Source organism: Geodermatophilus sp. SYSU D00742, from assembly GCF_054049935.1.
In genome coordinates, this window is sequence record NZ_JBJGYJ010000007.1 from 112,638 (window position 1) to 170,308 (window position 57,671).

The 57,671-nt window shown below is 74.5% G+C and carries 44 protein-coding genes (2 of these 44 cut by a window edge); 11 read left to right on the forward strand and 33 right to left on the reverse strand.

The genetic code is table 11. From position 1 onward, the window contains the following. Positions 1-269: the 3' portion of a putative quinol monooxygenase gene (locus tag ACI78V_RS07290; protein ID WP_456850161.1), read on the forward strand. Its footprint begins 61 nt before the window's first position; 269 of the gene's 330 nt are visible here — the last part of the coding sequence; its start codon lies off the left edge, out of view; it ends in the stop codon at positions 267-269. Positions 270-312: 43 nt separating this feature from the next. Here the strand turns inward: ACI78V_RS07290 and cimA are convergent, their stop codons facing one another. From cimA to serA, 3 genes are all read right to left on the reverse strand, one after another. Then, positions 313-1,932 (reverse strand): citramalate synthase, encoded by a 1,620-nt coding sequence (gene cimA, locus ACI78V_RS07295; RefSeq protein WP_456850162.1) that lies wholly within the window; start codon positions 1,930-1,932, stop codon positions 313-315. Between the two features lie 299 nt (positions 1,933-2,231). Then, positions 2,232-3,254: a 3-isopropylmalate dehydrogenase gene (locus ACI78V_RS07300; RefSeq protein ID WP_456850163.1), complete on the reverse strand. Its 1,023-nt coding sequence runs from the start codon at positions 3,252-3,254 to the stop codon at positions 2,232-2,234. A 16-nt stretch (positions 3,255-3,270) separates the two neighbouring features. Then, the gene (serA, locus tag ACI78V_RS07305; protein ID WP_456850164.1) at positions 3,271-4,872 is read right to left on the reverse strand and encodes a phosphoglycerate dehydrogenase; all 1,602 of its coding nucleotides are present in this window, start codon (positions 4,870-4,872) and stop codon (positions 3,271-3,273) included. Between the two features lie 159 nt (positions 4,873-5,031). On the opposite strand from serA, the gene ACI78V_RS07310 reads away from it, so the two are divergent. Both ACI78V_RS07310 and ACI78V_RS07315 read left to right on the forward strand, forming a co-directional pair. Then, entirely contained in the window at positions 5,032-5,835 is an 804-nt protein-coding gene (locus ACI78V_RS07310) for a hypothetical protein (protein WP_456850165.1), read from the forward strand. 103 nt (positions 5,836-5,938) lie between these two features. Next, a complete protein-coding gene (locus ACI78V_RS07315) occupies positions 5,939-6,382 on the forward strand; it encodes a hypothetical protein (RefSeq protein ID WP_456850166.1) in 444 nt (147 codons plus the stop codon). A 168-nt stretch (positions 6,383-6,550) separates the two neighbouring features. Here ACI78V_RS07315 and ilvC read toward each other — a convergent pair whose 3' ends face one another. The 6 genes from ilvC to ilvD all read right to left on the reverse strand — a co-directional run bounded on the left by ilvC (position 6,551) and on the right by ilvD (position 17,616). Then, positions 6,551-7,579 (reverse strand): ketol-acid reductoisomerase, encoded by a 1,029-nt coding sequence (gene ilvC / locus ACI78V_RS07320; protein ID WP_456850167.1) that lies wholly within the window; start codon positions 7,577-7,579, stop codon positions 6,551-6,553. Positions 7,580-7,654: 75 nt separating this feature from the next. Next, complete coding sequence (ilvN, locus tag ACI78V_RS07325; protein WP_456850168.1) at positions 7,655-8,182, reverse strand: acetolactate synthase small subunit; 528 nt, start codon at positions 8,180-8,182, stop codon at positions 7,655-7,657. Positions 8,183-8,290: 108 nt separating this feature from the next. After that, entirely contained in the window at positions 8,291-10,162 is a 1,872-nt protein-coding gene (locus ACI78V_RS07330) for an acetolactate synthase large subunit (protein WP_456850169.1), read from the reverse strand. Between the two features lie 283 nt (positions 10,163-10,445). Next, positions 10,446-13,136 carry a putative bifunctional diguanylate cyclase/phosphodiesterase gene (locus ACI78V_RS07335; RefSeq protein WP_456850170.1) on the reverse strand — a complete coding sequence of 897 codons (2,691 nt, stop codon included), beginning with the start codon at positions 13,134-13,136 and terminating at the stop codon, positions 10,446-10,448. After that, positions 13,136-15,769: a putative bifunctional diguanylate cyclase/phosphodiesterase gene (locus tag ACI78V_RS07340; RefSeq protein ID WP_456850171.1), complete on the reverse strand. Its 2,634-nt coding sequence runs from the start codon at positions 15,767-15,769 to the stop codon at positions 13,136-13,138. The genes ACI78V_RS07335 and ACI78V_RS07340 overlap by 1 nt, the downstream gene beginning before the upstream one ends. A gap of 140 nt (positions 15,770-15,909) precedes the next feature. Continuing rightward, on the reverse strand, positions 15,910-17,616 hold the full coding sequence (ilvD, locus tag ACI78V_RS07345; RefSeq protein WP_456850172.1) for a dihydroxy-acid dehydratase: 1,707 nt from the start codon (positions 17,614-17,616) through the stop codon (positions 15,910-15,912). Positions 17,617-17,712: 96 nt separating this feature from the next. Between ilvD and ACI78V_RS07350 the strand changes: the two genes are divergently transcribed. After that, complete coding sequence (locus ACI78V_RS07350; RefSeq protein WP_456850173.1) at positions 17,713-18,534, forward strand: helix-turn-helix transcriptional regulator; 822 nt, start codon at positions 17,713-17,715, stop codon at positions 18,532-18,534. A gap of 24 nt (positions 18,535-18,558) precedes the next feature. Beyond that, the gene (locus tag ACI78V_RS07355; protein WP_456850174.1) at positions 18,559-18,924 is read left to right on the forward strand and encodes a PH domain-containing protein; all 366 of its coding nucleotides are present in this window, start codon (positions 18,559-18,561) and stop codon (positions 18,922-18,924) included. Between the two features lie 46 nt (positions 18,925-18,970). Here ACI78V_RS07355 and ACI78V_RS07360 read toward each other — a convergent pair whose 3' ends face one another. After that, the gene (locus tag ACI78V_RS07360; RefSeq protein ID WP_456850175.1) at positions 18,971-19,924 is read right to left on the reverse strand and encodes a 2-hydroxyacid dehydrogenase; all 954 of its coding nucleotides are present in this window, start codon (positions 19,922-19,924) and stop codon (positions 18,971-18,973) included. A 319-nt stretch (positions 19,925-20,243) separates the two neighbouring features. On the opposite strand from ACI78V_RS07360, the gene ACI78V_RS07365 reads away from it, so the two are divergent. Continuing rightward, positions 20,244-21,407, forward strand: a complete 1,164-nt coding sequence (locus ACI78V_RS07365) for a PQQ-dependent sugar dehydrogenase (RefSeq protein WP_456850176.1) — start codon at positions 20,244-20,246, stop codon at positions 21,405-21,407. Between the two features lie 54 nt (positions 21,408-21,461). Here ACI78V_RS07365 and gatB read toward each other — a convergent pair whose 3' ends face one another. The 4 genes from gatB to gatC are packed head-to-tail and all read right to left on the reverse strand — an operon-like array spanning position 21,462 to position 24,998. After that, entirely contained in the window at positions 21,462-22,961 is a 1,500-nt protein-coding gene (gene gatB / locus ACI78V_RS07370) for an Asp-tRNA(Asn)/Glu-tRNA(Gln) amidotransferase subunit GatB (RefSeq protein WP_456850177.1), read from the reverse strand. Then, complete coding sequence (locus ACI78V_RS07375; protein WP_456850178.1) at positions 22,958-23,137, reverse strand: hypothetical protein; 180 nt, start codon at positions 23,135-23,137, stop codon at positions 22,958-22,960. Before ACI78V_RS07375 ends, gatB begins: the two co-directional genes overlap by 4 nt. Further along, positions 23,134-24,675 (reverse strand): Asp-tRNA(Asn)/Glu-tRNA(Gln) amidotransferase subunit GatA, encoded by a 1,542-nt coding sequence (gene gatA / locus ACI78V_RS07380; protein ID WP_456850179.1) that lies wholly within the window; start codon positions 24,673-24,675, stop codon positions 23,134-23,136. Before gatA ends, ACI78V_RS07375 begins: the two co-directional genes overlap by 4 nt. A gap of 5 nt (positions 24,676-24,680) precedes the next feature. Further along, a complete protein-coding gene (gene gatC, locus ACI78V_RS07385; RefSeq protein WP_456850180.1) occupies positions 24,681-24,998 on the reverse strand; it encodes an Asp-tRNA(Asn)/Glu-tRNA(Gln) amidotransferase subunit GatC in 318 nt (105 codons plus the stop codon). 215 nt (positions 24,999-25,213) lie between these two features. Here gatC and ACI78V_RS07390 point away from each other — a divergent pair, with 215 nt between their 5' ends. Next, positions 25,214-25,885 carry an ACT domain-containing protein gene (locus tag ACI78V_RS07390; RefSeq protein WP_456850181.1) on the forward strand — a complete coding sequence of 224 codons (672 nt, stop codon included), beginning with the start codon at positions 25,214-25,216 and terminating at the stop codon, positions 25,883-25,885. A 10-nt stretch (positions 25,886-25,895) separates the two neighbouring features. Here ACI78V_RS07390 and ACI78V_RS07395 read toward each other — a convergent pair whose 3' ends face one another. The 17 genes from ACI78V_RS07395 to ACI78V_RS07475 form a co-directional block, all read right to left on the reverse strand. Next, the gene (locus ACI78V_RS07395) at positions 25,896-26,267 is read right to left on the reverse strand and encodes a nuclear transport factor 2 family protein (protein ID WP_456850182.1); all 372 of its coding nucleotides are present in this window, start codon (positions 26,265-26,267) and stop codon (positions 25,896-25,898) included. Further along, positions 26,260-28,446 carry an NAD-dependent DNA ligase LigA gene (gene ligA, locus ACI78V_RS07400; protein WP_456850183.1) on the reverse strand — a complete coding sequence of 729 codons (2,187 nt, stop codon included), beginning with the start codon at positions 28,444-28,446 and terminating at the stop codon, positions 26,260-26,262. Before ligA ends, ACI78V_RS07395 begins: the two co-directional genes overlap by 8 nt. Positions 28,447-28,503: 57 nt before the next feature. Then, positions 28,504-29,541, reverse strand: coding sequence for a methionine synthase (locus ACI78V_RS07405; RefSeq protein ID WP_456850184.1), 1,038 nt, complete (start codon positions 29,539-29,541; stop codon positions 28,504-28,506). A 116-nt stretch (positions 29,542-29,657) separates the two neighbouring features. After that, on the reverse strand, positions 29,658-30,746 hold the full coding sequence (gene mnmA, locus ACI78V_RS07410; RefSeq protein ID WP_456850185.1) for a tRNA 2-thiouridine(34) synthase MnmA: 1,089 nt from the start codon (positions 30,744-30,746) through the stop codon (positions 29,658-29,660). Further along, complete coding sequence (locus tag ACI78V_RS07415; protein ID WP_456850186.1) at positions 30,746-31,936, reverse strand: cysteine desulfurase family protein; 1,191 nt, start codon at positions 31,934-31,936, stop codon at positions 30,746-30,748. The genes mnmA and ACI78V_RS07415 overlap by 1 nt, the downstream gene beginning before the upstream one ends. Continuing rightward, on the reverse strand, positions 31,933-33,330 hold the full coding sequence (locus ACI78V_RS07420; RefSeq protein ID WP_456850187.1) for an MFS transporter: 1,398 nt from the start codon (positions 33,328-33,330) through the stop codon (positions 31,933-31,935). Before ACI78V_RS07420 ends, ACI78V_RS07415 begins: the two co-directional genes overlap by 4 nt. A gap of 147 nt (positions 33,331-33,477) precedes the next feature. Then, positions 33,478-34,440, reverse strand: coding sequence for an electron transfer flavoprotein subunit alpha/FixB family protein (locus ACI78V_RS07425; protein ID WP_456850188.1), 963 nt, complete (start codon positions 34,438-34,440; stop codon positions 33,478-33,480). Positions 34,441-34,482: 42 nt separating this feature from the next. Continuing rightward, entirely contained in the window at positions 34,483-35,262 is a 780-nt protein-coding gene (locus ACI78V_RS07430; RefSeq protein ID WP_456850189.1) for an electron transfer flavoprotein subunit beta/FixA family protein, read from the reverse strand. Positions 35,263-35,378: 116 nt separating this feature from the next. Further along, a complete protein-coding gene (locus tag ACI78V_RS07435) occupies positions 35,379-36,509 on the reverse strand; it encodes an ABC transporter ATP-binding protein (RefSeq protein ID WP_456850190.1) in 1,131 nt (376 codons plus the stop codon). After that, positions 36,506-37,390 (reverse strand): ABC transporter permease subunit, encoded by an 885-nt coding sequence (locus ACI78V_RS07440; RefSeq protein ID WP_456850191.1) that lies wholly within the window; start codon positions 37,388-37,390, stop codon positions 36,506-36,508. The genes ACI78V_RS07435 and ACI78V_RS07440 overlap by 4 nt, the downstream gene beginning before the upstream one ends. Then, the gene (locus tag ACI78V_RS07445) at positions 37,387-38,349 is read right to left on the reverse strand and encodes an ABC transporter permease (protein ID WP_456850192.1); all 963 of its coding nucleotides are present in this window, start codon (positions 38,347-38,349) and stop codon (positions 37,387-37,389) included. The genes ACI78V_RS07440 and ACI78V_RS07445 overlap by 4 nt, the downstream gene beginning before the upstream one ends. Then, complete coding sequence (locus tag ACI78V_RS07450) at positions 38,325-39,485, reverse strand: extracellular solute-binding protein (protein ID WP_456850193.1); 1,161 nt, start codon at positions 39,483-39,485, stop codon at positions 38,325-38,327. The genes ACI78V_RS07445 and ACI78V_RS07450 overlap by 25 nt, the downstream gene beginning before the upstream one ends. A gap of 122 nt (positions 39,486-39,607) precedes the next feature. Further along, a complete protein-coding gene (locus ACI78V_RS07455) occupies positions 39,608-40,393 on the reverse strand; it encodes an enoyl-CoA hydratase/isomerase family protein (RefSeq protein WP_456850194.1) in 786 nt (261 codons plus the stop codon). 40 nt (positions 40,394-40,433) lie between these two features. After that, positions 40,434-42,035 (reverse strand): glycosyltransferase family 39 protein, encoded by a 1,602-nt coding sequence (locus ACI78V_RS07460; protein ID WP_456850195.1) that lies wholly within the window; start codon positions 42,033-42,035, stop codon positions 40,434-40,436. 13 nt (positions 42,036-42,048) lie between these two features. Next, positions 42,049-43,578, reverse strand: a complete 1,530-nt coding sequence (locus ACI78V_RS07465; RefSeq protein WP_456850196.1) for an NAD(P)/FAD-dependent oxidoreductase — start codon at positions 43,576-43,578, stop codon at positions 42,049-42,051. Between the two features lie 76 nt (positions 43,579-43,654). Beyond that, positions 43,655-45,259: a hypothetical protein gene (locus ACI78V_RS07470; protein WP_456850197.1), complete on the reverse strand. Its 1,605-nt coding sequence runs from the start codon at positions 45,257-45,259 to the stop codon at positions 43,655-43,657. A gap of 101 nt (positions 45,260-45,360) precedes the next feature. Beyond that, positions 45,361-46,152 (reverse strand): ABC transporter ATP-binding protein, encoded by a 792-nt coding sequence (locus ACI78V_RS07475; protein ID WP_456850198.1) that lies wholly within the window; start codon positions 46,150-46,152, stop codon positions 45,361-45,363. A 74-nt stretch (positions 46,153-46,226) separates the two neighbouring features. On the opposite strand from ACI78V_RS07475, the gene glgX reads away from it, so the two are divergent. After that, positions 46,227-48,365 (forward strand): glycogen debranching protein GlgX, encoded by a 2,139-nt coding sequence (gene glgX, locus ACI78V_RS07480; RefSeq protein WP_456850199.1) that lies wholly within the window; start codon positions 46,227-46,229, stop codon positions 48,363-48,365. Positions 48,366-48,606: 241 nt separating this feature from the next. Here the strand turns inward: glgX and ACI78V_RS07485 are convergent, their stop codons facing one another. Together ACI78V_RS07485 and glgP are read right to left on the reverse strand one after the other, a co-directional pair. Next, positions 48,607-49,578 (reverse strand): FHA domain-containing protein, encoded by a 972-nt coding sequence (locus ACI78V_RS07485; RefSeq protein ID WP_456850200.1) that lies wholly within the window; start codon positions 49,576-49,578, stop codon positions 48,607-48,609. A 166-nt stretch (positions 49,579-49,744) separates the two neighbouring features. Then, positions 49,745-52,294 (reverse strand): alpha-glucan family phosphorylase, encoded by a 2,550-nt coding sequence (glgP, locus tag ACI78V_RS07490; RefSeq protein WP_456850201.1) that lies wholly within the window; start codon positions 52,292-52,294, stop codon positions 49,745-49,747. Positions 52,295-52,438: 144 nt separating this feature from the next. Between glgP and ACI78V_RS07495 the strand changes: the two genes are divergently transcribed. The 3 genes from ACI78V_RS07495 to ACI78V_RS07505 all read left to right on the forward strand — a co-directional run. Further along, entirely contained in the window at positions 52,439-54,451 is a 2,013-nt protein-coding gene (locus ACI78V_RS07495; protein WP_456850202.1) for an alpha-1,4-glucan--maltose-1-phosphate maltosyltransferase, read from the forward strand. A gap of 78 nt (positions 54,452-54,529) precedes the next feature. Continuing rightward, a complete protein-coding gene (treS, locus tag ACI78V_RS07500) occupies positions 54,530-56,398 on the forward strand; it encodes a maltose alpha-D-glucosyltransferase (protein ID WP_456850203.1) in 1,869 nt (622 codons plus the stop codon). After that, positions 56,395-57,671: the 5' portion of a maltokinase N-terminal cap-like domain-containing protein gene (locus tag ACI78V_RS07505; RefSeq protein WP_456850204.1), read on the forward strand. It continues 94 nt past the right edge of the window; 1,277 of the gene's 1,371 nt are visible here — the first part of the coding sequence; the start codon lies at positions 56,395-56,397; its stop codon lies off the right edge, out of view. The genes treS and ACI78V_RS07505 overlap by 4 nt, the downstream gene beginning before the upstream one ends.

Genomic DNA, 57,671 nt, shown 5'->3' on the forward strand with positions numbered 1-57,671 from the left:
AGGCCGACGAGTACGCGGCGGCGGTGAACGCCGAGGAGGGCAGCCTGTTCTTCGAGTGGTCCCGCAGCGTCCTGGACCCGAACACCTTCGTCTGCATCGAGGGCTTCCGGGACTCCGAGGCCGGCGCCTCCCACGTGGCCACCCCGCACGCCAAGGCCGCCTTCGACTGGATGTCGGACCTGGTCGCGGAGCAGCCGCAGATCATCTACATCGACGCCCCGGAGGTCAGCGGCTTCGGGGCGATGGGCGAGGTCAGGCCGCGGGGCTGACCGGGCTCGGGCGGGCACCGGTCACCGGCGCCCGCCCCGGCGGTCAGGCCTGGACGGGGCGCGCCGGTGACCGGTGGCGGACGGCGTAGGTGAGGGCGTCGACCAGCGCGTGCCAGGAGGCCTCGACGATGTTGGCGTGGACGCCGACGGTGGTCCACTCCCCCACGCCGTCGGTGGTGTCGACCAGGACCCGCGTGGTGGCGCCGGTGCCGCCCTTCCAGCCGAGGATGCGCACCTTGTAGTCGGCCAGCGAGACCCCGGCCAGGTGCGGGTGGCGGCCGACCAGCGCCTGCCGCAGCGCGTTGTCCAGTGCGTTGACCGGCCCGTTGCCCTCGGCCGTGCTGATGACCCGCTCCGCCGTCCCGTCACCGTTGGGGAGGTGGACCTTGACGGTGGCCTCGCTGACGACGACGCCGTTGCCCCAGTGCTCGACGGAGGTCTTGTAGCTCTCCAGCTCGAACAGCGCCGGCGGGGCGTCGGGCAGCTGGGCGCGCAGCAGCAGCTCGAAGGACGCGTCGGCCGCCTCGAAGGACCAGCCGTCGGCCTCGAGCACCTTGACCTGGTCGACGACCCGGCCGATGACGTCGGCGTGCCCGTCGAGGTCGACGCCGAGCTCGCGGCCCTTGAGCTCGACCGAGGCGCGGCCGGCCATCTCGGTGACCAGGATGCGCATGTCGTTGCCGACGACGGCCGGGTCGAGGTGGTTGTACAGCTCGGGGCTGACCTTGATGGCGCTGGCGTGCAGCCCGGCCTTGTGCGCGAAGGCCGAGGCGCCGACGAAGGGCTGGTGGTCGTCCGGGGCGATGTTGGCCAGCTCGGCGATGGCGTGGCTGACCCGCTGCAGCTCGGCCAGGCACTCCCGCGGCACGACCGGCAGGCCCATCTTGGTGACCAGGTTGGCGATGAGGGCGAAGGTGTCGGCGTTGCCGGCGCGCTCGCCGTAGCCGTTCGCCGTCCCCTGGACGTGGGTGACGCCGGCCTCGACCGCGGCGAGGGTGTTGGCGACCGCGCAGCCGGTGTCGTCCTGGCAGTGGATGCCCAGCTTGCCGCTCACCCGCGAGCGGACGTCGGCGACGACCCGGCCCACCCCCATCGGGAGCATGCCGCCGTTGGTGTCGCACATGACACCGACCTCGGCACCGGCGGCGAAGGCGGTCTCCAGCACCCGCACGCCGTAGTCGGGGTCGGCCGCGTGGCCGTCGAAGAAGTGCTCGCAGTCGACGAACACCCGGCGGCCGTGGCGGACGAGGAAGGCGACGGTGTCGGCCACCATCGCCAGGTTCTCCTCCAGCGTGGTCCGCAGCGCCTGGTGCACGTGGCGGACGTCGGACTTGGCGACCAGGCACACGACCGGCGTCTCGGCGTCGAGCAGGGCGCGCACCTGGGGGTCGTCCTCGACACGCACGCCGGCCTTGCGGGTGGAGCCGAACGCCACCAGCTGGGCGTTGCGCAGCTTGAGCTCGGTGCGGGCCCGCGCGAAGAACTCGGTGTCCTTGGGGAGCGCCCCCGGCCACCCGCCCTCGATGAACCCCACCCCGACCTCGTCGAGCAGCCGGGCCACGGCCAGCTTGTCGGCGACGGAGTAGCTGACGCCCTCGCGCTGTGCGCCGTCGCGCAGGGTGGTGTCGAAGACGTGGAAGTCGGTGGCGGTCTCGAGGGACATCGGGTTCTCCCGGGTGCTGGTGGCCTGACGAACGACCCCGAACACGAAGAAGACCCCCCGGGTACGGGAGGTCTGCGCGCAGTCGGGGAGGGAACTGCGCGCTAGGCGATGACGATCAGGCCGGTGGGGTGCATCGGCTCCAGTAGACCATGCGCCCCGCCGTCCCCGGCAGGCGTGGCGCCGGGGACGGCGCTGCGGCCGGCCGGAGGCCCGCGGCGGCCCCGTCCCGGGGCCCGCCCCGCGCGGGCGGGCAGCGGGCCCCGGGACGCGGTCCTCCCACGGTGGGGACGACGGCCGGCTCAGCCGCTGGCGAGCGCGGCGAGGCGGTCGCCGACCTCGGCGGTGCGGACCTGCGCCTGCGGGTCGCGGGTGGACAGGTCGAAGGCGACGGCGGCGTTCACCTTCTTGGCCTGGTCGGTGCGCCCCAGGTGCTCCAGGAGCAGCCCCACCGACAGCACGGTGGCGGTCGGATCGGCCTTGCCCTGCCCGGCGATGTCCGGCGCCGAGCCGTGCACCGGCTCGAACATGCTGGGGTTGGTGCCCGAGGCGTCGAGGTTGCCGCTGGCGGCCAGCCCGATGCCGCCGGTCACCGCGGCGGCGATGTCGGTGACGATGTCGCCGAAGAGGTTGTCGGTGACGATGACGTCGTAGCGGCCCGGGTCGGTGATGAAGAACATCGAGGCGGCGTCGACGTGCTGGTAGGCGACGGCGACCTCGGGGAACTCCGCGGCGACCTCCTCCACCGTGCGCGACCACAGCGACCCGGCGTGGGTGAGCACGTTGGTCTTGTGGATCAGCGTGAGGTGCTTGCGCGGCCGGGCGACGGCACGCTCGAAGGCGTAGCGGACCACCCGCTCGACGCCGAACGCGGTGTTGAGGCTGACCTCGGTGGCCACCTCCTGCGGGGTGTCCTTGCGCAGCACGCCGCCGTTGCCGACGTACGGGCCCTCGGTGCCCTCGCGGATGCACAGCATGTCGATCGGGCCGGGCGCGGCCAGGGGGCCGGCCACCCCGTCGAAGAGCCGGGCCGGGCGCAGGTTCACGTGGTGGTCGAGCTCGAAGCGCAGCCGCAGCAGCAGCCCGCGCTCGAGGATGCCCGGCGGCACACCCGGGTCGCCGACGGCCCCGAGCAGGATGGCGTCGTGCTGGCGCAGCTCGTCGAGCACCGTGTCGGGGAGCAGCTCCCCGGTCCGCTGCCACCGGGAGGCGCCCAGGTCGTAGGGCGTGCTCTCCATGTCGGGAGCCACCTCGCGGAGGACCTTGAGGCCCTCGGCCACCACCTCCGGACCGATGCCGTCTCCAGGGATCACTGCCAGGCGCATGGCCACAGACCCTAGGTCAGCGCGGGGTGAGGTCCGCGGAGCGGGCCTCACGCGCGCCGATCCGGCCGGCGATGTCGCCCAGCAGCTCCGCCGGCACCGGGCTGTCGACGGTCACCGCCATGAGCGCCTCGCCGCCGCGGGTGGTGCGGCTGACCTGGGCGCCGGCGATGTTGATGCCCGCCTCACCCAGGGCCGCGCCGACGGTGCCGACCACGCCGGGACGGTCGGTGTAGACGAAGAACAGCAGGTAGCCGGACATGTCGAGGTCCATGTCGAAGCCGCCCACCTCGACCAGCTTGGGCACCTGGTTCTTGCCGAACAGCGTGCCGGAGACGGCGATCTCGGTGCCGTCGGCCATCGCGCCGCGCACGCTGATGAGGTTGCGGTAGTCGGGGCTGTCCACGTCGCTGGTCATGGCCACGTCCAGGCCGCGCTGCTGGGCGAACAGCGGGGCGTTGACGTAGGTGACCTGCTCCTCGACCACGTCGGAGAAGACGCCCTTGAGCACGGCCAGCTGGACGACGGAGACGTCGAACTCGGCGATCTTGCCCCGCACCTCGACGTTGACCGACTGGGCCAGCCCGCCGGCGACGGCGGTGAAGACCCGGCCCAGCTTCTCCGCCAGCGGCAGCCCGGGGCGGACGTCCTCGGCCACCACGCCGCCGGCCTGCACGTTGACCGCGTCGGGCACGAACTCGCCCTGCAGCGCCAGGCGTACGGAGTGCGCGACCGCGGTCCCGGCCTTGTCCTGGGCCTCGGTGGTCGAGGCGCCCAGGTGCGGCGTCACCACCGTGTTGGGCAGCTCGAACAGCGGGCTGTCGGTGCAGGGCTCCTTCGCGTACACGTCGAGGCCGGCGGCGCCCACCTGACCGGACTTGAGGGCGTCGGCCAGGGCCTCCTCGTCGACCAGCCCGCCGCGGGCCGCGTTGACGATGATCACGCCGCGCTTGGTGGTGGCCAGCTCCGTGGCGCCGATGAGCCCGAGGGTCTCCGGCGTCTTCGGCAGGTGGACGGTGATGAAGTCGGCCTCGCGCAGCAGCTCCTCCAGCGACACCATCCGCACGCCGAGCTGCGCGGCGCGGCCCGGCTGGATGTAGGGGTCGTAGGCGATGAGCGTGACGCCGAAGGCGGCCAGCCGCTGGGCGACCAGCTGGCCGATGCGGCCCAGGCCGACGACGCCGACGACCTTGTCGGTGACCTCGACGCCGGTGAACTTCGACCGCTTCCAGGTGCCCTCGCGCAGCGACGCGTCGGCAGCCGGGATGTGCCGCGCGGCGGCCAGCAACAGCGCCACGGCGTGCTCGGCGGCGCTGACGATGTTCGACGTGGGGGCGTTGACGACCATCACACCGCGCTCGGTGGCCGCGCCCACGTCGACGTTGTCCAGACCGATGCCGGCCCGGGCCACGACCTTGAGGTTGGGGGCGGCCGACAGCGCCTCCGCGTCGATCTGCGTCGCGCTGCGGATCATCACCGCCGACGCGTCGGCCAGCGCGGGCAGCAGGGCGGTGCGGTCGGCCCCGTCGACGTGACGGATCTCGACGTCACTGCCGAGCACCTCCAGCACGCTGGGCGCGAGTTCTTCGGCGATCAGGACGACGGGCGCGTGCGTGGTCACGGGACCACAGCCTAGGGACGGCCGCTCCCGAGCCCCCGGCCAGCCCTCCCAGGACGGGCGACACCTCCCGCGAGCGGGGTGGGTGTGCTTGCCCGCGGTGTGGCGCGCCGACATCCTGACCGCGCAGAGTCGGCACAGCCGGCGCCGACGGAGGAGACCATGAGCACCGACGACAACGAGCCCGGCAGCAGTGGCGGCTCGCCCCAGTACGGCCAGGCCCCCCAGTACGGCCAGGCCCCCCAGTACGGGCAGACCCCTCAGTACGGGCAGGGCCAGCAGTACGGGCAGGCCCCCCAGTACGGGCAGGGCCAGCAGAGCGGGCACGAGTCCCCGCAGTACGGGCAGCCCTACGGGCAGCAGTACGGGCAGGACCCGGGCCAGCAGTACCAGCCCTCGCCGTACGGCCAGGGTCCGGGCTACCCGCAGCAGTACGGCCAGGGGGGCTACCCGCAGCAGTACGGCCAGTACGGGCAGTACGGCCAGTCGGCGGTGCCCGCCAAGCCCGGCGGCGTCGTGACCGCCGCGGTGCTCGGCTTCGTCTTCAGCGCGCTCGGCGCCCTCGCGACCCTCGGCTTCCTCGCCGGCGGCGCGGTGTTCGGCTCCCTCATCGACGACCTCGCCGCGGCCGACCCCACGGTCGGGGAGGTCGACTCCGGCGCCGTCACCGGCGTCCTGGTCTTCGTCGGGGTGCTGGCGCTGGTCTGGACCGTGGTGATGATCTGGGGTTCGGTGTGGGCTCTCACCGGCCGCAGCCGCGTGCTGCTGCTCGTGGGCGGCTCCATCGCCCTGGCCTTCACCGCGCTGGTGTTCATCAGCAGCCTGGCCGATGCCGGGAACAGCGGCGCCGGCGGAATCATCACCAGCCTGCTGTTCTTCCTCGCGGCGCTGGCGATCGTCGTCCTGCTGGCCATGAAGCCGGCCGCCCAGTTCTTCGCCGCCCACCGCGCCCGCCGGGGACGCTGATCCGCGGCTCCGGGGGCCGGCAGGCCCCCGGAGCCGACGCGGCGGACCACACCCCGCCGCCGACCATCACCCGGGCGGGACCCAGTCCAGGAGGATGCGCCCGATGTCCAGCCCCAGCGGATCCGAGCCCGACCACGTCGCCGGGGGTGGTCCGCAGCCCCCGGGCGGCGGGCGGCCGTTCCAGGTGCTCGCCGCCGCCGCCCTCGGCTTCGTCGTCGCGTTCTTCCTGCTCGTCGGGGCGCTGGTCCTGTTCGCGGCGTCCACCGTGTTCGGCGCCCTGAGCGCGGTCTTCGGCGCCCTCTACCTCGCGCTGACCGCACTGAACGTGGTGGGCGGCGTCCAGGCGATCCAGGGCCGGGGCAGCACGCTGCTGAAGATCGCCGGTGGGATCACCGCCGGTCTCGGCGTCATCTCCCTGGCGACCTACCTCGTCCAGGGCAGCTTCGACCTCTCGACGCTGGTGTCGATCCTCATCGGCGCGGCCATCGTCTTCCTGCTGCAGCAGCCGGCGTCCAAGGCGTACTTCGCCGCCCGCGGCACCAGGTAGGGCCCCCACCGCGGGGAGGACCCCGTCCTCGCCACCCCCCGCGAGCTCAGGTCGGGCCCGGAACGAGGCCGTGGCGCCCTGCAGGGCCGACGACGGAGGCCCCCGCCACCGGCCGGCAGCGGGGGCCTCCGTGGCGTGGCCCCGTCCGGGGAGGACGGGGCCCCCGCCTCAGTTGCGGGCGGCGGTCCCGGTGTAGTCGTCGGACGCCGACACCCAGCTCATGAGGCCGCGCAGCTTGCGCCCGGTCTCCTCGATGGGGTGCGCCTCGGCCTCGGCGCGGCGGCGCTTGAAGTCCGGCGCCCCGGCGTCCTGGTCGGCGATGAAGGCCGCGGCCCAGGAGCCGTCCTTGATCGCGGCGAGGACCTCCCGCATCGTCGCCTTGACGTGCTCGTCGACGATCTTCGGGCCGGTGGTGTAGTCGCCGTACTCCGCGGTGTCCGACACCGACCAGCGCTGCTTGGCGATGCCGCCCTCGTACATGAGGTCGACGATCAGCTTCAGCTCGTGCAGGCACTCGAAGTAGGCGATCTCGGGCTGGTAGCCGGCTTCGATGAGGGTCTCGAACCCGGCGGCCACCAGCGCCGACATGCCACCGCAGAGCACCGCCTGCTCGCCGAACAGGTCGGTCTCGGTCTCCTCGGCGAAGGTCGTCTTGATGACGCCGGCCCGGGCGCCGCCGATGGCCTTCGCGTAGGACAGCGCCAGCTGCAGCGCCTGCCCGCTGGCGTCCTGCTCGACGGCGACCAGGCAGGGCACGCCCTTGCCGTTCTCGAACTCTCGGCGGACCAGGTGGCCGGGGCCCTTCGGGGCGACCATGGCGACGTCGACACCCGCCGGGGGCTTGATGTAGCCGAACCGGATGTTGAAGCCGTGGCCGAAGAACAGCGCGTCGCCGTCCTGCAGGTTCGGCTCGACCGACTCCTTGTACAGGTTCCGCTGCACGTGGTCGGGCGCGAGGATCATGATCAGGTCCGCCTCGGCGGCGGCCTCGGCCGGCGTCACGACCCGCAGGCCCTCGGCCTCGGCCTTGGGGCGGCTCTTGCTGCCCTCGGGCAGCCCGACGCGGACGTCGACGCCCGAGTCACGCAGCGACAGGGCGTGCGCGTGCCCCTGGCTGCCGTAGCCCAGGACGGCGACGGTGCGCCCCTGGATGATCGACAGGTCGGCGTCGTCGTCGTAGAAGATCTCGGCGGCCATGTGCGGTGCGGTTCCCTTCGTCGTGCTCTTCGCGGAATGAAGTGCAGTGGGTGGTACGGCTCTGGAGGGTGCTGTTCAGGCGGTGCGCTCGACCGGGCGCAACGTACCGGCGCCCGACATCGACCGCGGCCCCCGCCCCAGCGCGACGGTGCCGGACTGCGCCATCTCCTTGATCCCCAGCGGAGCGAGGACGGCGAGCAGGGCCTGGAGCTTGTCCGGCGTGCCGGTGGCCTCCAGCGTCACGGTGTCGGTGTTGACGTCGATGACGTGGGCGCGGAACAGCTCGGCGGTCTGCAGCACCTGGGTGCGGTCGGCCATGGGGGCGCGGACCTTGACCAGCAGCAGCTCCCGCTGGACGGCACCGGCCGCCTCCAGCTCGACGATCTTGATGACCTCGATGAGCTTGTTCAGCTGCTTGGTGATCTGCTCCAGCGGCTGCGTCTCGGCGTCGACCACGATCGTCATCCGGGACAGGTCGGGGTTCTCGGTCGGCCCGACGGCCAGCGACTCGATGTTGAACGCGCGCCGGCTGAACAGCGCCGAGACCCGGGCGAGGACGCCGGACTTGTTCTCGACCAGGACCGACAGGGTGTGGCGGGTCATGTGGGTGGTGCCTCTCCGTGTGGGCTTGCTGGGCGCGGCCCCGTCCTCCTCGCCCCGGGCCTGCGGGGGGCGAGGAGGACCGAGGGCGAGGAGGACGGGGTCCCTCCGCTAGACCTGGCCGTCGCCGAAGACCGGGCGGATCCCGCGCGCGGCCATGATGTCGTCGTTGCTGGCGCCGGCGGCGACCATCGGCCACACCTGGGCGTCGGAGCCCACGACGAAGTCGATGACGACCGGGGCGTCGTCGATCGCCATGGCCTTCTCGATCACCGCGTCGACGTCGTCCTTGCTCTCGCAGCGCAACCCCACGCACCCGAGCGCCTCGGCCAGGGCGACGAAGTCGGGGATGCGCACCGGCTTGGGCGTGCCGTTCTCGTCGACCGGGTGGAGCTTGGTGTTGGAGTAGCGGCCCTCGTAGAACAGGGTCTGCCACTGCCGCACCATGCCGAGGTTGCCGTTGTTGATGATGGCGACCTTGACCGGGATGCCCTCGATGGCGCAGGTGGCCAGCTCCTGGTTGGTCATCTGGAAGCAGCCGTCGCCGTCGATGGCCCAGACGGTGGTGTCGGGGCGGCCGTACTTGGCGCCCATCGCGGCGGGGACGGCGTAGCCCATCGTCCCGAGGCCGCCGCTGTTGAGCCACGTGCCGGGCTTCTCGTACTTGATGAACTGGGCGGCCCACATCTGGTGCTGGCCCACGCCCGCGGCGTAGATCGCGTCGGGGCCGGCGATGGCGCCCAGCCGCTCGATGACGTACTGCGGGGACAGCGCGCCGTCCTCGGGCCAGTCGTAGCCCAGCGGGTAGGTCTGCCGCCACGAGTCCAGCTGGGCCCACCAGGCGGCGAGGTCCGGGGTGCGCCCGGCCTCGTGCTCGGCGCGCAACGCGGTCACCAGCTCGGCGATCGTCTCCCGCGCGTCGCCGACGATCGGGACGTCGGCCTTGCGGTTCTTGCCGATCTCGGCCGGGTCGATGTCGGCGTGGACGACCAGCGCGTCGGGCGCGAACGTCGACAGCTGGCCGGTCACCCGGTCGTCGAAGCGGGCGCCGAGGGCGACCAGGACGTCGGACTTCTGCAGGGCGGTGACCGCCGCGACGGTGCCGTGCATGCCGGGCATGCCCAGGTGCTGCGGGTTGCTGTCGGGGAAGGCACCGCGGGCCATCAGCGTGGTCACGACAGGGGCACCGGTGAGCTCGGCCAGCTCGGCGAGCTCCGCCGTCGCCTGCGCCTTGAGCACGCCGCCGCCGACGTAGAGCACCGGGCGGCGGGCGCGGGCGATGAGCGCGGCGGCCTCGCGGACCTGCTTGCCGTGCGGGCGGGTCGTCGGCTTGTAGCCGGGCAGGTCCAGCCGCGGCGGCCAGGAGAAGTCCGTCGTGGCCTGCAGGACGTCCTTGGGGATGTCGACCAGGACCGGGCCCGGACGTCCGGTGGCGGCCAGGTGGAACGCCTCGGCGATCCGCTGCGGGATCTCCCGGGCGTCGGTGACCAGGAAGTTGTGCTTGGTGACCGGCATCGTGATGCCGCGGATGTCGGCCTCCTGGAAGGCGTCGGTGCCGATCGCGCCGCTGGGCACCTGGCCGGTGATCGCGACGATCGGGACCGAGTCCATGTAGGCGTCGGCCAGCGGCGTCACCAGGTTGGTCGCGCCGGGGCCGGAGGTGGCCATGCAGACCCCGACCCGCCCGGTGGCCTGCGCGTACCCGGTGGCGGCGTGGCCGGCGCCCTGTTCGTGCCGGACCAGCACGTGCCGGACCTGGGAGTCGAACAGCGGGTCGTAGGCCGGCAGGATCGCCCCGCCCGGGATCCCGAAGACCACCTCGACGCCGACCGCCTCGAGCGAACGGACGAGGCTCTGCGCCCCGGTACAGCCGATGAGCGGCTCGGCGGCGGCCTCGGCCACCGAGCGCGCGGTGGTCTCGACGCCGGCGAGCGCTGCGGCGGCCTCGCGCGTCGCGGACTCGCCGGGGGTGGTGCTGTTCATGGCGTCTCCTGGCAGTGCCCCGGTCAGGGGCGTCGGTTCGGGGGCCGTGCGGTGTGCACCGCGGGTGCCTGCGAGCGCGGGCCGGCCACCGTCCGGGAGTCCAGGGGGCCCGCAAACGAAAGACCCCTCGTGCCTGCGGGCACAGAGGGGTCAGCGCGTCGGTCGGGCGACCGACGCGCTAGGCGACTACGAGCAGCAGGCAGGCCGGGCGCACCCGCACACTGTGCGCCTCGACGCGCCCGCGCGTCAACCACCCCGTCCCACACAGTGGACCGCGAGAGGCTCAGACGTGGGACGGGACCCCGGCGTCGTCGAGCACCGCGGGGTCGAAGCGGTCCAGCAGCGCGGGCAGGTCCGCGGCGGCCACGGGGCGGCCCAGCAGGTACCCCTGCAGGTACCGGCAGCCCAGGGCGCGCAGCGTGGTGAGCTGGCCGGTCGTCTCGACGCCCTCGGCGACGACGTCCATGCCGAGCGTGCGCCCGAGCTCCACGACACTGCTCACGAGCGCGGCGGTGCGCGGGTCGTCCTCGATGTGGGCGACGAACGCCCGGTCCATCTTGAGCACCTGCACCGGCAGCCGGGCCAGCCGCGACAGGCTGGAGTTGCCCTTGCCGAAGTCGTCCAGGGACAGCACGCAACCCATGTCGCGGAGGGTGGCGAGATCGCCGTCCATCCGCTCCCCGGCGCCCATGAGCACCGACTCGGTCAGCTCCAGCATCAGCCGGTGCGCCGGCACCCCGGAGTCGCTCAGCACCGTCGCGACGTCGGCCGCCAGGCACCCGGCCTGCAGGTGCCGGATCGACACGTTGACCCCCAGCTGCAGGTCGTGGCCCGCGGCGAGCAGGGGCGCCAGCGCGGCCGTCGCCTCGGCGAGCACCCACCGCTGCAGCGGCACGATCAGGCCGTCGTCCTCGGCCAGGCCGACGAACTCGTCGGGCGGCACGGTCCCGAGCTCGGGGTGGTCCCAGCGGACGAGGGCCTCGAGCCCGAGCACGCGGCGGTCCGGGACGCCGACCACCGGCTGGTAGACCACCGAGAGCCGGCCGCCGGCGATCGCCGTCGGCAGGTCGCGGGCCAGCCGCGCCCGGCGGTCCACGACCCGGTCCAGCGCCGCACCCGAGGAGCGGACGCGGTTCTTGCCCGCGGCCTTGGCCGCGCGCAGTGCCAGGTCGGCGCGGCGCACCCCCTCGGTGGGCTCCTCGCCCGGGCGCAGGGCGGCGACGCCCACGCTGCCGGACACCCGGAAGACCAGGCCGCCGTCGGTGCCCCCCGCGGGGGACACCGGGCGGTGGTCCCGGTCCAGCAGCACCACCAGCCGCTCGGCCAGCGCCGTGGCCTCCTCGCGCCCGGCGCGCACGAGGACGGCGAACTCGTCGCCGCCCAGCCGCGCCACCACGTCCCCGTCCCGGGCGGCCGCGCGCAGCCGGTCGGCGACCTCGCACAGCAACCGGTCACCGGCGTCGTGCCCCGCGACGTCGTTGACCGCCTTGAAGCCGTCGAGGTCGACCAGCAGCAGGCAGCCGGGGTCGGGCGCGGCGAGCGCCGTGCGCAGCGCGGTCATGAACCGCGCCCGGTTGGGCAGGCCGGTCAGGAAGTCGGTGTAGGCCAGCCGTTCCAGCTCCCGCTGGGTGCCGGTGCGCTCGGTGACGTCGCGCAGGTGCAGCACCAGCCCGTCGTCGTCCCCGGCGCGCGCGGCGCCGCAGACCTCGACGTCCCGCCACTCGCCGTGGCGCGGCCGGAGGCGCACCGTCTCCGGCAGGCCCGGACACGTGCCGGTCCGCACCGCGGCGGCGACGCGGGCGACGACGTCCCGGTCGTCGGGGTGCAGCAGACCGGTCAGCGGCCGGCCGGTGAGGTCCGGCTCGGCCCAGCCCAGCCGCGCCGACACCGGCCCGGAGGCCCAGACGACCCGGTCGGCGCCGTCGAGGACGACGGTGGCGGCGTCCCCGCTGGCGGCCAGCGCGCGGAAGTACCGCTCGGTGCGCCGCAGGCGCCGGGTGACGCGGGCGCCGTCGACCGCCCACAGCCAGGAGCGGACCGCGGTGAGCACGACCAGCACCGCTCCCCCCGCGGCCTCCACACCGGCCAGCGGGCGCCCCGCGAGCACCGTGGCGCACAGGAGGAGCAGGACCCCCGAGGCGGCCACGTGGGCCAGGACGATGCCGCGCAGGGGCAGGGTGGCCGGGTCGTGCTCCGGCGCCTCCGGCTCCCCCGGGTCGGCCGTCACGCCGAGCACCGCGGCGGCGGGCACGGTGAGCCAGGCGACATCGGTGAGCACGGCGGTGGCCGTGCCGCCGAGCGTGCGGGCCAGGGCGCCGCTCACGGCGACCACCGCTGTCGCGGCGAGGGCGACGAGGAACCAGGTGGCGGCCCGCCGCCGCACGCCGGTGGCAGCGGCCAGCGTGACCAGCCCGATGCCGCACAACAGGGCCCCGACCGCGGGGCGACCCACCGGGAGGAGACCGTCGGCCGGCCCGGGCACCGCCGCCGGCAGGTCACCGAGCAGCACCGACCCCAGCACGCCGACGGCGACGACGACGGTGACCCCGTCGACCAGCAGGCGGGAGCCGGGCCGGAGGCCGGCGCGGAGCGGCAGGAACGCCGCGGCGGCGGAGAGCGCGACGGGGACCGCCAGGAGCACCGGCACGTCCTCGACCCCACCGGAGGAGAGGTCCCCGCCGACGGCGCGCAGGGTGGCCAGCACCTGGCCCAGGGCCAGCAGTGCCGTGGCCAGCGCGAGGGCACGCCAGGGCCGACCGGGTCGTCCGGGCAGCCGCGCGGCGCACCGGTCGACGACGACGGCCGCCACGCCGGAGCCCAGCGCCAGGCAGGCCGGGACGAGCCCGGGGGCCGCCGGGGGGCCGGTCAGCTCGAGCAGGGTGGTCGCGCCCGCCAGCCCGCCGAGGAGGACCAGCACCGCCACGACGAGGCCCGGACGGCCGTCCTCGCGGGGGTCGGTGCGCCGGCCGGCCATCAGCGCGAGCCGACGAGGCCGGGCCACAGCTCACCGGCGCCGTCGCACAGCAGTCCGGTGAGCTCCCCCAGCCGCATCGGCCGCGCCAGCAGGAAGCCCTGGGCGAAACCGCAGCCCAGGCCACGCAGGGCACCGAGCTGGGCGGGCGTCTCCACGCCCTCCGCGACCACGTCCAGGCCCAGCGCGCGGCCGATGGTCAGGACCGACTCGCACAGCGCGCGGCTCTTCGGGTCGCGGTCCACCCGTGCGACGAAGGACCGGTCCAGCTTGAGCACGTCGATGGGCAGCCGGGTCAGGTCGGCCAGGGAGAACCGGCCGGCACCGAAGTCGTCGAGCGCCACGTGCACGCCCATGAGCCGCAGCGCCTCGATGTCCACGCCCACGTGGTCGCCGTCGGCGAGCACGGTGGCCTCGGTGATCTCCAGGACCAGCCGCTCGGGCGGCAGCCCGGTGGCGTGCAGCACGGCCGCGACGTCCCCGACGAGGGTCCGCGCGGCGACGTGCGAGGAGGAGATGTTGACGCCGAGCTGCAGGGGCGCGCCCGTGCTCGGCAAGGACACCGCCGCGGTCGCCGCCTGCTCCAGGGCCCAGCGCTGCAGCTCGTCCATGACGCCGGCACGCTCGGCGACGGGCACGAACTCCGCCGGCGGCACGTCACCGAGCTCCGGGTGGCGCCAGCGCAGCAGCGCCTCGACGCCGCTGATCCGCTGCTCCTCCAGCGAGACCACGGGCTGGAACAGGACCGTGAACTCGCCACGTGTCCAGGCACCGGGCAGGTCGTCGCGCAGCCGGTCGCGGCGAGCGGCGGCGCTGCCGAGCGCCGGCCGGTAGCGCAGTGCGGTCCCCGGTCCGGAGACCGCCGCGGCGCGCACGGCCAGCTCGGCGCGGCCGGTCAGCTCCGCGACCGTCGTGCCGGCGGTCAGCTCGACGATGCCGATGCTGGCGGCGAGGTCGAAGATCCCCGCCGGGGTGTCCACCGGCTGCTCGATGACCGACAGGCAGCGGTCCGCGAGCAGGTCGACGGCGTGCGCCGGCCCCTCCACGAGGACGACGAAGGTCGCACCGTCGAGGCGGGCCACCACCTCGGGGCTGCGGACGGTGGCGCGCAGCCGGCGGCCGACCTCGACCAGCACGGTGCTGGCGACGTCGGTGCCGGCGTGCTCGCGCACCCCCTCGAGGCCCTGCAGCTCGACCAGCAGCAGGGTCGTGCAGGGCTCTCCCGGGTCGCCCGCCCGGGCCAGCAGTTGCTCGACGGTCCGCTGCCAGCCGGCCCGGTTGGGCAGGCCGGTGAGCGGGTCGGTGAACGCGACCTGCTCGAGGACGCGTTCCCGCTCCACCCGCTCGGTGGTGTCCCGGCAGTGCAGCACGACGGCACCGACGGAGGCGTCGGTGCGCAGGTCGGAGACGCTGGCCTCCAGGTGCCGCCAGGTGCCGTCGGCGTGCTGCATCCGCAGCGTGGTGGAGCAGGCCGACCGCACCCCGTCGGCGTCCCGGTGCAGCGCCCGGGCCACCGGGAGGACGTCCTCCGGGTGGACGAGCTCGAGCAGGTCCCGGCCGACGACGTCCCGTCCGGCGTCGCCGAGCGTGGTACCGAGCACCGGCGAGGCCCAGGTGACGCGCAGGCCGTCGTCGAGGATGAGCACGGCGTCGCCACTGGACGCCACCAGGGAGCGGAAGTAGGACTCGCTGCGCCGCAGCCGAGCGCCCATGCGCTGCTCGTCCCCCGCGGTCACCCACCGGTGGACGGCGGCCAGGACCGCGCAGAGCAGGACGCCGAGGATCGTCACGGGAGTGGTGCGGCCGCTGGCCAGGGCCGCGACGGTGGTGGCCATCAGCGCGCCGACCATGGCCAGGTGCGGCAGCACCTGACCGAGCTGGGTGGACCGGCCGCCGCCCGGACGGCGGCGGTCGCCGGCCTCGGGACGGGCCTCGCGGTCGGCGAGGGCCGCGGTCGCCAGCAGCGTCAGGCCGACGACGACGAGGAAGCGGGTGAGGTCGGTGAGCCCGGTGGACCCCGAGAGCACCGCCGAGGTGCCCAGCGCGCGGCCGGTGGTCGTCAGTGAGATCCCGGCGAGCAGCGCCAGGGCCATCCGCTGCCGGGAGCTCGGGATGACGCCCACGACCACCAGCGCGGCGGTCACCGTCGAGGTGGTGACCAGGACGGCGGCGGTGAGGACCGCCCCCTCGACCGGCGTCAGGTCGAACCAGCTGTGGTCGGTGCCCAGCACGAGCAGTTGGACGACGAGCGCGCAGGCGGTCCCGAAGAGGGCCACCTCGACAGTCGATCTCGGCCCGCGGCGCAGGCGCTCCCGGTCGACCAGGGTGAGCACGCCGACGGCGACCAGCAGGTAGCCGGGCACGGTGGGGAGCCAGCGCACGAGCGCCTGCTGCATCGGGTCCGCGGGGGCGACCACGGTGACCGCGAGGAAGCCGGCGACCGGCAGGAGCGGTGCGACGGCGATCAGCCGCCACCCGCGCAGGCCGCGCTGCCCCCCGTGGCCGGCACACCCGATGACGGCGGCCACGACGACGCCCATCACGGCGACCGCGACGTCGGCGGCGAACCCCCGGCCGGGCGTGCCGGCGGCCACCGCGCAGGTGCCCGCCGCGAGCACGACACTCGCCAGGAGCACCCACCTCAGCCTGTCCACACCGTGCATGTCGGCACGGGGTGCCGTGCTCCACAGCGGACCGGGGACGGGCTCACCCCTCGGGGTGAGCGACGCTCCCCGGCCCCGACCGGCAGGTCAGGACCGGGGAGTCGGCGTGCGGCTCAGCCGCAGATGGCGCCCTGCGCGGCCGAGCCGACGAGCTTGGCGTACTTGCCGAGGACGCCGGTGGTGTAACGCGGGGCCAGCGGCTGCCAGGTCCGGCGCCGCCGGTCGAGCTCCTCGGCGTCGACCAGGAGGTCGAGGGTGCGGGCGGCGAGGTCCAGCCGGATCGGGTCGCCGTCCTGCACGAGGGCGATCGGCCCGCCGTCGGCGGCCTCGGGCGCGACGTGCCCGACGCACAGCCCCGTCGTCCCACCGGAGAACCGGCCGTCGGTGAGCAGCAGGACGTCCTTGCCCAGGCCCGCGCCCTTGATCGCGCCGGTGACGGCGAGCATCTCGCGCATGCCGGGGCCGCCCTTGGGGCCCTCGTAGCGGATCACCACGACGTCGCCGGCCTTGAGGGTGCCCTCGGTGACCGCGTCCATGGCGCCCTGCTCGCCGTCGAAGACGCGGGCGGTGCCCTCGAAGACGTCGGCGTCGAAGCCGGCGGACTTCACCACGGCGCCGTCCGGGGACAGCGAGCCGCGCAGGATGGTCAGCCCACCCGTCTTGTGGATCGGGTCGTCCATGGCGTGGACGATCGTGCCGTCCAGGTCCGGCGGGGCGATCTCCGCGAGGTTCTCGGCCATCGTCTTGCCGGTCACGGTGAGGACGTCGCCGTGCAGCAGCCCGGCGTCGAGCAGCGCGCGGAGCACGACCGGGACGCCGCCCACGCGGTCGACGTCGGTCATGACGAAGCGGCCGAAGGGCTTGACGTCGGCCAGGTGGGGGGTGCGGTCGCCGATCCGGTTGAAGTCCTCGAGGGTGAGGTCGACCCCGGCCTCGTGCGCGATCGCCAGCAGGTGCAGGACGGCGTTGGTGGAGCCGCCCAGCGCCATGACCACGGTGATCGCGTTCTCGAACGCCTCCCTGGTCATGATCTGACGGGCCGTGATGCCCTTCCGCAGCAGGTTGACCACGGCCTCGCCCGAGGCGATGGCGATGGCGTCGCGGCGGCTGTCGGGAGCCGGCGGGGCGGCGCTGCCGGGCAGGGCCATCCCGAGGGCCTCGGCGACGCTGGCCATGGTGTTGGCGGTGTACATGCCGCCGCAGGAACCCTCGCCCGGGCAGGCCGCCTTCTCGATGGCGTCCAGCTCCTCGCGGCTGATGAGCCCGCGGGCGCAGGCGCCGACGCCCTCGAAGACGTCGATGATCGTCAGGTTGTCCCGGTCCCCGAGCCGTCCGGGCAGGATCGAGCCGGAGTAGACGAAGACGCTGGCGAGGTCCAGCCGGGCGGCGGCCATGAGCATGCCGGGCAGCGACTTGTCGCACCCGGCCAGCAGCACCGAGCCGTCGAGCCGCTCGGCGAACATGACGGTCTCCACCGAGTCGGCGATGACCTCGCGGGACACCAGCGACGCCCGCATGCCCTCGTGGCCCATGGAGATGCCGTCGGAGACCGAGATGGTGCCGAACTCCAGCGGATAGCCGCCGGCGGCGTGCACGCCCTCCTTGGCCCGCTTGGCCAGCCGGTCCAGGGAGAGGTTGCAGGGGGTGATCTCGTTCCAGGACGACGCGACGCCGATCTGCGGCTTCTCCCAGTCCTCGTCGCCCATGCCGACCGCGCGCAGCATGGCGCGGGCGGGGGCCTTGGTGATCCCGTCGGTCACCTCACGGCTGCGGGGCTTGACGTCTGCGGTGGTGGTGGGTCGGTCCTCGACGCTCGTCACGTCCGCCGAGGGTAGGCCGCTCGGGCGCGCTGACAAGGACAGCATCGATACTGGTACCGGCACCACCACCGACCGTCGACCGTCCCGGAGCCGCCCGTGTCGCCGTCCGCCCGCCGTGAGCTGGCCGAGTTCCTACGCTCGCGCCGCCGTCAGGTGGACCCCGGCCAGGCCGGTCTGCCGGCCGGTGGCGCCCGCCGCACGCCGGGGCTGCGCAGGGAGGAGGTCGCGCTGCTGTCCGGGGTGAGCCACACCTGGTACACGTGGCTGGAGCAGGGCCGCGACATCCGCCCGTCCCGTCAGGTGGTCGAGGCGCTGGCCCGCACACTGCGCATGTCCCCGGCCGAACGCGAGTACGTGCTCCGGCTGGCCGGGCACGGCGGGACGGCGCAGCAGGACGCGGCACAGGGCATGCCGGCCCACGTGCAGCGGCTGGTGGACGCGCTCGGCTCCTCCCCGGCGTACGTCATCACCGCCAGCTGGTCGATCGTCGGCTGGAACCGGGCCTACCAGCGGCTCTACCCGGGCGTCGCCGCCGTGCCGGCCGCCGAGCGCAACCTGCTGTGGCTGGTGTTCACCGACCCCGCCGTCCGCGCGCTGCTCGGCGACTGGACCACCGACAGCCGGCGCTTCCTCACCCAGTTCCGCGCCGAGGTGGGTCCCCGCCTCGCCGACCGGGACGTGGTCGACCTGGTCGCACGGCTGGAGGCGGCCAGCCCGCACTTCCGCGCCGGGTGGGCCAGCCACGACGTCGACCGGTTCAGCTCCGGCGAGCGGCGGTTCGAGCACCCCGAGGTCGGCACCCTGGTGCTGGAGCACCACCAGCTCACCCCGGCCGACGCCCCCGGACTGCAACTGGTCGTGTACACCGCGGCCGAGGGCAGTGACGCGGCCGACAAGCTGGCGCGGCTGACCGGCTGACCAGGTCTGGGACACTCGGCAGACGTGGCTGCTCCCGTCCGCATGCGGATGAGCCGGACGGCGTTGCTCCCGGTCGTCCTGCTGTTCCTCTGCGCCGTCCCACTGGCCTCGGCCGCGTCCTGGACTCCGGTCGTCCTTCTCGTGCCCGTCCTCGTCGCCGCCTGGGTGCTGCGGGTCGGCGTGGACGTCGACGACGACGCCATCACGGTGCGCTCCCTCGTCGGGCGGCGCCGGGTGCCGTGGTCGGACCTGTCCGGCATCCGGGTGGGGCGCCGCAACGACCTCTGGCTGGTCACCACCGGCGCCACGGAGGTGCGCCTGCCCGTGCTGCGCGCCCGCGACCTGCCCCGGCTGGCATCCGCCTCCGGCGGTCGCATCCCGGCCCCCTGACGGCCGACGTCGCCGTCGGCCCCGCAGAACCCGTGTGGCCAGGCCCTCAGTAGGCGTCGACGACGTTGACCAGCGGCTCGCCCGCCAGCACGCGGGTCACCTGGTCGACGACGGCGGCCGCCGCCCGCTCGTTGGTCTCCGGCACGTTGCCCGCGACGTGCGGGGTCAGCAGCAGCCCGGGGGCCGACCACAGCGGGTGACCCTCGGGCAGCGGCTCGGGCTCGGTGACGTCGAGCGCCGCCCGCAACCGGCCGGACCGCAGCTCGGCCAGCAGCGCGTCGGTGTCGACGACCACCCCGCGGGCGGCGTTGACCAGCAGCGCGCCGTCGGCCATCGCCGCGAGGAACCCGGCGTCGACCAGGCCGGTCGTGTCGGCCGTGACCGGCACGACGACGACCACGACGTCGGCCTGCGGGAGCAGCCGGGGCAGCTCCGCGGTGCCGTGGACGCCCTCGCGCGCGGTCCGGGCCACGTAGGTCAGCTCGACGTCGAACCCGGCGAGCATCCGCCCGACGGCCCGCCCGATGTCACCCGCGCCGACGACGAGCACCCGCGAACCGGCGAGGGTCGCGAACGCCACCGGGGACCAGCGGCCGGCGTCCTGCTCGCGGACGAAGTGGGGGATCCCCCGCTGGACGGCGAGCACCGCGGCCGCCACCCACTCCGCCGTCGACGGTGTGTGCGCGCCCCGGGCGTTGCACAGCGCGACGCCCTCGGGCAGCCGGCCGACGAACTTCTCCGCGCCGGCGCTGAGCAGCTGCACCAGCCGCAGCCGGGGCAACGCCGCCGCCACCTCCAGGTCGGCTCCCCCACCGCCGCGCGGCACCCACACCTGGGCCCGGGCGGCCTCGCCGCTGGGCACGTCCCCCGGCTCCACCCGGTGCGCGCGCACCCGGGGTGACACCGCCTCCACGGCGGCTGCCAGCGCCCGGGACGGGACGAGCACGTGCAGGGTCTCGTCCGGGCCGACGACGTGCGATCCGGTGATCGGGGTGGTCACGCCCGCCGACCCTAGAAGGACCCCGTCCTCCCCACCCCTCGCAGGCTCGGGCCGGGACCCGGGACGGGGCCAGGAACCCCAGGCGGGACCCCGTCCTCCCCACCCCTCGCAGGCTCGGGCCGGGACCCGGGACGGGGCCAGGAACCCCAGGCGGGACCCCGTCCTCCCCACCCCTCGCAGGCCCGGGCCGGGACCCGGGACGGGGCCAGGAACCCCAGGCGGGACCCCGTCCTCCCCACCCCTCGCAGGCCCGGGCCGGGGCCAGGAGCCCCAGGCGGGACCCGGCACGGGGCTGCCCGGCGCACGTACTGTGCTGGGGGTGAGCCGGTGGCGCGGGAGACGGGGGCCGGGGGCGGCCTGGGCCCTGCTGCTGACCGTCGTCCTGGCCGGGTGCGGCAGCGACGGCTACGAGCCGGCGGGTCCCTTCCGGCCGCTGCCCGAGGACCCTCCGCCGCAGGTGGGCCCGCCCACGGACACCACCCCGCCGCCCGCTCCGGGCGACCCGGCCGACCCGGGCTCCGGCGAGGAGGGCGGCGATCCCAACGTCGTCGCGTCGAACCTCACCGTGCCGACCGGCCTGGTCGTGCTGCCCGACGGCTCGGCGGTCGTCGGCGAGCAGGACAGCGGCCGCCTGCTGCAGGTCTTCCCGGACCGCTCCCCTGCCCGTGAGCTCATGACCGTCGCCGGGATCGACACGGCGGGCGACGGCGGCCTGCTCGGGCTCGCCCTGTCACCGACCTTCGCCGAGGACGGTCTGCTCTACGCCTACGTCTCCACCGCCACCGACAACCGGGTGGTCCGCTTCCCGATCGGGGGGACGCCGAACCCGGTCCTCACGGGTCTGCCCCGCGGTGAGACGCGCAACGGCGGCGGGTTGCTGTTCGGTGCCGACGGGACCCTCTACGTGGGCACCGGCGACACGGGCAACGCGGCCCTCGCCCAGGACCCGGCCTCACCTGGCGGCAAGGTGCTGCACGTCGACGTCTTCGGCCAGCCGGTCGGCGACGGGCTGGTGTACAGCAGTGGGCACGGCAACGTCACGGCCCTCTGCACCGACGGTGCCGAGACCGTGTTCGCGACCGACGAGGCGGTCGACGGCCCGGACGCTCTCGACCGGGTCACCCAGGGCGGGGACGCCGGCTGGCCGCAGCCCGGGCCGGGCAGCCAGCGGCCGGTGGTGGAGGTCCCCGCGCCCGAGGGCGGGCTGGGCGGCTGCGCGGTGTCCGGCCGGACCGTCTTCCTCGGCGCCCTCGACGGCCAGCGGGTCCACGCGGTCCAGCTGGACGCCGGTGGCGCCCCCGTCGAGGAGCCCACCGACTTCCTCGCCGAGCGCTACGGCCGGCTGCGGACCGTCGTCCTCGACGCCGACGGCGCGCTCTGGATCACCACGTCCAACCGCGACGGCATCGGCACCCCCGTGGAGGAGGACGACCGGGTGCTGCGGGTGCTCCCGCCCGGTGGATCGGCCGACTCCCCGCTCTGACGGCGGGCACACCCGCGGATCCGTCCGGTACGGAGCCGCGGATGTGCGCACGACTCAGCCGGCGAGGACGCGCTCCTCGAGCATGCGCCTGACGGTGGCGGCGTCGGCCTTGCCGCGGGTGGCCTTCATGACCGCGCCGACGAGCGCACCGAGGGCCGCCACCTTGCCGCCCTGCACCTTGGCGACGACGTCCGGTGCGCCGGCGATCGCGGCCTCGACCGCGGCGACCAGCTCGTCGGACTCCCCCATGACCGCCAGGCCGCGGGCCTCGACCACCTGCGCGGGGTCGCCCTCACCGGCGAGCACCCCGTCGAGCGCCTGCCGGGCCAGCTGGTCGTTGATCGTCCCGGCGGAGACCAGGCCGGTCAGCTCCGCGACCTGCCGCGGCGTGATGGCCAGCTCCGCCAGCTCGACACCGGCGTCGTTGGCCCGGCGGGCCAGCTCACCGAGCCACCACTTGCGGGCGTCGGCCGGGGTGGCGCCGGCGGCGACGGTGGCGTCGACCAGGCCGAGGGCACCGGCGCCGGTCAGCCAGCCCATCTCGGTGGCCGACAGCCCCCACTCCTCCTGCAGCCGCGCGCGGCGGGCGGCCGGGAGCTCGGGCAGCTCGGCGGCGAGCTTCTCCACCCACTCGGCGTCCGGGGCGACGGGGACGAGGTCGGGCTCGGGGAAGTACCGGTAGTCGGTCGCCTCCTCCTTGCTGCGCCCCGGCGAGGTGGTGCCGGTGTCCTCGTGGAAGTGCCGGGTCTCCTGGAGCACCCGGCCACCGGCGTCGAGGACGGCGGCCTGCCGGCGCATCTCGAAGCGCACCGAGCGCTCCACCGAGCGCAGCGAGTTCACGTTCTTGGTCTCGGTGCGGGTGCCCCACTCGAGGCTGCCGATCGGCGCCAGCGAGGTGTTCACGTCGCAGCGCAGGCTCCCCTGCTCCATCCGGACGTCGGAGGCGCCGAGGGTCTGGATGATGTCGCGCAGCTCGGAGACGTAGGCGCGGGCGACCTCGGGGGCCTTGGCGCCGGCTCCGGGGATCGGCCGGGTGACGATCTCGACCAGCGGGATGCCGGCGCGGTTGAAGTCGACCAGCGAGTGGTCCGCGCCGTGGATCCGCCCGGTCGCGCCACCGACGTGCAGGTTCTTGCCGGTGTCCTCCTCCAGGTGCACCCGCTCGATCTCGACCCGGTACGTCTCGCCGTCGACCTCCACGTCGAGGTGGCCGGCCGTGCACAGCGGCTCGTCGTACTGGCTGGTCTGGAAGCCCTTGGGGATGTCCGGGTAGAAGTAGTTCTTCCGGGCGAAACGGGACCAGCCGGCGATCCGGCAGCCCAGCGCCAGCCCGATGCGGATGGTCGCCTCGATGGCGGCGGCGTTGGCCACCGGCAGGGAGCCGGGCAGGCCGAGGCACACCGGGCAGGTCTGGGTGTTGGGGTCGGCGCCGAAGGTGGTGGCACAGCCGCAGAACATCTTCGACGCGGTGCCGAGCTCGACGTGGGTCTCCAGGCCGATGACCGGCTCGTAGCGGGTGAGGACCTCGTCGTAGTCCACCAGGGTCTCGGTCATGAGGGGTTGTTCTCCTTCGGGCCGGTGCGACCGGTCATCCACGCACCGACCGCGGTCAGCAGGCCCAGGACGATGAAGACGGCGAAGAACGCCTCGCCGGTCGCGATCCAGCCCACCAGGCCCACGAGGACGACGAACGCGGTGAGGGCCCAGGCGGCCTTGAGCGGCCCGTTCACGCCCCGGCCCCCGCGGTCGCCGCCCGCCGCGCCAGCTCGTCGAGGAGCCGGTGCCCGCGGGCGGAGTCCAGGGCGGCCTCGACGGCGGCGGCGACCCGGTAGCAGCGGTCGTCGGCCAGCGCCGGCGCCATCACCTGGAAGCCGACCGGCAGCCCGTCGGAGAGCCCGCACGGCACCGAGATCGCCGGCAGCCCGGCGAGGCTGGCCGGCAGGGTGCACAGGTCGGCGGCGTACATGGCCAGCGGGTCGTCGACCCGGGCCCCGATCGGCCAGGCGACGGTCGGGCTGGTCGGGCTGACCAGGACGTCGACGTCGTCGAAGGCGGTGGTGAAGTCGCGGGTGATCAGCGTGCGGACCTTCTGCGCCTGCCCGTAGTAGGCGTCGTAGTAGCCCGCCGACAGCGCGTAGGTGCCCAGGATGATGCGGCGCTTGACCTCCGGCCCGAAGCCCTGCTCGCGGGTCAGGGACATCACCTCGTCGAGGTGGTGGGTCCCGTCGTCGCCGACCCGCAGGCCGAACCGCATGCCCTCGAAGCGGGCCAGGTTGGACGACGCCTCGCTGGGGGCGATGAGGTAGTAGGCCGCCAGCGCCAGGTCGAAGGACGGGCACGAGATCTCGCGGACCTCGGCGCCCATGCCCTCCAGCAGCGCCACGGTCTCCTGGACCCGGGCCAGCACGCCGGGCTCGTAACCGTCGGTGTGCCCGTCGCCGCCGAGCTCGCGGACGACGCCGACGCGCAGACCCGCCAGGTCACCACCGGCGCCCTCGGTGGCCGCCTTCGCCAGCAGCGGCACCGGCGCGTCGATGCTCGTGGAGTCCCGCGGGTCGTGCCCGCCGATCGCCTCGTGCAGGACGGCGGCGTCGAGGACGGTCCGCGCCATCGGGCCGGCCTGGTCGAGGCTGGACGAGAAGGCGATGAGGCCGTAGCGCGACACCGAGCCGTAGGTCGGCTTGTGCCCCACCAGCCCGGTCACGGCGGCCGGCTGGCGGATCGAGCCGCCGGTGTCGGTGCCCAGCGCCCACGGGGCGAGGCCACCGGCGACCGCCGCGGACGAGCCGCCCGAGGAACCGCCGGGGATGCGGTCGGCATCCCAGGGGTTGCGCGTGGGGCGGTACGCGGAGTTCTCGGTGGAGGAGCCCATCGCGAACTCGTCCATGTTGGTCTTGCCCAGCAGCACCGTGCCGGCGTCCTTGAGCCGCGCGGCGACGGTCGCGTCGTACGGCGGCCGCCAGCCCTCGAGGATCCTGGAGCCGCTGGTCGTGGGCACGCCCTCGGTGACGAAGACGTCCTTGAGCGCGACCGGCAGGCCGGCCAGCGGGCCCAGCTCCTCGCCGGCGGCGCGGGCGGCGTCGATCTCCCCGGCCCGGACCAGCGCGGCGTCGGGGTCGACGTGCAGGTAGGAACCCAGCACGCCGTCCTCGGCGGCGATCCGGTCGAGGTAGGCGCGGGTCAGCTCGACCGAGCTGAGCTCGCCGGCGGTCAGCCGGCGGCCGAGCTCCGCGGCGTCGAGGGCGGTCAGGTCCTGGGACCGTGCCACGCCGGTCACTCCTCGTCGCCCAGGATCTGCGGAACGCGGAAGCGGTCGTCCTCCGCGGCCGGCGCACCGGCCAGGACGACGTCCCGCGGGAGGCTCGGGGTGACCACGTCGGGGCGGGCGACGTTGGTCAGCGGCACGGCGTGCGTCATGGGCGGGACGTCCTCGGTGTCGGCCTTGCCGACCTGCGCCACGGCGTCGAGGACGTCGGACAGCTGGCCGGCGAAGTGGTCGAGCTCGTCGTCGCTCAGGGCCAGACGGGCCAGGCGCGCCAGGTGCGCGACGTCCTGCCGCCCGAGGGATTCCTTCGGGGAGGGGCTGCTCACTACGGTGCGGACTCCAACTCACACGACGCCTTCCCAGGCCGCTCGCAGCCGGGGAACCAACCCCGCCACTGTACGTGGGGGGCCTCCCCGGCCGTCCGGCGGCGACGTCGGCCCACGACACCCTCGGGGTGCCTCGACCGCCGGCCGGTCGATGGGGGAAGCTGGTCACACCGCGATCGACGGAGATCGGCCCCGTACCTCGACCCGGAGGACCTGTGTCCTATCTCCTGCGGCTGGTCGTCCCCGACCGCCCCGGCATCCTCGGCGCCGTCGCCACCGCACTGGGCACCGCCGGGATCGACATCGTCTCGGTCGACGTGCTGGAGCGCGGCGGCGGCGTCGCGGTCGACGACATCGTGGTGGACCTCCCCGCCGACCGGCTGCCCGACAGCCTCATCACCGCGGCCCAGGCGGTGGACGGCGTCCAGGTGGAGTCGCTGCGGCCGTTCGCCGGACCCCTGGACACCCACCGCGAGCTGGAGTTGCTGGAGTCGCTGGCCCGGGCCCCCGAGGGCACCGGGGTCAAGCTGCTCGCCGCCGAGCTGCCGCGGGTGTTCCACAGCGGCTGGGCGGCGGTGCTGCACGGCGACGCCGACGGGCGCCCGTGCGAGGTGCTGGCCGCCTCCGACGCGGCCCCGAGCTTCGACGGCATGGCGCTGCCGTGGCTGCCGCTGTCCACGCCGCGACTGCTGCCCAGCGAGGAGGACTGGCTGCCCGAGCGCTGGCGGGAGATGGCCATCGAGATGATGGCCAGCCCGTTCGGCGGCCCGCGTACGGCCGTGGTGCTGGGCCGCTCCGGCGGGCCGGCCTACCGCCGGTCGGAACTGCTGCGCCTGGTGCACCTCACCGGGATCGCCGCGAGCGTCGCCCACCTGCCGCCGCTGTGAGCCGAGGGGCTCAGCGCGGGGTCTGCTGGTGGAGGACCAGCTTCCAGCCGTCCTCCCGGCGCACGTAGACGCTGCTCATCAGCGCCGAGTACGGCGCGGAGCCCTCCCGCTGTGCCACCACGCCGTAGGTGACCACCGCCGAGTCGGCGGTCAGCTGCCGGGCCAGCGGGGCCTCGAGCGTGTAGGACGCCCAGGGCGGACCCCCCATGGCGGCCAGGATCCCGGCGCGGTCGTCCACCCGCATGCCACCGGGCAGCAGCATCTCCACCGCGGCGTCGAGCACCCTGCCGTAGAAGGCGAGCGCGGCGTCCGGGGACGTCGCCAGCGCCTGCCAGCCCTGCTCCTCCAACGCGACGAGGTCGTCTCCGGGGACCTCAGGCACGGGCATCCTCCTCCGTCGGGATCGCGGCCCCGGCGCCGTCGCCGATCGTGGCCACCGCGCGGGCCGCCTCGGTGCCCTCCTCCAGTAGCACGCGGAAGCCGTCGTCGTCCAGGATCGGCGCCTTCACCTGGACCGCCTTGTCGTACTTGCTGCCCGGGTCGGCGCCCACGACGACGAAGCCGGTCTTCTTGCTGACCGACCCGGTGACCTTGCCGCCGCGCTCCTGGATCGCCGCGATCGCCTGGTCGCGGCTGAAGTCGCGCAGCGAGCCGGTGACGACGACGGTGACGCCGGTCAGGGGGCCCGGGCCGGCCTCCTCCCCCTCGTCGGCCATCCGGACGCCGGCTGCACGCCACTTCTCGACCACCTCGCGGTGCCAGTCGACGGCGAACCAGTCGCGGACCGACGCGGCGATGGTCGGGCCCACCCCGTCGGCGGCGGCCAGCTCCTCCTCGGAGGCCTCGGCGATCCGGTCGAGGGAGCGGAAGTCGCGGGCCAGTGCCTGGGCCGCGGTCGGGCCGACGTGCCGGATCGACAGCGCCACCAGCACCCGCCACAGCGGGACGTCCTTGCGGGTCTGCAGGTTGGCCAGCAGCTTGCGACCGTTGGCCGAGAGGGTGCCGTCCTTCTTCGTGAAGAAGGCGGTGCGGCACAGCGCCTCCTCGTCGAGGGTGAACACGTCGCCCTCGTCCTGCAGGAGCCGGCTCTCCAGCAGCGCGATCGCCGCCTCGTAGCCGAGCACCTCGATGTCGAAGGCGCCCCGGCCGGCGACGTGGAACACCCGCTCCCGCAGCTGCGCCGGGCAGGACCGCGCGTTCGGGCAGCGGATGTCGGCGTCGCCCTCCTTCTCCGGGCGCAGCTCGGTGCCGCACTCGGGGCAGTGCGTCGGCATCACGAACTCGCGCTCCGCGCCGGTGCGCGCGGCGACCACCGGACCGAGGACCTCGGGGATCACGTCGCCGGCCTTGCGGATGACGACCGTGTCGCCGATCAGCACGCCCTTGCGCCTGACCTCGCTGGCGTTGTGCAGCGTGGCCAGCTGCACGGTGGACCCGGCGACCTTCACCGGCTCCATGTACGCGAACGGCGTCACGCGCCCGGTGCGTCCGACGTTGACCCGGATGTCGAGGAGCTTGGTGGTCGCCTCCTCCGGCGGGTACTTGAACGCGATCGCCCACCGCGGCGCGCGCGAGGTCGACCCGAGCCGCCGCTGCAGGGCGACCTGGTCGACCTTGACCACCACGCCGTCGATCTCGTGCTCCACCGAGTGCCGCTGCTCGCGGTAGCGCTCGATGTAGGCCCACACGCCCTCGAGGTCGTCGACCACCTCGAACCGGTCGCTCACCGGGAGACCGAGCGCCCGCAGCCGTGCGTAGGCGTCGGACTGCCGCTCGGGGGTGAAGCCCTCGCGCGCGCCGAGGCCGTGCACGACCAGGCGCAGCGGGCGGGAGGCGGTGACCCGGGGGTCCTTCTGCCGCAGCGAGCCCGCGGCGGCGTTGCGCGGGTTCGCGAACGGCGCCTTGCCGGACTCGACCATGCCGGCGTTGACGTCGGCGAACGCGGCGACCGGGAAGTAGATCTCGCCGCGCACCTCCAGCAACGGCGGGACGTCGTCACCGGTCAGCTGCTGCGGGACGTCGTCCATCGTGCGCACGTTGGCCGTGACGTCCTCGCCGGTGACGCCGTCCCCACGGGTGGCCGCGCGCACCAGCCGGCCGCGCTCGTACAGCAGCGCCACGGCCACGCCGTCGACCTTGAGCTCGCACAGGTAGGTCGCCGCCGCGCCCACCTCGCGCTCGACGCGGGCGGCCCAGGCGGAGAGCTCGTCGCTGCTGAACGCGTTGTCCAGGCTCTGCATCCGCTCCCGGTGCTGGACCGGGGCGAAGGTCGCGGCGAAGCCGCCGTTGACCTTCTGGCTGGGCGAGTCGGGGGTGACCAGCGCGGGGTGCTGCGCCTCGATCGCCAGCAGCTCGCCCATCAGCTCGTCGTACCGGGCGTCGCTGACCAGCGGCGCGTCCTGCACGTAGTACGCGAACGCGTACCGGTCGAGCTCCTCGGACAGGTCGCGGTGCCGGGTGCGCGCGTCGTCGGGGACCTCGGTGAGGTCCTCCCGCTCGGTCACGGCAGCGACCTGCGGGGCGTCGACCGACGACTCGTCCAGCGCGGCTTCGGTGGTCACGACGGAACGGTATCCGGCGGGTACGACGGCGAACCGGCGCTCACCCGGCCGTGTGCGTCACTCCGGGAGCAGGTACCGCGCCGCCTCGCGCACGTGGGTCATCGCCGACCGCGCGTAGCCCGGGGTGGCCCCGGCCAGCCCGCAGGCCGGCGTGAGGGTGACCGCGGTGTGCTGCTGCTCGGCCGGGAAACCCAGCTCCCGCCACCACGCCCGCAGGCGCGAGGCGGTCGCCCTCGGGGCGGGCAGCGTCGCGTCGGTGCCCGGGACGACGCCGGGGAGCAGGTGGGTGCCGGCCTCGACGGCGGTACCGATGGCGTCGAGGTCCTGGACCAGGCCGAGGTCGAAGGAGACCCCGGCGGCACCGGCGGCCCGGAACAGCTCCAGGGGCGCACGGTCGGCGCAGCAGTGCACCACCACGGGCACGTTGATGGCGTCGACGACCGCCGCCAGCTCCTGCTCCACGACCGACGCCGCGACGGCCGGCAGCTTGCCGAAGCCGCTGACGGTGGGCAGCGCGCCCTGCAGGACGGCGGGCACCGCGGGCTCGTCGAGCTGCACCACGACCCGCGCGCCCGGCACCCGGGCGGTGACGGCGGCGACGTGCTGGCCCACCCCCTCGGCGAGGGACTGCCCCAGGTCGCGGCGGGCTCCGGCGTCGACGACGGCGCGGTCGCCCCGGGTGCGTTCCAGCCCGGCGGCCAGCGTCCACGGCCCCGTCACCTGCACCTTGAACGGCCCCTCGTAGGCCTCGGCCACGTCGTACAACGCGTCGAGGTCGCGGGCCAGGAACTCCTGGGCCCGGCGCTGGTCGACACCGGGGCGCGGGACCAGCCGCCAGCCGGCCGGCGTCAGCTCCACGGCGATCTCCACCAGCAGCGCGGCGCCGCGGCCGACGAGGTCGGCGCCCGCGCCCCGGCCGGGCAGCTCGGGCAGGTGCGGGAAGTCGGGGAGCTCACCGGTCACGGTGCGCACCGCCTCGGCGGCGTCGGTGCCGGGCAGGGAGCCCACGCCGGTCGCGGGTCCCCAGGACAGCGGCGGGGGCCCGGCGTCGGGGGTCGGGTCGATCGGCGAGGCGGGGTCGATCGGCGAGGCCACGACCACGACGCTAGTCGGCGGCCACGCGGCACCGTCCCGCACCGGTGACGCCGTTCGCGCGGCGCCGGTCCGGCCACGGCACCCCGGCTCGCGGGGCGCCCGCGCGGGGTCCGCTGTCAGGCGGGGACGGCGCGCTGCGCCGAGACGACGGTCCCCTGGCCGAGGACGAGGTCGCCCCGCTCGGCGTCGGGGGCGTACAGCACCGCCGACTGCCCCGGTGCCACGCCGCGCTGCTCGGAGCCCAGCCGCAGCAGCAACCCGCCGTCCCCGGCCGCGGCGACCGCGCAGGGCACGGGGTCGCCGTGCGCCCGCAGCTGCACCTCGGCGTCGAACGGCAGCCGCGGTGCCGGGCCGGACCAGGTGGGTGGGGCGGTGCGGACCTCGGTGACGCCCGCCTGCTCGGCGGTGCCGATGGTCACCGTGCGCGACACCGGCTCGATGCCGAGCACGTACCGGGGCCGGGAGTCGCCGACGGCGACGCCGAGGCCGCGACGCTGTCCCACGGTGAAGCCGTAGGTACCGCCGTGCTCCCCCACCGTCGCACCCGTGGCAGCGTCGACGACCGGGCCGGGCTGCGCACCCAGCCGCCGGGCGAGGAAGCCGCGGGTGTCGCCGTCCGGGATGAAGCAGATGTCGTGCGAGTCGGCCTTCGTCGCCACCGCGAACCCCCGCTCGGCGGCGATCTCCCGGACCCGCTGCTTGGTCATCGACCCCAGTGGGAAGCGTGCACCGGCCAGCTGCTCGGCGGTGAGGACGGCGAGCACGTAGGACTGGTCCTTGGCCGCGTCGACCGAGCGCCGCAGCTGCCCGCCGGCCAGCCGCGCGTGGTGCCCGGTGACGACGGCGTCGAAGTCCAGTGCCCGCGCCCGGTCGAGCACCGCGGAGAACTTGATCTTCTCGTTGCAGCGCAGGCACGGGTTGGGCGTGCGGCCGGCCGCGTACTCGGCCACGAAGTCGTCGACGACGTCCTCGGTGAACCGCTCGGCGAGGTCCCAGACGTAGAAGGGGATGCCGAGCTCGTCGGCGACCCGGCGCGCGTCGTGGGCGTCCTCGACGCTGCAGCACCCGCGGGCGCCGCTGCGCAGCGTCCGCCGGTCCGGGGAGAGGGCCAGGTGCACGCCGGTGACGTCGTGGCCGGCGTCGACGGCGAGCGCGGCCGCCACGGCCGAGTCCACGCCGCCGCTCATGGCGGCGAGCAGGCGCACTACCGCCGTCCCATCCCAGCCCGCCGGGCCCGCTCCACCACCGGCCCGACGACGTCGAGCACCGCGTCGACGTCGGCGTCGACCGAGGTGTGGCCGAGGGAGAACCGCAGCGAGCTGCGCGCCCGGTCGGTGTCGGCACCGACCGCGAGCAGCACGTGGCTGGGCCGGGCCACCCCGGCGCTGCAGGCCGAGCCGGTGGAGCACTCCACCCCGCGCGCGTCGAGCAGCATGAGCAGCGCGTCACCCTCGGCGCCGGGGAAGGACAGGTGCGCGTTGCCGGGCAGCCGGCCCGGCCCGCCGGCGACGACGTCGTCGAGCGGGGCGCCGTTGAGCTGGACGTCGGGCACCTGGGCCATCACGCCCGCGACCAGGCGGTCGCGCAGGGTCGCCAGACGGGTGGCCCGCTCCTCGCGGTTCCCCACGGCCGTCGTCGTCGCCACCTGCAGGCCGACGATCGCGGCGACGTCGAGCGTGCCGGAGCGCACGTCGCGCTCCTGACCGCCACCGTGCAGCAGCGGCGTGCACTCCGCGTCCCGCCGCAGCAGCAGCACGCCGGCGCCCATGGGACCGCCCAGCTTGTGCCCGGTCATGGTGAGGGCGTCGACGCCGCTGGCGGTGAAGTCCACCGGCACCTGGCCGACCGCCTGCACCGCGTCGGTGTGCAGCGGCACCCCGACCGCGTGCGCGACCTCGGCGAGGGCGGCCAGGTCGCTGACCGTGCCGATCTCGTTGTTGGCCCACATGACGCTGGCCACCGCGACGTCCTCCCCGTCGCCGAGCGCCGCGGCCAGCGCGTCGGGGGTGACCCGGCCGGTCGGCTCCACCGGCAGCCACGTGATGTCGGCGCCGTCGTGCTTGGCCAGCCACTCGACGCTGTCGAGGACGGCGTGGTGCTCGGCCGGGCTGACCACGATGCGCCGGCGACGGGAGTCGGCGTCACGGCGGGCCCAGAACAGGCCCTTGACGGCGAGGTTGTCGCTCTCGGTGCCGCCGCCGGTGAACAGGACCTCCGAGGGGCGGGCGCCCAGCGCCTCGGCCAGTCGCTCGCGGGCCTGCTCGGCGGAGCGGCGCGCGGCGCGGCCGCTGGCGTGCAGCGAGGAGGCGTTGCCGACCCGGCCCAGCTGCTCGGTCATCGCAGCCAGGACCTCGGGCAGCATCGGCGTGGTCGCCGCGTGGTCCAGGTAGGTCATGACGCCGCCAATGTAGTCGCGGGTGCGGCGGCGCCCTCCTGGGCCGGGGCGGCCGCCCGGGGGGCGAGGACCGCGCCGACGAGGGCCAGGCCGGTGAGCACCGTCGCGGCGACGGCGACCGCGGCGGGCAGCGGCAGCAGCGCCGCGGTGGCCGCGGCGACGAGCACCCCGACCAGCCCGACGCAGAGGGCCGACCCGGTGACGTCCGCGATCTGGAACGCCGCGGAGTCCGCGCCCCGGCGGTGCTCCGGCGACTGCGCGAGCAGCAGCACGCCGACGCTGGGCATCCCCAGCCCCATGCCGAGCCCGGCCACCGCCCACGTCGCGTAGGCCGGCCACCCGCCCACCCCCGGGACGGCGACCAGCGCGCTGGCGCCCACCCCCACGGCCAGCAGCACGAAACCGGCCCGCAGCAGCCGGGCCCGGGACACCGCGGGGTGGCGCCCCTGCAACTGGGACGCGGTCGCCCAGCCGACGGCGCCGGCGGTCAGCGGGAGGCCGGCCGCGGTCGGGCTGAACCCGTGCAGCTGGGTCAGGGCCAGGGGCAGCAGCACGTCCATCCCGAAGAACGCCCCGGCCAGCAGCCCGCGGGCACCGACGACGGCCGGCAGCCCGGCCCGCGCGCGGACGACGCCGGCGGGCAGCAGCCGCCGCAACCCGAGGGCGAGCGCGACCAGACCCCCGCCGGCCAGTGCCACCGCGGCGAGGTCGAGCCGCTGGCCGGCGACCTGCAGCGCGCCGATCCCGATCCCGGCGAGCGCAGCCCAGGCCGTTCGGACACCCCCGCGGGGGGTCTTCCCGGACGACGTCGGCGCGGCGAGGTCGCGCAGCGCCGGGAGCACCAGCAGCACGCTGACCGTGACCAGGGGCAGCAGGCCGAGGAACACCCAGCGCCAGCCGGCGTGCGTGGTGACCAGCCCGGCGAGCACCGGTCCCACCAGCGCCGGGAGGACCCAGGCCGCGGAGATCGCACCGAACAGGCGGGGCCGCAGCGACGCCCCGTAGGCCTGCCCCGCGACGACGTAGAGCGAGACCGCGATCAGCCCGCCGCCGAGACCCTGCACGGCCCGGGCGGCCACCAGCAGGGCCATGGACCCGGCCAGACCCGCGGCCAGCAGCCCGGCGCCGAACACCGCGACCCCGGCGCCCAGCGCCGTCCGGGGGCCGCGCCGGTCGCCGACGTCACCGCCCACCACCATCCCGATGACCGAGGCCACCAGGTAGGCACTGAACGGCCAGCCGTACCAGGCCAGCCCGTCGAGCTCGTCGACCACCGTCGGCATCGCCGTCCCCACGGCCATCGCCTCGAACGCGACCAGGGTGACCAGCAGGAGCAGACCGGACGTCGGCAACCGGTGCCGACGGTCGAACAGCCCCGCCCCGGGTGCCTCCACGTCCACCTCCCCGCCAACCGTCGCCCGCGGCGACGGCTTCCCCGACACACCGAGCGCCGGCCCCGTCGGACGGGACCGGCGCTCGGTCGGCCCCGTCCGGAGGCCCGGGCCGAGCCTGCGAGGCGGAAGAGGGACGGGGTCCTCCTCCTACTTGCGGGCGGTGATCAGCTCGGTCGCGGCGGGGACGACGGTGTTGAGGTCGCCGACGACGCCGAAGTCGGCCAGCTCGAAGATCGGGGCCTCGGGGTCCTTGTTGACCGCCACGATCGTCTTGCTGGTCTGCATGCCGGCCCGGTGCTGGATGGCCCCGGAGATGCCCACGGCGATGTAGAGCTGCGGGGACACGGTCTTGCCGGTCTGCCCCACCTGGAAGCTGTGCGGGTAGAAGCCGGAGTCCACCGCCGCGCGGGAGGCGCCGACCGCGGCACCGAGGGAGTCGGCCAGCGCCTCGATGATGGAGAAGTTCTCCGCGCTGGCCACGCCGCGGCCGCCGGAGACCACGATCGCGGCCTCGGTGAGCTCCGGGCGGCTGCTCTTCTGCTCCACCACCCGGTCCACCACGCGGGTGGCCTTCGCGGCGTCGGACAGCTGCACCGTCACCTGCTCCTCCGCCGCGGCCGCCGGGGCCGGCTCGGGGGTGACCGAGTTGCCGCGCACCGTGTAGATCGGGGTGCCGGCGGTGACGCGCGAGTGCACGATCGTCGCCCCGGCGAACGCGGTCTGGGTCGCGGTGCCGTCAGCAGCGATCTCGGTGACGTCGGTGAGGAAGCCGCTGCCGGTCTTGACCGCCAGCCGCGCGGCGACCTCCTTGCCCTCCGGGGAGGAGGGGATCACGACGGCGGCGGGGGACTTGTCGGCCACCAGCTGGGCCAGGACCTCCGCCTTCGGCGCGACCAGGTACTGCTCGATCTCGTCGGACTCGGCGACGTAGACCTTCGCCGCGCCGTACTCGGCCAGCTGCCCGCGTGCCTCCGCCGCCGACCCCGGCGCGCCGGCGACGACCGCGGAGGGCTCGCCGAGCGCCCGGGCCGCGGTCAGCGCCTCCAGGGTGGTCTTGCGGACACCGCCGCCGGCCGGGTTCAGCTCGACCAGGACCAGGACCTCTGCCATGACTGCTCTCGTCTCCTCGTGCGGGTGTCGGTCTGGGCCGGGTCAGACGATCTTCTGGGCGGCCAGGAAGTCGACCAGCTTCTGGCCGCCGTCGCCCTCGTCGGGGACCTTCACGCCCTCGCCCTTGGGCGGGCGGCCGGCGAAGTCGAGCACCTGGCTGGTCGCCGAGCCCAGGCCCACCGTGCCCGGGTCGACGCCCAGGTCGGCCAGGGTGAGCTTCTGCACCGGCTTCTTCTTCGCCGCCATGATCCCCTTGAAGGAGGGGTAGCGCGGCTCGTTGATGGTGTCCCAGGTGGACACGATCGCCGGCAGCGGCGCCTCCAGCGCCCAGTAGCCGCCATCGGTCTGCCGCTCCACCTTGGCCACGCCGCCCTCGACGGTCAGCTTGCGGGCACCGGACAGCTGCGGCAGGCCCAGCCGCTCGGCCAGCAGCGCCGGCATCACCGACATCTGCGAGTCGGTGGCCTCCGCGCCGCACAGCACCAGGTCGTACTCCAGCTGCGACAGCGCCGCGGCCAGCACCGCGGAGGTCTGCACCGCGTCCGAGCCGTGGACGGCGTCGTCGGTGACGTGCACCGCGCGGTCGGCGCCCATCGACAGGCCCTTGCGGATGGCGTCGGCGGCCGAGTCCGGCCCCACGGTCAGGATGGTGACCTCGCCGCCCTGGGCCTCCTTGATCTGGAGGGCCTCCTCCAGGGCGTACTCGTCGATCTCGTTGAGCACGTTGTCCGCACTGGCCCGGGCCACGGTGTTGTCCGCCGGGTCCAGGGAACGCTCGCTCCCGGAGTCGGGGACCTGCTTGACCAGAACGACGATGTTCATCGTCAGACCTACCTCCGCGCTGGGGTCAGGGGCTCGCGGGCCCACGCCCGCCTGCTCCGATAGTGGAGGTTACCGCCGGGTAACGAGAACGCCCTCCCCGGCCCCGGTGACCCCCGTCACGCCGCGCCGTCGCGGTCGGGCGCGCCCCCCACCGGCTCGGCGGGGGCGACCAGCACGGGCCGCTCCGCGGGGACGACGGTCACCGCGGTGCCGGGGACCAGGTCGGCGCTCTCGGCGCTCGCGACATCCACCGCGACCTCGAGGTCTCCGGGCAGGGCGACCGCCAGGCGCGTGCTCGCGCCGGAGAAGGTGCGTGTCACCACCCGCCCGGCACCGGCCGGGTCGGCGGCGACGGTGAGCGACTCGGGGCGCACCAGCGCGACCACGTCCCCCGACGCCGGCAGCGCCCCGGTCACCGCCCGCCGGACGCCGAGCACGCGCACCCCCCCGTCGGTGGGCTCGGCGGGCAGCCGGTTCATCGTGCCGACGAACTCGGCGACGAACGCCGTCGCCGGCCGCTCGTACAGCTCGTCGGGCGAGGCCACCTGCTCCAGCCGCCCCTGCCGCAGCACGCCCACGCGGTCGGCCACCGACAGGGCCTCGGCCTGGTCGTGGGTCACGAAGACCGTGGTGATGCCGAGCTCGAGCTGGATGCGGCGGATCTCCTCCCGCAGCTGCACCCGGACCTGGGCGTCCAGGGCCGACAGCGGCTCGTCCAGCAGCAGCACCTGCGGCGCGACGGCGAGCGCCCGGGCCAGCGCCACCCGCTGCTGCTGACCCCCGGACAGCTGGTGGGGGTAGTGGCCGCCGCGGTCGGCCAGACCGACCAGCTCCAGGAGCTCGGCGGCCCGCCGCCGCTGCTCGCCCCGCCCGCGCCGGCGCACCCGCAGGCCGAAGGCGACGTTGCCGGCGACGGTGAGGTTCGGGAAGAGGCTGTAGGCCTGGAACACCATCCCCATGTCCCGCTTGCTGGCCGGGACGCCGGTGACGTCCCGGCCGTCCAGCAGCACCCGCCCGCTGTCGGGCCGCTCGAACCCGGCGATCGCCCGCAGCGCCGTCGTCTTCCCGCAGCCCGACGGGCCCAGCAGCGCGAGGAACTCGCCGCCGGTGACGTCGAGGTCCAGGCCGTCGAGGGCCAGCACCGAGCCGTAGCGGCGGGTGATGCCGTCGAGCCGGACGGCGACGCCGGGGCGCTCGCGCAGGTCGGGGGCCGCGGCGGCGCGCGCCGGGACCGGGGTGGTGGTCATGCGGACTCCTTCCCCGTCCGCCGGCGGTCCAGCGCGGAGATCAGCAGCAGCAGCAGCCAGGTCAGCAGCAGGGAGAGCACCGAGACCGCCACCGACAGCTGTGGCTGGGACCCGGAGATCTCCAGGATCCACGTCGGGAACGTCCGGAAGCCCAGGATCTGGGCGATGGTGAACTCCCCCAGCACCAGGGCGAGGGTGAGGAACGAGGCGTTGAGCACCGACGTGCGCAGCACCGGCAGCACGACCGAGACCAGCACCCGTGGCCAGGAGGCCCCCAGGTTGCGGGCGGCCTCGGTGAGGGTGCGCAGGTCGGTGCCGCGCAGCCCGGCGTCCAGGGCCCGGTAGACGAACGGCAGCGCGAGGACGACGTAGACGAAGACGAGGACCCACGGCAGCGACGGGCGCTGGAGGGCGAAGAAGACCTCGGCCAGCGGGGTGCCGAAGAAGTGGTCCGGGGCCCACGCCAGCACGCTGCGCACGCCGACGACCAGGGCGATCGGCGGGAGCACCAGTGGGAGCAGGGTGAGCAGCTCCACCGTCGTCCGCAGGCGGGGCAGGCGCAGCTCGACGAGGACGACGGTCGGCACCATGAGCAGCAGCGACAGCAGGACCGTCAGCACCGCGATGGTCAGCGAGCGGCCGAAGGTCTCGGCGAACCCCTCCGCGCCCGGGATCCGCGCGTAGTTCTCCGCCGTCAGCCCTCCCGTGCCGCGGTCGCGGACCGTGAACCACAGCGAGGCGGCGATCGGCACCAGGAAGTAGAGGCCGAACAGCGCGAGGACGGCCCAGCGCCAGGCGCCGGCCCCGCGCCGTCCCGGTCGGACCGGCGCCGCGGGCGCGACACCGCCGGCGCCGGCGATGCCGGAGGTGGCCATCGTCATGACAGCCACCGCTGGGTGCGGCGCTGCACCCAGGCGTAGAAGGCCATGACCAGGCCGATGAGCACGACCATCCCCAGCGCCAGGGCCTTGCCCAGGTTCTCCGAGCCGACGACGACGTTGCTGGAGAGGGCGTCGGCGATCTGCAGGGTGACCAGCGGGATGCTGCTGCCCACCAGCGCGCGGGCGGTGGCGTAGGCGGCGAACGCCGAGGCGAACAGCAGCATCGTGGCCCCGATGACCGGCGGCGCCAGGACCGGCCCACCGACGTGGCGCCAGTACTGCCAGCCGCTGGCCCCGAGGTTGTCCGCGGCCTCCCGCCACTGCGGGCGCAGTGCCTCCAGTGCCGGCGTGATGGTCAGGACCATCAGCGGGACCAGGAAGTACAGGTAGACCAGCGCCAGCCCGGCCATCGAGTACAGCGAGAAGCCCGACAGCCCGAGCGTGTCGGTGAGCAGCGCGGTGACCACGCCGGCGTTGCCGATCGTGGCGATGAAGGCGAAGGCCAGCGGGATGCCGCCGAAGTTGGCCAGCACGCCGGAGGCGGTGAGCACCAGTCTGCGCAGCAGCCGGCCCCGGCGCGCCCGCAGCACCGCGATCGCCAGCGTCAGGCCGAGCCCCGCACCGAGCACCGCGGTGATCGCCGACAGCTGCAGGCTGCCGACGTAGGCCCGCCGGTAGGCGCCCTCGGTGATCGTCGCGAGGTTGGCCGCCGACCAGTCCTCCTCGAACGTCACCGGGTCGGTGACCCGGAACGCCTCCACCCCGAGGACGACGACGGGCAGCACCAGGAAGACCGCCACGTACAGGAAGAACGGGACGGCGGCGAGCCGGACCAGCAGCCGGCCGCCCCCGCCCCGGCGCGCCGGTGGGCGCGCCCGGTCCGGGGCGGTGGCCTGCGGGCCGCCGTCCCGGACCGGGGTGTCCGCTGCGGTGCTCAGCCGGAGATCTCCGCGTTCCACCGCTCGGCAACCGCCTGCTGGGCAGCGGTCTCCTGCTCCTGGGTCGGGAACTCCGCGGTGCCCTCGACCGGCGGCAGCGCCGACAGCGCCTCGGTGTCGACCGTGCCGGCCTCCTCCATCGCCGGCAGCCGCACCGGTCGCGCGCCACCGTTGAGCCAGATGTTCTGGCCCTCGTCGCTGTAGAGGAACTCCTGCCACAACCGCGCGGCGGCCGGGTGCGGGGCGAACTTGCTGATCGCCTGGCTGTAGTAGCCGCCGAACAGGCCGTCGGTCGGGACGGCGACCTGCCACCGGGCACCCTGGTCGGTGAGGTCGTCGGTGAGGGCGGCGTTGTTGTAGTCCCAGTCGATGGAGATCGGGGTCTCGCCGCTGAGGATCGTCGCGGGGGTGATCTCGACGGGGTTCCAGTTGCCGGCGTCCTTCACCTGGCGGAAGAAGTCGATGCCCGGGCCGATGTCGTCGAGGCTGCCACCGTTGGCCAGCGAGGCGGCCCAGACGCCGGCGAACGCAGCCGCCGCCTGCGTCGGGTTGCCGTTGAGGGCGACCTGGCCGGCGTACTGCGGGTCCAGCAGCTGCGCGAAGGTGGTCGGGCACTGCGCGACGACCGTGGCGTTGCAGCCGATGGAGATGTAGCCCCCGTAGTCGTTGTACCAGTGGCCCTCGGGGTCCTTCTGGTCCTCGGGGATGTCGTCCCAGGTCTGCACCCGGTACGGGGCGAGCAGGTCCTGGGCCTGGGCCTGCCGGGCGAAGGCGGTGCCCAGGTCGAGCACGTCCGGGGCGCGGTCCTGGCCGCGCTGGCTGGTCACCGCGTTGAGCTCGTCCTGGCTGGACCCGTCGGGCAGGGCGCTGACGACCTCGATGTCGTACGTCTCGCTGAAGGTCTCGATCATCTCGCCGTAGTTCGCCCAGTCCGGCGGGAGGGCGATGACGTTGAGGGTGCCCTCGGCCTGGGCGGCCTCCACGAGGGCGTCGAGGTCACCGAAGTCCTGCAGCGAGGTCGCGGTCGCCGCGTCGCTGTCCGAGCCCCCGCCGCCGGAGCCCTCGTCCCCACCCCCGCACGCGGCCAGGACCAGGGCGGCGGTGGCCAGGGTGGCCGCCGTCCGCACGGTGGATCTTCTCGGGGCGCTGCGCTGCACGTCTGTCCTCCAGGGTGGGTCCGTCGAGCTGCCGGGATCGTGACAGGGAGCGGCCGTCCGGAACGGGGCGCCCACGCCGACGGCGGGTGTCGATCCCGGGAACGGCCGGTGCCCCGGCCCGCTCAGCGGCCGGTGAACGTCGCCTTGCCGGGGCCGCTCTCGAGGAAGGAGCGCATGCCGGTCTGCTGGTCCTCGGTGTCGAACAGCTCGGCGAACAGCCGGCTCTCGAGGGCCAGGCCCTCCTCGAGGGGCAGGTCCAGGCCCTCGTCGATGGCGCGCTTGGCCGCGGCCAGTGCCAGCGGCGGGCCCGCGGCGAACTTGCGGGCCATCGCCACCGCGGTGGACCGCACCTCGTCGTCGGGGACGACGGCGTCGGCCAGCCCGATCTCCACGGCCTCCTCGGCGCCGACGTGCCGGCCGGTGAAGACGAGGTCCTTGGCCTTCGCGGGTCCGACCAGGCGGGCCAGCCGCTGGGTACCGCCGGCGCCGGGGATGATCCCGAGCAGGATCTCCGGCTGACCGATCTTCGCCCCGGCGCCCATCACCCGGAAGTCCGCGCACAGGGCCAGCTCGTAGCCACCGCCGAGGGCGTAGCCGGTGATGGCGGCGATGACCGGCTTGGGGATGCGCTGGACGGCGGTGAAGGAGTTGGTGAGCTCGCGGCCCCAGGCGACCATGCCGCGGCCGTCGAGCTGGGACATGGCCTTGATGTCGGCGCCGGCGGCGAAGACCCGCTCCCCGCCGTAGAGCACCACCGCACGGACGTCCTCGCGCTCACCGGCCTCGAGCGCGGCGGCGCGCACCTCCATGTGCAGCTGCTCGTCGATCGCGTTCATCTTGGGACGGTCGAGGCGGATCGTGCCCACCCCGTCCGCCACCTGCAGGGTCACGAACTCCGGCGCTGCCATGGATGGCCTCCCAGGGGGTGGACGACGTCGTCGCCGCACCTTAGCCAGCGGGGGGACCCGGCGGCGCGGGCGGGAAGTGGTGGAGCCGCATGTCCTCCGGCACCTCGTCGTCGGGTACCACCACGAGGTCCGGCTCGCCGCGCGCCCCGGCGAGGGCGTCGACGAGGTCGCGGCACCGTCCGGGCGACGGCACGGAGAAGCCGGTACCGGTGACCACCCAGACCGCCGACCCCGCGGCCCGGTCGAGGACGTCGGCGGCCACCGCGGCCGAGGGGGTGCCGGTGGTGCGGCGGACGTAGTCGGTCCAGTCCACCCGGTCGGCGGGCCGCAGGTCCGGGTGGACGACCAGCTGCAGCCCCCGGTCGGACGGCACCAGCCGGTGTACTGCCGGCCCGAGCTGGTCGGGACAGAAGACGACGACGTCCCCCGCCCGGGCCACGGCCAGCGCGCGGGCCACCTCCCCCGCCTGCGTGCGAGGCGCGTCCAGCCCGGGCAGCGCGGTCGCCAGCCCCAGACCGGCCACCGCCGCCATGACGACGACCCGTGCGCGGACGCTGGGCAGCGCCACGGTCCCCAGCGCGACGAGGGTCAGGAACGGCAGGACGGCGACGCTGGTGTAGCGGGCCGACACCGCGCTGCCGGTGAGGACGCTGACCGCCGCCGCCACGAGGAGGGTCCCGAGCGTGAGGGTCAGCAGCGCCGCTCGGCACGGGCGCGGACGCAGGGACAGCAGCACCACGGGCACCCCGGGACGGCGGACCGCGGGGACAGCCAGCGCGCCCACCACCGCCAGCACCAGCAGCGCGGCGCCCAGCAGGCGCGCCGGCACCTGCCCCCCTCCCTGCCAGGCGTCCAACGCGACGGGCAGCACGCTGAGTCCGTGCAGCCGGGACCACGGCGTCCCCGTGTGGGCCAGCTGGACCAGCAGCGAGGGCACCCAGGGTGAGAAGAGCACCACCCCCAGGACGAGCCCGGTCAGCACCCGGGTCGCCGCCCGCCGCCGGGTGCGCAGGGCAGCCACGGCCACCAGTCCGGCCGCCGCGACCAGGTGCGCCGCCCACAGGTGCGTGAGCAGCAGCCCGCCGGTCACCACGCCCAGGGCCAGGACCGGCCACGCGCCGCGGGAGCGCAGCACCGCCCGCACGGCCATCGCGCCGAGCACGGTGAGCAGCACCAGCAGCGCGTACATCCGCGTCTCGCTGCCGTAGCGGATGAGGAACGGGGAGGTCGCCAGGAGCACGACCAGGGCGGACGCGGTGCGGCGGCCGGCCACCTGGCGGGCGACGCGCCAGGCGAGCGGCAGGGTCAGCACACCGAACGACCCGGACAGGGCGCGGACCGCTCCCGTGCCGGTGCCGAACAGGGTGATCCAGCCGTGCAGCAGCAGGTAGTACAGCGGCGGGGAACCGTCCTGCTCGAGCGCGGCCAGGAGCTCGGGCAGCGGCAGCCGCGCGATGGCGACGCTCTGCGCCTCGTCCAGCCACAGCTCCGGGGGTGCCACGAAGCGGGCCACCACCCCGGCGCAGACGGCGACCGCCACGACCACCGGGACGACGACGCCGACCCGGGACCGTTCGCCCAGCCGGGTGCCGATCCTGGCCAGCGGTCGGCTGCGCACCGCCACGGCCGGTGCGGCGCTCACCGCACCGTCGGGTCTAGGCGGCACGCGGGCGGCGCCGCGGCAGCACGGGGGCGTCCCGTCCCGTCCCGGACGCGGGCGTGGTGGCGTCGCCGTCGGCCGCGGACGCCACGGCGCCCTCGTGGTAGTCCTCCTCGACGTTCACCGCCCACACGTCGTGTGCGGTGCCGTCTGCGATGTTCTCGACGGTCAGCATGGCCGTCACCATCGAGTGGTCCTGGTTGTTGTACTTGTGCATGCCGTTGCGGCCCACCGGGTGCACGTTGGGCACCTCCTCCGCGAGCCACTCCCGGATGACGTCCACCCGCTCGTCGTAGCCGGCGTCGTAGACCGGGTACGCCTTGGGCATCCGCACCACGAAGCCGCGCTCCACCTGATCGGCGTCGACCAGCCCCAGCCGGGCCAGCTCGCTCGTGGCCAGGCGCACCAGCGCCTCGTCGTCGGACTCCCACATCCGGTCGCCCTCGTCGACGAAGTACTCCAGGCCCAGACAGGTCCGCCCGTCCTTGACCAGGAACGGCGACCAGCTCCCGAAGTTCTGGATCCGACCGACGCGGACCTCCGGGGAGTGGATGTAGATCCAGTTGTCCGGGAAGCCGGCCTCCTCGGGGACGACCAGGGCCACGGTCAGGAAGTCACGGTGGGACAGCCCCGCGGCCGCCTCGCGGACGTGCGCCGGCGCGGGCGGGTCCATCGCGAGCACCAGTTCGGGCAGCGGCATCGAGGAGATGACGTGGTCGGCCGGGATGCGCCGCGGCGACCCGCCGGCCCCGGTGGTGACGACGTCCACCGCGACCGCACCCCGGGCGTCCCGGTGGACGCCGGTGCAGCGGGCACCGGTGTGGACGGTCGCCCCGGCGTCCAGCACCCGCTCCAGCGTCCGCTCCCACATCATCCCCGGGCCGGTCCGCGGGTACTGGAAGCGGTCGATGAGCGTGGTGATCTGCCGGCCGGCAGTCGGGCGCAGCGCGTGCAGCACGGCCCGCCACAGGTCGAGGTCCTTGATCCGCTGGGCCGCCCAGTCGGCCTGGATGTCGGTGGCGGGGATGCCCCACACCTTCTCGGTGTAGGTCTTGAAGAAGATCCCGTAGAGCCGGCGCCCGAAGCGGGCCGACACCCAGCCCTCGAAGTGGCTCTGGTCGCGCGGGGGCCGCAGGCGGGCGGCCGCGTAGGAGGCCAGGCAGCGGGCCGCCTCCACCGGGCCCAGGCCGCGCAGGGCGTTCAGTGGCCGCAGCGGGTAGTCGAAGAGGCGGCCGGCGTAGTGGATCCGGGAGAGGCGGGGCCGGGAGAGGAACTCGTCGTCGTCGAGCATCTCGTGCCACCAGCGCTCGACCGCCGGCACCTTGGTGAAGAAGCGGTGCCCGCCGATGTCGAAGCGCCACCCGTCCCGCTCCACCGTGCGGCTGATGCCGCCGACGACGGTGTCGGCCTCGACGACGGTGACCGGCAGGCCGCGCCGGACGAGCTCGTGGGCCGCGGTCAGGCCGGCGGGCCCCGCGCCGACGACGACGGTGTGCTGCCGGGGTGCCGCCGATGATCCCTGCACGCGTCCTCCGAACGTCCCGGCGCCGCCGCCGGTGGTACGGGCCTCCGCCGGTGTCCGGGCCCGCGACGGGGGCGCCCTACCCCGGCCGGTCCGCGCCGGAACCTACCGCCGATCCCGGGCGGGCGTGCCAGACCTCCACCAGCCCGGTGGGCGTGGAGGTGGCCACGCGGGTGTAGTGCGCCGACAGCTCGGCCAGGACGGCGCGCGTGCGGCCGGCCTCGCGCACCTCCTCCTCCGCCCGGTCCAGGCCCAGCACCACGACGACGTCGAGGTCCCCGCGGACGGCCTCCAGCCGCACCGCGGGCGGGACCTGCTCCAGCGTGTCGAGGTCCGGCGCCATGCGACGCCACAGTGACGGCTCGTCGAACGCCACCTGGAAGTACGGGTGGACCGCCTCGTAGTGCCCGACGTCGACCCCTCCGGCCCGGACGGCCAGCCGGCTCGACTCGTGGCGCAGCGGATCGGGCACCCCGGGGACGGTGGCGACCGCCGACCGGCTGTACCGCAGGACGACCAGGGTCGAGGCAGGGGCGATCGCACCGGCCACCGACAGCAGCTCCCCGACCTCCGCCGCCGCCGCCCGCTGCGCCGGGAGCCGGGCGAGCGCCCCGACGGAGGCGGCCGTCACGAGGAGGACCACGGCCACCGCGGTCACCTGCCGGCTCCACCGGTGGGTCGCCGCCCACAACGCGAGCAGGAGGGGCGGGAACCAGGCCAGCCGGTCGGCGAGGAAGCCGAAGTCCGCCCCCAGGCGCCGCGGCGTGAGCCAGACGGCCAGGACCGACCCGGCGAGCAGCACGCCGAGCACTCCACGGTGCGGCCCACCGGCCGGGGTCCGCCGCAGGGCGAGCACGCCGAGGACCAGAAGCACCGCCGTCCCGACCGCCGCGGCGGCCACCACGGTCACCGGGGCGCCGTCGGTGCCCCAGTCGGTGACGAACGGCCGGGCGCCACGCACCAGGTCCCACAGCCGCCCGACCGAGGGTCGTCCCTCCGGCGTGGCCGGGGGTCCGTCACCGCCGGCGAGGTACACGGCGGTCAGCACCGCGCTCGGCAGGACGGCCACGACCGCGGGCAGGACGTGCCGCCCGAGGGCGGACCGCACCGCCGCCCCGCCCCGCACGCCGGCCCGGGCGCGGGCCAGCGCGAGGAGCAGGACCCCGCCCACGCCGACGGCCCACGGCAGCAGGTGCGCCGTCCAGGTGAGGACGCCCAGTGCCCCCACGCCGAGGACCGCCGCGGGCGACCACCCCGCCCGGCGGCGGAGGGCCGCGCCCAGGACGAGCAGCGCGCCGACCACCCCGAGCGCGAAGTTGTAGAAGCCGTAGGAGAGCAGGTGGGCGCCGGCGAACGGCAGGGCCGCCGCGCCCAGCCACCAGGCCTGCCGCGACACCCCGCGCGCGGCGTAGGCGAGCGCCGCGACCAGCCCGACCACGACGGCCGCGACGAGCACGCGCTCGGCGGTGTCGGGCCCGACCACCGGCAGCAGCCCGGCCAGCACCAGGGTGGTGAGCATGTTCGGGACGGGGGCGAGGTCGACCAGGTACTGCTCCCGGAGCAGCGCGCCCACGGCGTCGTCGTCACCGGAGTGCAGGAGCACCCAGGCGCCGGCCACGTGGGCCGGCCCGTCCTGCGTCGGCAGCGTGGGGAGCAGGAGGACCGGGACCAGCTGCACCGCCACGCCCAGCACGAGGACCGCCGCGAGCAGCGTCGTGGCGACGCCCGGGGACCCCCTCCAGGGTGCCCTCGGACGTGCGAGGGGACCCGGGAGGGGCTCCTCCATCAGGCCGCGCGGCGGGCGGTCCAGCGCCCGTCGGACCGCTGCAGGTGCAGCGCCAGCCCGAAGGTGTCCGACAGCGTCTGCGGGGTCAGCACCTGCTCGACCGGCCCGCCGGCCACCACCTCGCCGCCGCGCAGCAGCAGGGCGTGGGTGTAGCCCGGCGGGATCTCCTCGACGTGGTGGGTGACCAGGACCTGGGCCGGCGCGTACAGGTAGCGGGCGAGGTCGGACAGCCGGCTGACGAGGTCCTCCCGGCCGCCGAGGTCCAGACCCGCGCCCGGCTCGTCGAGCAGCAGCAGCTCGGGGTCGGGCATCAGCGCGCGGGCGATCTGCACGCGCTTGCGCTCGCCCTCGCTCAGCGTGCCGAACGGGCGGTGCGCCATCGGGGACACACCCCACTGCTGCATGAGCGTCGCCGCGCGGGTCAGGTCGTGGACGTCGTAGCGCTCCCGGAAGCGGCCGACGACCGCGTACCCGGCCGAGAGGACGACGTCGCCGGTGCGCTCGCCGGGCTCGATGCGCTGGGCCAGCGCGGCGCTGGTCAGGCCGATCCGCGGCCGGAGCTCGAAGACGTCGACCGCACCGAGGGTCTCCCCCAGCAGCTGCACCGTGCCCCGGGTGGGGTGCATGTGGGCGGCGGCCAGCTGCAGCAGCGTCGTCTTGCCCGCACCGTTGGGCCCCAGCACCACCCAGCGCTGGTCGGCCTCGACCGTCCAGTCGATCCCCCGCAGCAGGTGGGCCTGCCCTCGGACGACGTCCACCCCGTGCATCTCGACGACCGGCTCGCTCGACACACCCCCATCCAACCAACCCGCCCGGATCGACCGCCCTCCACCCGCCGGGAGCGTCGGGTTGGCACCATCAGTCCGTGCGCAGCAACCCGGACGACGCCACGGTCTGGCCCGGCTCCCCCACGCCGCTGGGGGCGCACTGGGACGGTACGGGCACCAACTTCGCCCTCTGGTCGGCCGGCGCGCACGCGGTGGACCTCTGCCTGTTCGACGACGACGGCACCGAGCACCGTCACCGGCTGCAGGAGACCACGCACCAGGTGTGGCACGGCCGGCTGCCCGGCGCCGGGCCCGGGCACCGCTACGGGTACCGGGTGCACGGCGGCTACGACCCCGGTTCCGGGGCGCGGTACAACCCGGCCAAGCTGCTGCTGGACCCCTACGCCCGCGCGGTGGACGGCGAGCTGACCCTGCACCCCGCGCTGTACGGCTACGTCCGGTCGATGCCGGACACCGTGCTCCCCGATCCGCACGACTCCGCGCCGTACGTGCCCCGCGGGGTGGTCGTCCACGACTCCTTCCCCTGGGACGGCGACCGGCGTCCGGGCACGAAGTGGTCGGACACCGTCATCTACGAGGTGCACGTCAAGGGCGCGACGATGCGCCACCCCGAGGTGCCGCCCGCGCTGCGCGGCACCTACGCGGGCCTGGCCCACCCCGCCTTCATCGCGCACCTGCAGCGCCTCGGGGTGACCGCGGTCGAACTGCTCCCGGTGCACCACTTCGTCAGCGAGCCCCACCTGCTGCGCCGCGGCATGACCAACTACTGGGGCTACAACACCCTCGGCTACTTCGCCCCGCACGCCGCCTACAGCTCGGCCGGCTCCGGTGGCCGCCAGGTGACCGAGTTCAAGGCGATGGTCAAGGCGCTGCACGCCGCCGGCATCGAGGTCGTCCTCGACGTCGTCTACAACCACACCGCCGAGGGCGACCACACCGGCCCGACCCTGTCGTTCAAGGGCATCGACAACGGCGGCTACTACCGGCTCGCCGGTGACGACCCCTCCCGCTACACCGACTACACCGGCTGCGGCAACACCCTCGACGTCCGGCGTCCGCCGGTGCTGGCACTGCTCATGGACTCCCTGCGGTACTGGGTCACCGAGATGCACGTCGACGGCTTCCGGTTCGACCTCGCCGCGGCGCTGGCCCGCTCGATGCACGACGTCGACCGGCTCTCGGCGTTCTTCGACGTCGTCCACCAGGACCCGGTGGTCAGCCAGGTGAAGCTCATCGCCGAACCCTGGGACATCGGCGAGGGCGGCTACCAGGTCGGCAACTTCCCGCCGCTGTGGACGGAGTGGAACGGCAAGTACCGCGACACCGTGCGGGACGTGTGGTCCGGTGCGCACGTGGGTGTCCGGGACCTCGCCTACCGGCTGACCGGCTCCTCCGACCTCTACCGCTCCGACGGGCGACGGCCGTTCGCCAGCATCAACTTCGTCACCGCCCACGACGGGTTCACCCTGGCCGACCTGGTCACCTACGAGCACAAGCGCAACGAGGCCAACGGCGAGGACAACCGGGACGGCGAGAGCCACAACCGGAACTGGAACTGCGGCGTGGAGGGTCCCACCGACGACCCGGGGACCACCGCACTCCGGGCCCGGCAGGTGCGCAACCACCTGGCCACGCTGCTGCTGTCGACCGGGGTCCCGATGCTCACCGCCGGCGACGAGCTCGGCCGCACCCAGCAGGGCAACAACAACGCCTACTGCCAGGACAACGAGATCTCCTGGATCGACTGGGACGCCGTCGACACGGACCTGCTCACCTTCGTGGCCCGCATCGTGGGGCTGCGCCGCTCGTCGCCGGTCCTGCGGCAGGAGGCCTTCTTCGAGGGCCACGAGATCCCCGGCACCGGCGGGACCCGGGACCTCGCCTGGTTCGCCCCCGGCGGCGAGCAGCTGACCACCGCGGACTGGTTCGACACCGGGCTGCAGACGATCGGGATGTACCTGGACGGGCGGGGCATCCGGCACCGCGACGAGCGCGGCCGCCCGGTCCAGGACGACTCCTACCTGCTGCAGGTGCACGCCGGGCCCGAGCCGGTCACCGTGCACCTGCCGGGGCCGCCCTGGTCGGACGGCTACGAGTTCGTCGTCTCGACGGAGTTCCCGACCGGCGCGCCACCCACGCCGGCGTTCGTCGCCCCGGGCCCGCTGGAGATGCCCCCGCGCAGTCTCTGGCTGCTGCGCGTGCTCCGCCGTCCCTGACCGCGGCACCCCGCGGGGTCCCGACCCCGCCGTGCTCCGGGCACACACCGCAGTCGGCTCCCGTGCGGTGCCGGTCCCACCGGGCCCGCGGTGCGCGAGGGACGCAGGCGACGGCTCCTGGCCGCGGGCGGACCGGTCGCGGGGGCCCGGAGGGCCTCCCCACCGGGACACGGGCAGCGGACGGCCCCGTCCCGGCTCCCGCCCCCGGCGTGCGGAGGGCGGGGCGGACGGGGTTCCTCCCTCAGTCCTGGACCTGCTCGAAGGTGATGACCGTCCAGCCGAGCAGCAGGCGGTCACCGTCGGAGAGCGGGTGGGCGACGCCGGGCTCGAGCTGGGTCCACTCGGTGGCCTCCGGACCCGCGACGTGCGTGCCGTTGAGCGAGCCGAGGTCGACCAGCGAGACCTCCCGGCCGTTGCGCTGGATCGCGGCGTGGGCCGAGGACAGCACGTTCTGGGTGTCGGCGATCGGCACCGGCCGCGCCGAACCGGCGGTGACCAGCTCGTGGTTGTCGGGCCGCCGGCCGAGGACGAGGTCCTCGTCGACGGTCACGACCAGGCCGTCGTCGAAACGCAGGATCGGTGCCGCGGCCGGTTCGGGCTTCCAGAAGGCGGTCGCCTCACCGCCGTCCGACTCCTGGGGCGCGGCCGCCGTGGCGCCGTGACCGGAGCTGCCGAAGCCGGCGTCGGAGCCGGCGGTGAACGACGACGCCGCCGGGGACGACGGCACCGCGGCCGACGAGGCGTGCGCGGCCGCGGCCAGCTGCAGCATCGCGCCGGACCCGGGGACGGTGCCCTCGACCAGGTCGTAGGCCACACCGGGGGGCATGGACGGCACCGGCTGGCCGGGGCCCACGTAGAGGGTCTGCCCGAGCTGGAAGCCGGTGGCGAGCGTGCAGCCGTCGACCGACGTGCCGGAGACCGGGACGCCGTCGACCGCGGGCTGGCCCTTGCCGCACCACAGCGCCACACCGGTGCCCGTGCCACCCGCGGTGTCGACCAGGACCAGCGCGAAGGACGCCGAGCTGCCGCCCAGCGACGCCACCTGACCCGCGACCGCGCCGAGCACGCGCTCGGCGCCGGGGCCGGAGACCCCCAGGCAGGCGTGCAGGGCGGCGACGAGCGCCGGCGCCCCCGGCGCGTCGACCCACAGCAGACCGCCTCCGCGTCGGGCGACGACGGAGTCTCCGGGCAGGACTTCACAGCGGTCGGGCATGGCGCAAGCCTAATGACCTCAGGCACGAGGAGGCGGACCGGCGACGCGCCACGCCGACACGCCGCACCGCGCCCGGGACCGGTGCGACCGGCGTGACGGTTGTGCCCTCCGGGGCCCCGCCCCGGGCGCCCGGCCCCCTGCCGGGTCCCGCCGCGAGCGCCCTCCCTCAGGCGCTGGCGACCACGCCGAGCTCGGCCGGGTCGGCCAGGTGCGGGGAGTTCGGCAGCACCCGCACGGTGTAGCCGAACGCGCCCGTGCGCTCCAGCGGCAGGGTCGCGGTGAACCAGTGCCGGGAGCCGTCGGTGTGCTCGTGCGTCATCGGCAGCGTGGTCACCTCGTGCAGCCCGTCGGCGTCGTCGACCCGCCCGTACGCCGCCTGCACCTGGACGTCGGCGGGGGTGAGGCCGGGCAGCTCCACCTCCGCGCGCAGCGCCAGCGTGGACCCGATCTCGGGGGTGTCCCCGGCGCCGGTCGCCTCGACGTGGGCGACCCGGACGGCGTTCCAGTGGTCGAGCAGGTGCGCCCGCCAGCCGGCCTCGGTCCGGGCCGCGCCGTAGCCGCTGTCGGCCATCGCGCGGGCGGAGCCGGCCGCCGGCACGTACAGCTGCTGCACGTAGTCGCGGACCATGCGGGTGGCCAGCACCTTGGGTCCGGTCTCGCGCAGGGTGTGGCGCACCATCTCGACCCAGCGGGTGGGGATGCCGTCGCGGTCGGTCTCGTAGAAGCGCGGCAGCACCTGGTTGCTCAGCAGGTCGTAGATCGCCCGCGCCTCGATCTCGTCCCGCCGGTCGGCGTCGCTGACGCCGTCGGCGGTGGGGATGGCCCAGCCGTTCTGGCCGTCGAACCACTCGTCCCACCACCCGTCGCGGATGGAGAGGTTCAGCCCGCCGTTGAGCGCGGCCTTCATGCCGGAGGTGCCGCAGGCCTCCAGCGGGCGCAGCGGGTTGTTCAGCCAGACGTCGCAGCCCCAGTAGAGGTAGCGGGCCATGCCGATGTCGTAGCCGGGCAGGAAGGCGATGCGGTGCCGGATCTCGGGGTCGTCGGCGAACTTCACCATCTGCTGGATCAGCTGCTTGCCGCCGTCGTCGGCCGGGTGGCTCTTGCCCGCGATGACCAGCTGGACGGGCCGCTCCGGGTCCAGCAGCAGGGCCTTGAGCCGCTCGGGGTCGCGCAGCATCAGCGTCAGCCGCTTGTACGAGGGCACCCGGCGGGCGAAGCCGATGGTGAGCACGTCGGGGTCGAAGGCGGTCGCGGTCCAGCCCACCTCCGACTCCGCCGCGCCCCGCGACAGCGCGGTGTCGCGCAGCCGCCGGCGCACCTCCTCGACCAGCCGGCCACGAAGCAGACGGCGGGTGCTCCACAGCTCACCGGCGGAGATGCGGTCGACGCCGTCGAAGTGCGCCGCGCCCTCCGCCTCCACGGGGTCGCCCTGGCTGCTGGCCTGGCTGCCCAGGTCGACCAGCTCCCGGGCGGTCCACGTGGGGGCGTGCACGCCGTTGGTGATCGAGCCGATCGGCACGTCGCCCTCGTCGAAGCCCGGCCACAGGTTGCGGAACATCGACCGGCTGACGTGCCCGTGCAGCTGGCTGACGCCGTTGGCACGCTGGCCCAGCCGCAGGCCCATGTGGGCCATGTTGAACTTGGTGGGGTCCTCCTCGGCGCCCAGCGGGATCAGCTGGTCGAGCGGGACGCCGAAGCCGGCGAAGTAGCGCTCGATGAGCGCGCGCGGGAAGCGGTCGATGCCGGCCGGCACCGGTGTGTGGGTGGTGAACACGGTGCCCGCCCGCACCGCCTGCAGCGCCTCGGCGAACGACAGCCCGTGTGACTCGGTCAGCTCGCGGATCCGCTCCACGCCCTGGAAGCCGGCGTGGCCCTCGTTGGCGTGGAAGACCTCCGGCTGCGGGGTGCCGGTGCGCGAGCAGTAGGCGCGTAGAGCACGGACGCCGCCGATGCCCAGCAGCATCTCCTGGCGCAGCCGGTGGTCCTCGTCCCCGCCGTAGAGCCGGTCGGTGACGCCCCGCTCGGCGGGCGCGTTCTCCTCGATGTCGCTGTCGAGGAGCAGCAGCGAGACCCGGCCCACCTGGGCGCGCCAGACGTGGGCGTGCAGGGTCCGCCCCTCGGGCAGCGGCACGGTGATGACGACCGCCGAGCCGTCGGGCTGGCGCAGCAGCTTCACCGGCAGCCCGTGCGGGTCCAGCGCGGGGTAGCGCTCGAGCTGCCAGCCGTCGGCGGACAGCCCCTGCTCGAAGTAGCCGGCGCGGTACAGCAGGCCCACCCCGATGAGCGGGACGCCGAGGTCGGAGGCGGCCTTGAGGTGGTCGCCGGCGAGGATGCCCAGGCCGCCGGAGTACTGCGGCAGCACCTCGGTGATGCCGAACTCCGCGGAGAAGTACGCGATGGACGCCGGCGCGTCGGCCCCGAGGGACTGGTACCAGTGCGGGCCCGACAGGTACTCCTGCAGGTCGTCGACGACGTCCTGCAGCCGGCGCAGGAAGCGACGGTCCCTGGCCAGCGCGGCCAGCCGCTGCGCCGACACCTCGCCGAGGACCTTCACCGGGTCCCCGTTGCAGGTGCTCCACAGGTTCGGGTCGAGGGCCTCGAACAGGTCGCGGGTCTCGGGGTGCCACGACCAGCGCAGGTTCGTCACGAGCTGCGACAGCGGCATCAGCTCCTCGGGGAGCGACGCACGGACGGTGAACCGACGGAGAGCACGCACGGGCCGAGACTAACCAGGGCCGGGCCCGGCCACAGGCCGTCGCCGGTGGGGTGCCCACGGGGGCGGCACGGTGCCCACCCGAGCGTCGCTGCCGGGTCCGCCGCCGACATGCCCGCGCGCCGCGGGATCGATAGCGTGGCCGCGATGACTCGCCGCGCTGACCTCCGTCTCGGCATCACCGATGTCGCCCCCGTCGTTGCCTGCGGGTCCTTCCCGGCCCGCGCCGTGGTCGGCGAACACCTGCCGATCACCGCCACCGTCTTCCGCGAGGGCCACGACGCCGTCGCGGCCAACGTCGTCTGGACCCCGCCCGGAGCGGACGGCGCCGCGCAGCCGCTGCGCCGCATGGCCCGCTTCGGGCCCGAGCCGGACCGGTGGATCACGACGGTCGTCCCCGACCGGGAGGGGATGTGGACCTACCAGGTCGAGGCGTGGAGCGACCCGCTGGCGACCTGGCACCACGCCGTCGAGGTGAAGATCGAGGCCGGCCAGGGCCCCGAGGACCTCGCCAACGACCTCGAGGAGGGCGCGCGGCTGCTCGACCGGGTCGCCGCCGGGGCCTCCGGCGAGTGGCGCGGGCGGGTCACCGACGCCGCCGCCGCGCTGCGCGACACCTCACGGGAGCTGACCGCCCGGGTGGCCCCGGCGCTGGCCGCCGGGCTGCAGGAGTACCTGCACGAGCACCCCGTCCGGGAGCTGGTCACGCCCGGGCCGCGGTACGAGGTGTGGGTCGACCGGCCGCGGGCCCTCTACGGCTCCTGGTACGAGTTCTTCCCCCGCTCGGAGGGCCCCGTCGTCGGCGGCACGCCCACCCACGGCACCTTCACCACCGCCGCCGACCGGCTGCCGGCGGTCGCCGACATGGGCTTCGACGTGGTCTACCTGCCGCCGATCCACCCGATCGGCAAGGTCAACCGCAAGGGGCGCAACAACACCCTCACGCCGGGTCCGGACGACGTCGGCTCACCGTGGGCCATCGGCAGCGACGAGGGCGGGCACGACGCCGTCCACCCGCAGCTGGGCACCATGGACGACTTCCGTGCCTTCGTCGCCCGCACCCGTGAGCTGGGCATGGAGGTGGCGCTGGACTTCGCGCTGCAGGCGGCGCCGGACCACCCGTGGGTGAAGAGCCACCCGGAGTGGTTCACCACCAAGCCCGACGGCACCATCGCCTACGCGGAGAACCCGCCGAAGAAGTACCAGGACATCTACCCGATCAACTTCGACAACGACCCCGAGGGCATCTACGCCGAGTGCCTGCGGGTGATCCGGGTCTGGATCGACGCCGGCGTGCGCATCTTCCGCGTGGACAACCCGCACACCAAGCCGCTGGACTTCTGGCACTGGCTGATCTGGACGGTCAAGGAGACCGACCCCGACGTGCTGTTCCTCGCCGAGGCCTTCACCCGGCCGGCGATGATGCACCAGCTCGCCCGCCTCGGGTACACGCAGTCCTACACGTACTTCACGTGGCGGACCCAGCGCGGCGAGCTCGAGGACTACGGCCGCGAGCTGGCCCGCAACTGCCACTACATGCGGCCGAACTTCTTCGTGAACACCCCGGACATCCTCCACGAGTCGCTGCAGTTCGGCGGCCCGCCGATGTTCAAGATCCGGGCCGTGCTCGCGTCGATGATGAGCCCCACCTGGGGCGTCTACTCCGGCTTCGAGCTGTTCGAGCACGTCGCCGTCCGCCCGGGCAGCGAGGAGTACCTGGACAGCGAGAAGTACCAGCTGCGGCCGCGGGACTGGGCCGCGGCCGAGGCCTCCGGGCGCAGCCTCGCGCCCTACCTCCGCCGACTCAACGAGATCCGTCGCGCCCACCCGGCCCTGCAGCAGCTGCGCACGCTGCGGTTCCACGGCGTGGACAACCCCAACCTGATCTGCTTCTCCAAGACCGACCCGGGCTCCCAGGACGCCGTCATCGTGGTGGTCAACCTCTCCAGCCACCACACCCAGATCGGCACCACCGCCCTGGACCTGCCCGCGCTCGGGCTGGAGTGGTACGAGCGGTTCACCGTGACCGACGAGCTGAACGGCGCGAGCTACGACTGGGGCCAGTTCAACTACCTGGAGCTCGACCCCTACCGGGAGCCTGCGCACGTCTTCTCCGTCACCTACCCCCGCGCGGTCCAGGTGCCGCCGCCGGTCGCCTGACAGAGGACCCGCGTCCCCCCGCACGCGGGCCACGAACTCCCATCCGCTCCCCTGCTGAACCGAGGGCGACTTCCTGCAATGACCGTTCCCGTCCCCGACCTCCCCGAGGGTCGCTCCGACTCCCCCCGCTCGGCGCTGCCGGCCCCCGGCGCCGACCCCGAGTGGTACAAGCGCGCCGTCTTCTACGAGGTGCTCGTCCGCGGCTTCGCCGACAGCAACGCCGACGGCGTCGGCGACCTGCGCGGCATGATGGACAAGCTCGACTACCTGCAGTGGCTGGGTGTCGACTGCCTCTGGCTGCCGCCGTTCTTCGCCTCACCGCTGCGCGACGGCGGCTACGACGTCAGCGACTACACCGCCGTCCTGCCGGAGTTCGGCGACATCGACGACTTCAAGGAGTTCCTCGACGCCGCCCACGCCCGCGGCATGCGCGTGATCATCGACTTCGTCATGAACCACACCTCGGACCAGCACCCCTGGTTCCAGGCCAGCCGCAGCGACCCCGACGGCCCCTACGGCGACTTCTACGTGTGGGCCGACGACGACACCGGCTACGCCGACGCGCGGATCATCTTCGTCGACACCGAGAGCTCCAACTGGACGTTCGACCCGGTGCGCAAGCAGTACTTCTGGCACCGCTTCTTCTCCCACCAGCCCGATCTCAACTTCGAGAACCCGCAGGTGCAGGAGGCGATCATCGACGCCCTGCGCTTCTGGCTGGACCTCGGCATCGACGGCTTCCGGCTCGACGCCGTCCCCTACCTGTTCGAGGAGGAGGGGACCAACGGCGAGAACCTCCCGCGCACCCACGAGTTCCTCAAGCACGTCCGCAAGGTGGTCGACGCGGACTACCCCGACCGGGTGCTGCTGTGCGAGGCCAACCAGTGGCCCGCCGACGTCGTCGAGTACTTCGGCGAGAACGGCGACGAGTGCCAGATGGCCTTCCACTTCCCGGTGATGCCGCGGCTGTTCATGGCCGTCCGGCGGGAGCAGCGCTTCCCGATCTCGGAGATCATGGCCCAGACGCCGGACATCCCGGACAACTGCCAGTGGGGCATCTTCCTGCGCAACCACGACGAGCTGACCCTGGAGATGGTCACCGACGAGGAGCGCGACTACATGTGGGCGGAGTACGCCAAGGACCCCCGCATGAAGGCCAACATCGGCATCCGGCGGCGGCTGGCGCCCCTGCTGGACAACGACATGGACACCCTGGAGCTGTTCAACGCGCTCCTGCTGTCCCTCCCGGGCTCACCGGTCCTCTACTACGGGGACGAGATCGGCATGGGCGACAACATCTGGCTCGGTGACCGGGACGGGGTCCGGACGCCGATGCAGTGGACGCCGGACCGCAACGGCGGCTTCTCCACCGCCGACCCGCAGCGGATGTACCTGCCGCTGAACCAGGACCCGGTCTACGGCTACCAGGTCACCAACGTCGAGTCCCAGCTGCGCAACACCACCTCGATGCTGCACTGGATCCGGCAGATGATCCGGGTCCGCAAGGAGCACCCGACCTTCGGGCTCGGCAGCTACGAGGAGGTCGGCTCGCGCAACCCGACGGTGCTGTCGTTCGTCCGCCGCTTCGGCGACGACGTCGTGCTGTGCGTGAACAACCTGTCCCGCTTCCCCCAGCCGGTGGAGCTGGACCTGCGCCAGTTCGAGGGCTACACCCCGGTCGAGCTCACCGGCCGGGTGGAGTTCCCGCAGATCGGCGTCCTGCCCTACATGCTCACGCTGGCCGGTCACGGCTTCTACTGGTTCGAGCTGAGCAAGCCCGCCGAGCCGGCGCCCGAGGAGTCCGAGGACTGGGAGAGCACCGCCTCCAGCGCGGTCGCCGAGTCCCTGCTGGCCGCCGGGGTGGTCTCCGCCGCGACGGAGATCCCCGGCGACAGCGACACCCGGTCCGGAGACGACGTCCCGCCCAGCCCCGGAGGCGACCGATGAGCGCACTGACCGACCTGCTCCGCGAGTGGATGCCCCACCAGCGCTGGTTCGGGAGCAAGGGCCGGGAGTGGACCGGCATCACCGAGGACGGGTTCCTGCTCGACCAGGCCGACCCGGTCCTGTCGGTGCACCGGGTCCGGGTGTCCTACACCGACGGCGCGAGCGAGACCTACCTGGTGCCGCTGTCCTGGCGCGACCACCCCGTCGACGAGCTGAGCGGGGCCTTCGTCGGCGCGGTGCCCTCCGGGGACAGGGAGAGCTACGCCTACGACGCGATGCGCGACCGGGACGCCACCACGCCGTGGCTGATCCACCTGGTCAACGCCTCGACGATCGGGCCGATGCACTTCCACCCGGCGGGGGCCTCCTTCATCCCCGAGGGCGTGCCCGGCGACATCGTCTCCACCGAGCAGAGCAACACCTCCCTGGTCTACGGCCAGGAGGCGATCTTCAAGCTGTTCCGCCGGCTGGAGCCGGGGCTCAACCCGGACGTCGAGATCCACGACGCCCTGCGCAAGACGCAGAACCCGCACATCGCCCCCCTGCTGGGCCACATCGAGATCGACGACCCCGACCCGGCGGCCGAACCGGCGACGGTCGCGATGCTGCAGACCTTCGTGCCCAACGCCAGTGACGGCTGGCGACTGGCGACCGCCAGCGTCCGCGACCTCTACGCCGAGGGCGACCTGCACGCCGACGAGGTGGGCGGGGACTTCGCCGCCGACAGCGAGCGGCTGGGCGCGGCGACCGCGTCGGTGCACGCCGACATGGCCGAGGTCCTGCCCACGGAGCCGGCCGACCGGGCCTGGTTCGGGACGCTGGCCGAGCAGATGACGGACCGGCTGGAGGCGGCGATCACCGTCGTCCCGCAGCTGGCCGAGCACGCCGACGGGCTGCGTGCGGTGTACGCCGCGGTGGCCGACGCCCAGGAGACCGTCGTCCGCCAGCGGGTGCACGGCGACCTCCACCTCGGGCAGGTGCTGCGCACCGCCACCGGCTGGATCGTGCTCGACTTCGAGGGCGAGCCGGCCCGCCCGCTGGCCGCGCGCCGCGAACTCGACAGCCCCATGCGCGACGTGGCCGGCATGCTGCGCAGCTTCGACTACGCGGCTCGGCACATGCTCGTCGAGCAGCCCGACGACCCCCAGCGCGCATACCGCGCGCAGGAGTGGGCAGAGCGCAACCGCAGCGCCTTCTGCGCCGGGTACTCCGCCGCCAGCGGCATGGACCCGTGCGGCGACTCACCGCTGCTGCGGGCCTTCGAGGCGGACAA

Bases quoted from the DNA above. Each gene is read 5' to 3' on its own strand.
- ACI78V_RS07485 (WP_456850200.1), bottom strand. From the start codon at position 49,578: ATGCCCGACCGCTGTGAAGTCCTGCCCGGAGACTCCGTCGTCGCCCGA.
- ilvN (WP_456850168.1), bottom strand. From the start codon at position 8,182: ATGACCCGCCACACCCTGTCGGTCCTGGTCGAGAACAAGTCCGGCGTC.
- ACI78V_RS07425 (WP_456850188.1), bottom strand. From the start codon at position 34,440: ATGGCAGAGGTCCTGGTCCTGGTCGAGCTGAACCCGGCCGGCGGCGGT.
- cimA (WP_456850162.1), bottom strand. From the start codon at position 1,932: ATGTCCCTCGAGACCGCCACCGACTTCCACGTCTTCGACACCACCCTG.
- ACI78V_RS07430 (WP_456850189.1), bottom strand. From the start codon at position 35,262: ATGAACATCGTCGTTCTGGTCAAGCAGGTCCCCGACTCCGGGAGCGAG.
- ACI78V_RS07495 (WP_456850202.1), top strand. From the start codon at position 52,439: ATGACTCGCCGCGCTGACCTCCGTCTCGGCATCACCGATGTCGCCCCC.
- ACI78V_RS07310 (WP_456850165.1), top strand. From the start codon at position 5,032: ATGAGCACCGACGACAACGAGCCCGGCAGCAGTGGCGGCTCGCCCCAG.
- ACI78V_RS07455 (WP_456850194.1), bottom strand. From the start codon at position 40,393: ATGGCAGCGCCGGAGTTCGTGACCCTGCAGGTGGCGGACGGGGTGGGC.
- ilvC (WP_456850167.1), bottom strand. From the start codon at position 7,579: ATGGCCGCCGAGATCTTCTACGACGACGACGCCGACCTGTCGATCATC.
- ACI78V_RS07415 (WP_456850186.1), bottom strand. From the start codon at position 31,936: ATGACCTACCTGGACCACGCGGCGACCACGCCGATGCTGCCCGAGGTC.
- ACI78V_RS07435 (WP_456850190.1), bottom strand. From the start codon at position 36,509: ATGACCACCACCCCGGTCCCGGCGCGCGCCGCCGCGGCCCCCGACCTG.
- ACI78V_RS07330 (WP_456850169.1), bottom strand. From the start codon at position 10,162: ATGAACAGCACCACCCCCGGCGAGTCCGCGACGCGCGAGGCCGCCGCA.
- ACI78V_RS07440 (WP_456850191.1), bottom strand. From the start codon at position 37,390: ATGACGATGGCCACCTCCGGCATCGCCGGCGCCGGCGGTGTCGCGCCC.
- ACI78V_RS07300 (WP_456850163.1), bottom strand. From the start codon at position 3,254: ATGCGCCTGGCAGTGATCCCTGGAGACGGCATCGGTCCGGAGGTGGTG.
- ACI78V_RS07335 (WP_456850170.1), bottom strand. From the start codon at position 13,136: ATGGCCGGCCGGCGCACCGACCCCCGCGAGGACGGCCGTCCGGGCCTC.
- gatB (WP_456850177.1), bottom strand. From the start codon at position 22,961: ATGACCGAGACCCTGGTGGACTACGACGAGGTCCTCACCCGCTACGAG.
- treS (WP_456850203.1), top strand. From the start codon at position 54,530: ATGACCGTTCCCGTCCCCGACCTCCCCGAGGGTCGCTCCGACTCCCCC.
- ACI78V_RS07315 (WP_456850166.1), top strand. From the start codon at position 5,939: ATGTCCAGCCCCAGCGGATCCGAGCCCGACCACGTCGCCGGGGGTGGT.